51 protein-coding genes, 1 tRNA gene, 1 other RNA gene and 1 pseudogene (2 of these 54 running past the window's edge) are annotated in these 56,340 nt (G+C 70.5%); 32 read left to right on the top strand and 22 right to left on the bottom strand.

The genetic code is table 11. The features are described from left to right. The 5 genes from AB0H62_RS10710 to AB0H62_RS10690 all read right to left on the bottom strand — a co-directional run. Positions 1-2,461 carry the 5' portion of an FtsK/SpoIIIE domain-containing protein gene (locus tag AB0H62_RS10710; RefSeq protein WP_360585526.1) on the bottom strand. It extends 281 nt beyond the left edge of the window, so only the first 2,461 of its 2,742 coding nucleotides appear in the window; the start codon lies at positions 2,459-2,461; the stop codon falls past the left edge of the window. Between the two features lie 26 nt (positions 2,462-2,487). After that, positions 2,488-2,736 carry a hypothetical protein gene (locus AB0H62_RS10705; RefSeq protein ID WP_220244958.1) on the bottom strand — a complete coding sequence of 83 codons (249 nt, stop codon included), beginning with the start codon at positions 2,734-2,736 and terminating at the stop codon, positions 2,488-2,490. Between the two features lie 4 nt (positions 2,737-2,740). Further along, the gene (locus tag AB0H62_RS10700) at positions 2,741-3,001 is read right to left on the bottom strand and encodes a hypothetical protein (protein ID WP_220244957.1); all 261 of its coding nucleotides are present in this window, start codon (positions 2,999-3,001) and stop codon (positions 2,741-2,743) included. Positions 3,002-3,589: 588 nt separating this feature from the next. Beyond that, a tRNA-Ser gene (locus tag AB0H62_RS10695) sits at positions 3,590-3,674 on the bottom strand. Between the two features lie 57 nt (positions 3,675-3,731). After that, entirely contained in the window at positions 3,732-4,481 is a 750-nt protein-coding gene (locus tag AB0H62_RS10690; RefSeq protein WP_220244956.1) for a protein phosphatase 2C domain-containing protein, read from the bottom strand. A gap of 77 nt (positions 4,482-4,558) precedes the next feature. On the opposite strand from AB0H62_RS10690, the gene AB0H62_RS10685 reads away from it, so the two are divergent. Both AB0H62_RS10685 and AB0H62_RS10680 read left to right on the top strand, forming a co-directional pair. Further along, positions 4,559-6,310, top strand: a complete 1,752-nt coding sequence (locus tag AB0H62_RS10685) for an N-6 DNA methylase (protein WP_360585523.1) — start codon at positions 4,559-4,561, stop codon at positions 6,308-6,310. Between the two features lie 9 nt (positions 6,311-6,319). Further along, a complete protein-coding gene (locus AB0H62_RS10680) occupies positions 6,320-7,204 on the top strand; it encodes a serine/threonine-protein kinase (protein WP_360585522.1) in 885 nt (294 codons plus the stop codon). Between the two features lie 49 nt (positions 7,205-7,253). Here the strand turns inward: AB0H62_RS10680 and AB0H62_RS10675 are convergent, their stop codons facing one another. Next, entirely contained in the window at positions 7,254-7,760 is a 507-nt protein-coding gene (locus AB0H62_RS10675) for a hypothetical protein (protein ID WP_360585520.1), read from the bottom strand. A gap of 212 nt (positions 7,761-7,972) precedes the next feature. Here AB0H62_RS10675 and AB0H62_RS10670 point away from each other — a divergent pair, with 212 nt between their 5' ends. After that, entirely contained in the window at positions 7,973-8,644 is a 672-nt protein-coding gene (locus tag AB0H62_RS10670; RefSeq protein WP_360585518.1) for a L,D-transpeptidase, read from the top strand. Between the two features lie 62 nt (positions 8,645-8,706). On the opposite strand, the gene AB0H62_RS10665 is transcribed toward AB0H62_RS10670, so the two are convergent. Further along, positions 8,707-9,993 carry an alpha/beta hydrolase gene (locus tag AB0H62_RS10665; protein WP_360585516.1) on the bottom strand — a complete coding sequence of 429 codons (1,287 nt, stop codon included), beginning with the start codon at positions 9,991-9,993 and terminating at the stop codon, positions 8,707-8,709. A 246-nt stretch (positions 9,994-10,239) separates the two neighbouring features. Between AB0H62_RS10665 and AB0H62_RS10660 the strand changes: the two genes are divergently transcribed. Next, a complete protein-coding gene (locus AB0H62_RS10660; protein WP_360585514.1) occupies positions 10,240-13,224 on the top strand; it encodes a PQQ-dependent sugar dehydrogenase in 2,985 nt (994 codons plus the stop codon). 156 nt (positions 13,225-13,380) lie between these two features. Continuing rightward, a complete protein-coding gene (locus AB0H62_RS10655; protein WP_220244949.1) occupies positions 13,381-13,827 on the top strand; it encodes a cupin domain-containing protein in 447 nt (148 codons plus the stop codon). A gap of 55 nt (positions 13,828-13,882) precedes the next feature. On the opposite strand, the gene AB0H62_RS10650 is transcribed toward AB0H62_RS10655, so the two are convergent. Next, a complete protein-coding gene (locus tag AB0H62_RS10650) occupies positions 13,883-15,403 on the bottom strand; it encodes a 3-hydroxyacyl-CoA dehydrogenase (protein ID WP_360585511.1) in 1,521 nt (506 codons plus the stop codon). Positions 15,404-15,501: 98 nt separating this feature from the next. Beyond that, positions 15,502-16,179 carry a TetR/AcrR family transcriptional regulator gene (locus tag AB0H62_RS10645; RefSeq protein WP_220244947.1) on the bottom strand — a complete coding sequence of 226 codons (678 nt, stop codon included), beginning with the start codon at positions 16,177-16,179 and terminating at the stop codon, positions 15,502-15,504. Positions 16,180-16,305: 126 nt separating this feature from the next. Between AB0H62_RS10645 and AB0H62_RS10640 the strand changes: the two genes are divergently transcribed. Next, positions 16,306-16,755: a nitroreductase family deazaflavin-dependent oxidoreductase gene (locus AB0H62_RS10640; protein WP_220244946.1), complete on the top strand. Its 450-nt coding sequence runs from the start codon at positions 16,306-16,308 to the stop codon at positions 16,753-16,755. Between the two features lies 1 nt (position 16,756). Here AB0H62_RS10640 and AB0H62_RS10635 read toward each other — a convergent pair whose 3' ends face one another. The 4 genes from AB0H62_RS10635 to AB0H62_RS10620 form a co-directional block, all read right to left on the bottom strand. Continuing rightward, the gene (locus AB0H62_RS10635) at positions 16,757-16,951 is read right to left on the bottom strand and encodes a hypothetical protein (RefSeq protein ID WP_220244945.1); all 195 of its coding nucleotides are present in this window, start codon (positions 16,949-16,951) and stop codon (positions 16,757-16,759) included. Positions 16,952-16,962: 11 nt separating this feature from the next. Further along, positions 16,963-17,625 carry a response regulator transcription factor gene (locus AB0H62_RS10630; protein ID WP_220244944.1) on the bottom strand — a complete coding sequence of 221 codons (663 nt, stop codon included), beginning with the start codon at positions 17,623-17,625 and terminating at the stop codon, positions 16,963-16,965. A 70-nt stretch (positions 17,626-17,695) separates the two neighbouring features. Beyond that, positions 17,696-18,847 (bottom strand): histidine kinase, encoded by a 1,152-nt coding sequence (locus AB0H62_RS10625; RefSeq protein ID WP_220244943.1) that lies wholly within the window; start codon positions 18,845-18,847, stop codon positions 17,696-17,698. Between the two features lie 830 nt (positions 18,848-19,677). Next, positions 19,678-20,307: a hypothetical protein gene (locus AB0H62_RS10620; RefSeq protein ID WP_220244942.1), complete on the bottom strand. Its 630-nt coding sequence runs from the start codon at positions 20,305-20,307 to the stop codon at positions 19,678-19,680. A gap of 176 nt (positions 20,308-20,483) precedes the next feature. Between AB0H62_RS10620 and AB0H62_RS10615 the strand changes: the two genes are divergently transcribed. The 3 genes from AB0H62_RS10615 (at position 20,484) to AB0H62_RS10605 (ending at position 24,717) form a co-directional block, all read left to right on the top strand. After that, entirely contained in the window at positions 20,484-21,233 is a 750-nt protein-coding gene (locus AB0H62_RS10615; RefSeq protein WP_285971785.1) for a response regulator transcription factor, read from the top strand. Continuing rightward, complete coding sequence (locus tag AB0H62_RS10610) at positions 21,211-22,734, top strand: HAMP domain-containing sensor histidine kinase (protein WP_360585507.1); 1,524 nt, start codon at positions 21,211-21,213, stop codon at positions 22,732-22,734. The genes AB0H62_RS10615 and AB0H62_RS10610 overlap by 23 nt, the downstream gene beginning before the upstream one ends. 66 nt (positions 22,735-22,800) lie before the next feature. After that, entirely contained in the window at positions 22,801-24,717 is a 1,917-nt protein-coding gene (locus AB0H62_RS10605) for a glycosyltransferase family 39 protein (RefSeq protein WP_220244940.1), read from the top strand. Here the strand turns inward: AB0H62_RS10605 and AB0H62_RS10600 are convergent. Continuing rightward, a complete protein-coding gene (locus AB0H62_RS10600) occupies positions 24,704-25,627 on the bottom strand; it encodes a serine/threonine dehydratase (RefSeq protein ID WP_220244939.1) in 924 nt (307 codons plus the stop codon). The two genes, AB0H62_RS10605 and AB0H62_RS10600, sit on opposite strands and share 14 nt — an antisense overlap. Positions 25,628-25,863: 236 nt before the next feature. Here AB0H62_RS10600 and AB0H62_RS10595 point away from each other — a divergent pair, with 236 nt between their 5' ends. The 3 genes from AB0H62_RS10595 (at position 25,864) to ffs (ending at position 28,886) form a co-directional block, all read left to right on the top strand. Continuing rightward, positions 25,864-28,338 (top strand): nitrate- and nitrite sensing domain-containing protein, encoded by a 2,475-nt coding sequence (locus tag AB0H62_RS10595; RefSeq protein ID WP_360585504.1) that lies wholly within the window; start codon positions 25,864-25,866, stop codon positions 28,336-28,338. After that, on the top strand, positions 28,335-28,763 hold the full coding sequence (locus AB0H62_RS10590) for a roadblock/LC7 domain-containing protein (protein ID WP_360585502.1): 429 nt from the start codon (positions 28,335-28,337) through the stop codon (positions 28,761-28,763). Before AB0H62_RS10595 ends, AB0H62_RS10590 begins: the two co-directional genes overlap by 4 nt. A 28-nt stretch (positions 28,764-28,791) precedes the next feature. Then, positions 28,792-28,886: signal recognition particle sRNA small type (gene ffs / locus AB0H62_RS10585), an RNA gene on the top strand. 25 nt (positions 28,887-28,911) lie between these two features. On the opposite strand, the gene AB0H62_RS10580 is transcribed toward ffs, so the two are convergent. Continuing rightward, positions 28,912-29,778 (bottom strand): fused MFS/spermidine synthase, encoded by an 867-nt coding sequence (locus AB0H62_RS10580; RefSeq protein ID WP_360585500.1) that lies wholly within the window; start codon positions 29,776-29,778, stop codon positions 28,912-28,914. 124 nt (positions 29,779-29,902) lie between these two features. On the opposite strand from AB0H62_RS10580, the gene AB0H62_RS10575 reads away from it, so the two are divergent. Together AB0H62_RS10575 and AB0H62_RS10570 are read left to right on the top strand one after the other, a co-directional pair. Beyond that, complete coding sequence (locus AB0H62_RS10575; protein WP_360585498.1) at positions 29,903-31,495, top strand: ALF repeat-containing protein; 1,593 nt, start codon at positions 29,903-29,905, stop codon at positions 31,493-31,495. A gap of 45 nt (positions 31,496-31,540) precedes the next feature. After that, positions 31,541-33,688 (top strand): DNA polymerase III subunit gamma and tau, encoded by a 2,148-nt coding sequence (locus AB0H62_RS10570; protein ID WP_360585496.1) that lies wholly within the window; start codon positions 31,541-31,543, stop codon positions 33,686-33,688. 128 nt (positions 33,689-33,816) lie between these two features. Here the strand turns inward: AB0H62_RS10570 and AB0H62_RS10565 are convergent. Continuing rightward, positions 33,817-33,903: pseudogene (locus AB0H62_RS10565) on the bottom strand (IS5/IS1182 family transposase); the annotation flags it as partial. A gap of 147 nt (positions 33,904-34,050) precedes the next feature. Next, positions 34,051-34,911: an N-acetylmuramoyl-L-alanine amidase gene (locus AB0H62_RS10560; RefSeq protein WP_360585990.1), complete on the bottom strand. Its 861-nt coding sequence runs from the start codon at positions 34,909-34,911 to the stop codon at positions 34,051-34,053. 96 nt (positions 34,912-35,007) lie between these two features. On the opposite strand from AB0H62_RS10560, the gene AB0H62_RS10555 reads away from it, so the two are divergent. Both AB0H62_RS10555 and recR read left to right on the top strand, forming a co-directional pair. Beyond that, complete coding sequence (locus tag AB0H62_RS10555) at positions 35,008-35,370, top strand: YbaB/EbfC family nucleoid-associated protein (RefSeq protein ID WP_220244933.1); 363 nt, start codon at positions 35,008-35,010, stop codon at positions 35,368-35,370. A gap of 3 nt (positions 35,371-35,373) precedes the next feature. Further along, entirely contained in the window at positions 35,374-35,970 is a 597-nt protein-coding gene (gene recR / locus AB0H62_RS10550; protein ID WP_220244932.1) for a recombination mediator RecR, read from the top strand. A gap of 67 nt (positions 35,971-36,037) precedes the next feature. Here the strand turns inward: recR and AB0H62_RS10545 are convergent, their stop codons facing one another. Continuing rightward, on the bottom strand, positions 36,038-37,147 hold the full coding sequence (locus AB0H62_RS10545; protein ID WP_220244931.1) for a UDP-N-acetylglucosamine 2-epimerase: 1,110 nt from the start codon (positions 37,145-37,147) through the stop codon (positions 36,038-36,040). Between the two features lie 73 nt (positions 37,148-37,220). On the opposite strand from AB0H62_RS10545, the gene AB0H62_RS10540 reads away from it, so the two are divergent. The 11 genes from AB0H62_RS10540 (at position 37,221) to AB0H62_RS10490 (ending at position 49,435) form a co-directional block, all read left to right on the top strand. Beyond that, positions 37,221-38,240, top strand: coding sequence for a glycosyltransferase family 2 protein (locus AB0H62_RS10540; protein WP_220244930.1), 1,020 nt, complete (start codon positions 37,221-37,223; stop codon positions 38,238-38,240). A gap of 8 nt (positions 38,241-38,248) precedes the next feature. After that, entirely contained in the window at positions 38,249-39,550 is a 1,302-nt protein-coding gene (locus AB0H62_RS10535) for a hypothetical protein (RefSeq protein ID WP_220244929.1), read from the top strand. A 79-nt stretch (positions 39,551-39,629) separates the two neighbouring features. Continuing rightward, positions 39,630-41,606, top strand: a complete 1,977-nt coding sequence (locus AB0H62_RS10530) for a DUF6541 family protein (protein WP_360585493.1) — start codon at positions 39,630-39,632, stop codon at positions 41,604-41,606. Positions 41,607-41,624: 18 nt separating this feature from the next. Next, positions 41,625-42,371 carry a glycosyltransferase family 2 protein gene (locus AB0H62_RS10525; protein WP_255638526.1) on the top strand — a complete coding sequence of 249 codons (747 nt, stop codon included), beginning with the start codon at positions 41,625-41,627 and terminating at the stop codon, positions 42,369-42,371. A gap of 9 nt (positions 42,372-42,380) precedes the next feature. Then, complete coding sequence (locus AB0H62_RS10520) at positions 42,381-42,818, top strand: DUF2304 domain-containing protein (RefSeq protein ID WP_220244927.1); 438 nt, start codon at positions 42,381-42,383, stop codon at positions 42,816-42,818. 44 nt (positions 42,819-42,862) lie between these two features. After that, positions 42,863-43,342 (top strand): uridine kinase, encoded by a 480-nt coding sequence (locus tag AB0H62_RS10515; protein WP_360585490.1) that lies wholly within the window; start codon positions 42,863-42,865, stop codon positions 43,340-43,342. 280 nt (positions 43,343-43,622) lie between these two features. After that, positions 43,623-45,293, top strand: coding sequence for an ABC transporter substrate-binding protein (locus tag AB0H62_RS10510; RefSeq protein ID WP_220244926.1), 1,671 nt, complete (start codon positions 43,623-43,625; stop codon positions 45,291-45,293). Positions 45,294-45,384: 91 nt separating this feature from the next. Beyond that, positions 45,385-46,386: an ABC transporter permease gene (locus AB0H62_RS10505; protein ID WP_220244925.1), complete on the top strand. Its 1,002-nt coding sequence runs from the start codon at positions 45,385-45,387 to the stop codon at positions 46,384-46,386. Then, a complete protein-coding gene (locus AB0H62_RS10500) occupies positions 46,383-47,318 on the top strand; it encodes an ABC transporter permease (protein ID WP_220244924.1) in 936 nt (311 codons plus the stop codon). Before AB0H62_RS10505 ends, AB0H62_RS10500 begins: the two co-directional genes overlap by 4 nt. Before the next feature lie 3 nt (positions 47,319-47,321). Beyond that, positions 47,322-48,317: an ABC transporter ATP-binding protein gene (locus tag AB0H62_RS10495; RefSeq protein ID WP_220244923.1), complete on the top strand. Its 996-nt coding sequence runs from the start codon at positions 47,322-47,324 to the stop codon at positions 48,315-48,317. Next, complete coding sequence (locus AB0H62_RS10490) at positions 48,314-49,435, top strand: ABC transporter ATP-binding protein (RefSeq protein ID WP_220244922.1); 1,122 nt, start codon at positions 48,314-48,316, stop codon at positions 49,433-49,435. Before AB0H62_RS10495 ends, AB0H62_RS10490 begins: the two co-directional genes overlap by 4 nt. Before the next feature lie 52 nt (positions 49,436-49,487). Here AB0H62_RS10490 and AB0H62_RS10485 read toward each other — a convergent pair whose 3' ends face one another. Then, a complete protein-coding gene (locus AB0H62_RS10485; RefSeq protein ID WP_220244921.1) occupies positions 49,488-49,910 on the bottom strand; it encodes a nuclear transport factor 2 family protein in 423 nt (140 codons plus the stop codon). A 99-nt stretch (positions 49,911-50,009) separates the two neighbouring features. Between AB0H62_RS10485 and AB0H62_RS10480 the strand changes: the two genes are divergently transcribed. The 3 genes from AB0H62_RS10480 to AB0H62_RS10470 all read left to right on the top strand — a co-directional run bounded on the left by AB0H62_RS10480 (position 50,010) and on the right by AB0H62_RS10470 (position 52,342). Next, positions 50,010-50,399 (top strand): YciI family protein, encoded by a 390-nt coding sequence (locus AB0H62_RS10480; protein WP_354882027.1) that lies wholly within the window; start codon positions 50,010-50,012, stop codon positions 50,397-50,399. Then, positions 50,396-51,619, top strand: a complete 1,224-nt coding sequence (locus AB0H62_RS10475; RefSeq protein ID WP_360585486.1) for a DUF6596 domain-containing protein — start codon at positions 50,396-50,398, stop codon at positions 51,617-51,619. The genes AB0H62_RS10480 and AB0H62_RS10475 overlap by 4 nt, the downstream gene beginning before the upstream one ends. A gap of 81 nt (positions 51,620-51,700) precedes the next feature. Further along, positions 51,701-52,342, top strand: a complete 642-nt coding sequence (locus AB0H62_RS10470; RefSeq protein WP_220244919.1) for a DedA family protein — start codon at positions 51,701-51,703, stop codon at positions 52,340-52,342. On the opposite strand, the gene AB0H62_RS10465 is transcribed toward AB0H62_RS10470, so the two are convergent. Beyond that, positions 52,339-52,911 carry a TetR/AcrR family transcriptional regulator gene (locus tag AB0H62_RS10465; protein ID WP_360585483.1) on the bottom strand — a complete coding sequence of 191 codons (573 nt, stop codon included), beginning with the start codon at positions 52,909-52,911 and terminating at the stop codon, positions 52,339-52,341. The genes AB0H62_RS10470 and AB0H62_RS10465 overlap by 4 nt on opposite strands. An 89-nt stretch (positions 52,912-53,000) precedes the next feature. Between AB0H62_RS10465 and AB0H62_RS10460 the strand changes: the two genes are divergently transcribed. Then, entirely contained in the window at positions 53,001-54,161 is a 1,161-nt protein-coding gene (locus AB0H62_RS10460; protein WP_360585482.1) for an MFS transporter, read from the top strand. Here the strand turns inward: AB0H62_RS10460 and AB0H62_RS10455 are convergent. Beyond that, positions 54,144-55,052, bottom strand: a complete 909-nt coding sequence (locus AB0H62_RS10455; protein WP_360585480.1) for an EamA family transporter — start codon at positions 55,050-55,052, stop codon at positions 54,144-54,146. The genes AB0H62_RS10460 and AB0H62_RS10455 overlap by 18 nt on opposite strands. A gap of 187 nt (positions 55,053-55,239) precedes the next feature. On the opposite strand from AB0H62_RS10455, the gene AB0H62_RS10450 reads away from it, so the two are divergent. Further along, positions 55,240-56,145 carry a LysR family transcriptional regulator gene (locus tag AB0H62_RS10450; protein WP_220244916.1) on the top strand — a complete coding sequence of 302 codons (906 nt, stop codon included), beginning with the start codon at positions 55,240-55,242 and terminating at the stop codon, positions 56,143-56,145. On the opposite strand, the gene AB0H62_RS10445 is transcribed toward AB0H62_RS10450, so the two are convergent. Continuing rightward, a protein-coding gene (locus tag AB0H62_RS10445; protein WP_360585478.1) for a DedA family protein crosses the window boundary here: on the bottom strand, positions 56,142-56,340 show its final stretch. The gene runs 350 nt beyond the window's last position; only the last 199 of its 549 coding nucleotides appear in the window; its start codon lies off the right edge, out of view; its stop codon occupies positions 56,142-56,144. The two genes, AB0H62_RS10450 and AB0H62_RS10445, sit on opposite strands and share 4 nt — an antisense overlap.

Below are 56,340 nucleotides of genomic sequence, written 5' to 3'. Positions count from 1 at the left end.
TGCGCAGGTGGTCGAGGCCGCTCTTGAGCTGGCCGGGGGCCTTGGTCTCCAGTGTGGGCAACGCGGCGTCCACTCCGTACAGCAGCAGGATCCGCGACGGGCCGCCGAGTTCCCCGTCCACAATGGAGGCCAGCAAAGCCGTCAGGTCATCGATCAAATCTGTCACGTGGCCCTCGGCGCGCAGCCGTTCCGTCAGCTCCAGGACGGCCGGCGCGCACGCCTCGATCGGGCAGTACAGCACGAACTCGACCTCGCCGATCTCGTACTGCCGCGCCAGCGACCGCGCCGCGGAGTCCATGATGGACAGTGCCTCCGCCGACGCGCCGCCCAGTACCGCGATGTTGCGGCCGGGCGCGCGGGGCAGCTCCACACCCTGTGCGGCCTCCGTCACGTCGATCGACTGGCCCAGCAGCGCGCGCGGGCGCGAGGTCGGCTTGAGTTCCGTGTACGCCGGGAACTGTTCCAGCACCGGGGAATGCGCGCCGTCGAACAGCCGGGGGCGCGGGAAGCGTCCTGAGTAGAGCTCCCACAGCTTGTGCTGCAGCTCCACGAACACGTTGCGGCTGCTCGCGTCGGGGATGTGTGCCAGCAGGTTGCCGTGCGCGACACCGGAGTCGTGGTTGATCACGGCGTGCCACTTCGGCGCGGACACCGCCGCGTTGTTCGTCTCCGCCAGCACGCGCCGCGCCTTCGGCATCGCGATGCGCAGCGTGCACTGCTCGAACACCGCAGGCTTGCCCCAGAACGCCTCGATGCCCGCGACGTCCTGGCTCGCGAGGACGAGGTGGATGCCCTGCGAACGCCCGCGCCGCGCGATGTCCTCCAGCAGCTGCGTGGCCGTGGCGGTGACCTGGTCGCGACCGGCGAACAGGTACTGGAACTCGTCGATCACGGCGACGATCCGTGGCCAGTGCCCGCCCGGGTCCTGCTCGCGCAGGTCGGCCAGGTTCGTGACCTCGTGTTCCTTGGCGGCGGCCGAACGCCGGCGCAGCTCGTCGGCGAGGAAGCGCAGCAGCGCGAGGCCGAACTCGCGGTCGGTGTTCACGTTGACACCCACGAGCTTCGCGTGCGGCAGCCAGCTCGCGTCCTTGCGGCCGGGCGCGAGGCCCGCGAACGACACGCCTTCCTTGAAGTCCAGCAGGTACAGCGCCAGCTCGTCCGGCGTGTAGCGCGCGGCGAGGCTGCCGAGCAGCGAGTACAGGAAGTTCGTCTTACCGGAACCGCTCGGCCCGCCGATCAGGGCGTGCGGGCTCGCGTCGCCGATCACGACCTCGACGGCTTCGCCCTCGTAGAACCCGACGGGCGCCCGCAGCTCCCGCGCCGAGCTCTCCTGGCCGAACTCCGTGGGCAGCAGGTCGGCGAACGAGCGTGGCCCGCCTTGCTTGGCGATCAACGCTTCCGCGATCCGCCCGGCCGCCCGGATCACCTGTCCGGAAGGCAACGGCGGATCGAGGTCCACGACGAGGTCGGTGCCGGTCATGCTGCTGATCGCGCGCCGCTCGTCGAGCAGGCTCAGCGATTCGATCGACGCGCTCACGGCCGTGGGCACGTCGATGAGGATGAGGCAGATTCCGGCGGCGAGCGCGCCGCTGGCCACGCGCTTGAGGTCGCGCGCGAGCTCGGGTTCCAGCGTCTCGCCGTTGCCGTAGAGCACCGCGATCCGGTACGGCTCCACCCGCTGGTTGCTGGCGCGCCGCAGCTCCCGCAGCGACGTGTGCCCGGCCTGCATGCCGGTGGCGTGGATGCGGCGGATGTGGCCGGCCAGCTCGTTGAGGAGGTCTTCCAGCCGCGTCGGGTCGTAGAGCGAAAGCGCGCTGGTGCGGCTGATCGGGTAGAGGTCGGGCAGGATCGCGGTGAGCTGCCCGATGTCCCAGAGGTGGATCTTCACGGCGCCGGGCTCGAACGTCGAGAGCACCCGCATCAGCAGGTTCTGCACGATCCCGTCGATTACCGGACGCGTTTTGGGCGCCGAGGTGATCTGCAGGTGCGACTCGTCGAGCAGGGGCACGGCGACGTCGAACGTCCGCGAGATGTCGCGGCCGGCCGCCGTCGCCGAGCCCACGCGCCACAGCCCCGGCGCGGTGATGCCGGGATTGGTCCCCACCCGGCCGAGCCATTCGCTCGGCGGCCGCCCCGCGGGACCCGGTGCGTTGGCCGTCACCAGGTCCCGCAGGGCGCCCGGGCCCGAGCTCCAGTCGGTGTAGAACGCGTTGCGCACGCCGCCGAGCGAAGCGAAAACCTCGTGCGCGGCCGGGTGCCGCGCCCATTCCGTCTGCTGCTCGGCGTCGGCGTGATTCATGCCGACCCGCACGATTTCCTGTTCGAGAGCGAGCCGCGCCACGTCGGCCTCCGCGGCTTCGCGGGCGCCGGCGGCGGCACCGAGCACGAGCCCGATCTGGTGCCGGACCCGGTCCAGCGCCGTCTGAACGCGGTTGCGCTGCTCGGCGGATTTACTGGCCATCGGTGTCGCTCATGACGCTTTCGTCCCTACAGGCGTGACTGGTATCCGCTCACCAGATCGTCGGCGGCGGCTAGGCGGGTGAGGAGATGGTCGAGTCCCTCGTCGGCCTGGTCCAGTTGCGTCGGCAGCCAAGGATCGGCTTTCGCCTGTGCGTCGACGAGCGCTCTGCGGGCGTCCCCGAGCAGGGACTTGGCCCGCTCGGCGTGGGCGCGCCCGTCGGTGAGGCCCGCCATCGCGGCGGTGAGCAACTGGTGGATCTCGGCGAGTCCCGACATGGAGCTACAACCGGGCCGAGTAGGAGTCGGCCGACGAAATACTGGCCTGGATGGTGCTTTGCATCCCGGTGATTCCGTTCAGCGCTTCGGCCAGCAGACCGTGGGCCTGGTTGACCTCGTGCTGACTGCTGCCCTGCGTCGCCTGGGAAAGCGACAACTGGGCTTCTTCGAGAGATTGCGCTGCCTGCTGCAGGGCGGCGATGCTCGCGGACGCCTTCTCGTTCGCGAGCGCGATGCCAGCGCGGATCTCTTCCACTCCGGGCATGGGGGCGGACTCCTCGGTGCGTCGGGGCTGGAACGACCACGTACAAACTTAGCGTGATCAGGTGTCTTCGGTAAGTGAGGAACTGGGGGAGAATCGACAAGGCCCCGGACGTGGGTGACGTCCGGGGCCTCGCGGGCAGCGGTTGGTGACGGGACCCCCGAACCGCGTTCCAGCCATGGTGACCTGCGGTTTTCGAGGCTCGCGCGCGTGTGGCCGCGCCCAGGTCAGGCCGGTATTCGTGACACCGATGAACCTCTCCGAACTTCTACGATCGAGTCTGCGGAGGAGACTAGCGGGTGCGGTCGGGGTGGGTTTCGGAGGTCCTCGGGTAGCCCCCGGCCTGCGCGGGCGTCGATCAGCAACGCTTCGGCAACGGCCTCCAGGTGGACGTGCACGGGAGAAAACGGGTATATGAAAGGAAATTCGCGTTTTCGGAAGTGGTGTGCCGCTTGGTCCTCTTCGCGCGCCGATCACGCGCGGTGAGGAATCGTGGCTACGCAACAAGAGTGGCGCTTCGGCCGGAGCCCGCGAACGACAAAACGCCGGGCAGCTCGTGAAAGCTGCCCGGCGTTTCGCCTGTTATCGCGGCGGAGGATACAGGATTCGAACCTGCGAGGGCGTGAACCCAACACGCTTTCCAAGCGTGCGCCTTAGGCCGCTCGGCCAATCCTCCGTGGAGAAGGGTACCGGATGGGGTGGTGCGGTCCCGCAGGTGGGCCGGGGGTGGCGATCAGGCGGGGACGACGTCGGCGACGACGATGGTGATGTTGTCGGGGCCGCCGCCGTCGTTGGCGAGGGTGATGAGGGCGGGGACGGCTTCGCCGGGGGTGCCGGCGGCCAGGGTCTCGGCGATGGCGGGTTCGCCGGCGCCGGCGGTGAGGCCGTCGGAGCAGAGCAGGAGGCGGTCGTCGGCGAGGGGGGTGAACTCCCAGACGTCCGGGTCGCCCGAGCCGGTGCTCTGCAGCGCCTTCATGAGCAGCGAGCGGCGCGGGTGGTCGATGGCTTCGGCCTGGGAGATGCGGCCGTCTTCGACGAGGGCCTGGACGAGGGTGTGGTCGCGCGTGATGCGGTGTAGCTCGCCGTCGCGCAGGAGGTAGCCACGGGAGTCGCCGATGTGGGCGGCGGCGAAGTGGACGCCGTCGAAGAGCAGGGTGGTGAGCGTGGTGCCCATGCCGTGGGTGGCGGGGTCCTGCTCGGCGACCTCGGCGAGGCGCTCGCCGACGCGCCGGACGCCGTCGGCGAGGGTGCTCTGGAGGTCGAGCGAGGTGAGGTCGAGCGAGCGCAGCTCGGAGTCCAGGCTCGCGAGCACGCCGACCGCAGTGGCACTGGCCACTTCCCCGTGGGGCTGACCACCGATACCGTCGGCCACGGCGAGCAGGCGTCCGCTGGCGTAGACGGAGTCCTCGTTGATCGAGCGTCGGCGCCCGGTGTCGGAACCCGCGGCGTAGCGCAGGGTGAACCGGGTCTGGTTGGTGGCCATGTCACCATGAAACCATTGGTTGACTGAGTTAACAAGCAAAACGCTGGAAACTCCGGTCATCAGCTATCGTGCTGGTCATGGACGACACCGCGACGGTCAGCGCCGCCGACATCGCCCGGCTCGCGGGGGTGCGCCGCGCCGCGGTGAGCAACTGGCGGCGGCGCCACGACGACTTCCCGCGCCCGGTCGGCGGCACCGCGTCCAGCCCGCTGTTCTCGCTGCCCGAGGTGCAGGCCTGGTTGGCCGGCCGCGGCCGGCCCGTGGAGCTCGCGCCGATCGACCTGGCGTGGCAACGGCTGCGCGCCCTCGGCGACGACCTCGAGCTGGACACTCGCGTCGCCGACGCCGGTGACTACCTCGCCGACGCCACCGAACGTCCCACGGACGACCCGGAGTTGCTCGCCCTCCTCGCCGAGGTGGCCACGACGAACGGCGCGACCTGGACGTTCGAGCAGCTCTGCGAACGCTACTTCGAAGCCCGCGCCCGCCGCGTCTCGCCGACGCCCCCCGCGTACGCGAGCCTGATGGTCCGCCTCGCCGGCGCGAAGGGGACCACCGTGCTCGACCCGGCGTGCGGCTTCGGGTCCCTGCTAATCGCCGCCGACGCCGCCGAGGCCACCCGCGCCCAGGGCCAGGACAGCGACCCCACCACTGCCCGCATCGCCGCCCTGCGCCTGCGTCTCCACGGCGCCGACACCGAAGTCCACGCCGGCGACTCCCTCCGTGAAGACGCCTTCACCGGCCAGCAGGCCGACGTGGTCCTCTGCGACCCGCCGTTCAACGAACGCGCGTGGGGCCACGAAGAGCTCGTCGGCGACCCGCGCTGGGAGTACGGGCTGCCGCCGCGCGGGGAGTCGGAGCTCGCGTGGGTGCAGCACTGCCTCGCGCGCGTGAAACCCGGCGGCACCGTCGCCATCCTCATGCCCGGCGCGGCCGCCGGCCGGCGCAGCGGCAAACGCATCCGCGCCAACCTCCTGCGTGCCGGCGCCCTGCGCGCAGTGCTCACGCTCGCCCCCGGCGCCGACCTCTGGCTGCTGACGAGACCCGAGCCCGGCAGCCGCGCGCCCGCCACCGCGCTGATCACCGAGACGACTGTCGACGACGCCGAAGCCCTGTGGCGCGACCACCTCGACAACGGCACCGGCGAACGCATCATCGACCTCCTCGACGACGACGTCGACCTCACTCCCGCCCAGCGCCGCACCGCCCGCGAAGACCTCGGCGAGGCTTTCCTTGCCGCACAACGGCTTTTCGGCCGCGTCGGCCTCGAGCTCCCGCCGCTGCAGCCGACGGGCGAGGAACCGCCGCACACCACCGTCGGCGAGCTGGTGAAGGCAGGCGCGCTGGAGATCCACCACGCACCCGCGCGGACCGGCGACGGCGACGAACCCGTCCTGACCCCCGACGACGTCCTGGCCGGCCGCGCCCCCACCGGCTACGCGGCCCCCGACGACACGGCCGTGATCGCGCACGAAGGCGACGTGATCGCGTCCGTCACCGGCGCCGTCAAAGTCCACAGTGGACATCCCGTGCGGCTCGGCCCCGCGCTTTCGCTCTACCGCGTGGATCCCGCCCGCCTCGACGCCGAGTTCCTCGCCGGCTGCCTGCGCGCGGCCGATTTCCCCGTGCACAGCGCCTCGACCCGCATCGACGCGAGGCGCCTCAGAGTGCCGCGCTACCCGCTCGCCGAGCAACGCTCGTACGGCGCCGCCTTCCGCGCCCTCGCCGAGTTCGACCGGGCGCTGCGGGAGACGGCGGAAATCGGCCGTGACCTGGTCCGGCTAGGCTTTGCGGCGCTCGCCGAAGGACGGCTGCGGCCCGGCGCCTGAAGGGAACCCATGCTCATCGCCGATCGCTACGAGGTCGATGAGCTGCCGCTGGGCCGCGGCGGGATGGGCGCGGTGCACCGCGGGCACGACCGGCGGCTCGACCGGCGCGTCGCCATCAAGCTGCTGCGCCTGCCCGGCCGCGACGAAGAGCTCGAAGAACGCTTCGCCCGCGAAGCCCGCATCCTCGCGACGCTCGACCACGCCGGCGTCCCCACGTTGTACGACTTCGGCACCCACGACGACCGGTTGTTCCAGGTCATGCAGTTCGTCGACGGCGTCACGGTCGCCGATCTCCTCGCCGAGCACGGCCCGCTGCCGGTGCCGTGGGCCGCGGCGATCGCGGCGCAGACGGCCGCCGTGCTCGCGGCGGCCCACGCCCGGTCCGTCTGCCACCGCGACCTCAAGCCCGCCAACCTCATGCTGTGCCCCGATGGCAGCGTGAAGGTGATGGACTTCGGCCTCGCCGTGCTGCGCGAAGCCGACGTCGCCCGCTTCACCCGCGCCGGTCAGCTGCTGGGTACACCGTCGTACATGGCGCCGGAGCAGATCCAGCGCGGCCTCGCGGAGCCGCGGAGCGACCTGTATGCGCTGGGCTGCGCGTTGCACGAGATGCTCACCGGTCGCCAGCTCTTCACCGGTCCCACCGCGTACGCCGTGTTCGAGAAGCAGGTGAAGGACGCGCCCGCCGCCGTGTCGGGGGTCCCCGCCGCGCTCAACGCACTGCTCGCGGCGACCCTCGCGAAGGACCCGGCGGACCGCCCGTCCGGCGCCGACGTGTTGTACGCGCGCCTGGGCCCGTTCGTCCGTGATCTGCCGCCGTTGCCGGGTTTCCTGCACGCGTTGCCGAGTCCCGCGAGGATGTACGCCCGCGTGGTGGCGCAGGTCCGGGGATGACGAAACCTCCCGGCCCTGGTGCGGTCGGGAGGATTTCGCGGCGAAGACGTCAGGCCCGGACCGCCGGCCGGCCCTGCTCGGCCAGCGGCAGGCCGCGCTGCTGGATGCGGTAGTAGGTCAGCGCGTTCTGGACGCCGATGCTCAGGCCCAGCGTCAGCAGGATCGACGCCGAGGTGAGGCCGCTGCCGAAGCCCAGGTAGCCGCCGAGGAAGCCGAAGCCGACGCGAGCGCCGATGGTCGCGAGCCACAGCACGAGGGTCAGCGCCGAACCCTTCTGGAACGTCGTGGTGCCGCGCGCCGTGAGCGTGGTACTGGCGCTGCGGGCGAGTCCAAGGACGACCAGCACCGCGATGTCCGCGCCGAGCAGCACGAGTTCGCCGGTGCTCGCCTTCGGCAGCGCCTGGGCCGTCGTGAACACGCCGATGGCGGTGAGCACGAGCGGCGTCGTGACCAGCGACTTCCGGCTCAGCAGCGTGCCGCGCAGCTGCTTGTAGACCACGCGGTAGAGGACGAGGGCCGCGATGGCGAGGTAGGCGAGGATGGTCAGCGGGTTCATCGGGGGCTCCTTGGTCGGTGGTGACACCCAGATTCGTCCTTCCGACCTGCTGTTTCGTCGGCTCACGGGCGGGTTCCGGGTGGATCCTCGCGTCCACCCGGGGGTGGAGCCGCGCGAAATCGTGACCTCGGGACCGCAACCACCACCGGGGGACGGTCGTCTATCCCCGTGACAAGTTCGACTGACGAGTTCGACCCTGGGGGTACCGGATCGTGAAGAGGCTTCTGGTGGGGATCGCGGCCGTGGCCAGTGCGTTCGCGCTCGCCGCGTGTTCCGGCGGCGGTGCGTCGCCCGCCAACGTGACCGGAGGCGGCGCGGTGGAGGCCGGTGCCGGAGGCGGTGCGCCGACGACCTCGGTGGCCACGTCGAGCAGCGCGCCCGCGACCACGAGCAGCGCCCCGGCCACCACCAGCTCGCCGGCCACGAGCACGTCGAAGCCCAAGCCGACGAGCACCAAGCCGACCAGCACCAAACCGAAGCCCACCACGACCAAGCCGAAGCCGGCGACGACCACGGCCAACGTGCCGTGCGCCAAGGCCGCCGCCGCGTCGGGCACGGCCGCGTGCGTGGACATCTCGGCGCACAAGGCGTGGCTGCTGCAGGACGGCAAGGTGATCTACGGCCCCGTCTCGATGCTGCCGGGCCGCAAGGGCTACGCGACGCCGACGGGCTCGTTCCGCGTGCTGTCGAAGGAGAAGATGCACTACAGCCGCGAGTTCGACAACGCGCCCATGCCGAACTCGGTCTTCTTCTACCCCGGCGACGCCTTCCACACCGGCAGCCTGAAGACGTACTCCCACGGCTGCGTGCACCTCTCGGCGACGTCGTCGCTCAAGTTCTTCAACACCCTCCACATCGGCGACGTCGTGCAGGTCGTGCCCTGACGGGTGGGTGAAAAGCGAAGTGGGGGCGTCGGTCGAACCGGCGCCCCCACTTCTTTTTGTTCTTACGCAGCCAAGGGCCCGAACACGGCGGGACCGCTCGTGCCGTTCGTCCCGGAGTACGCCTGGCAGCTCGAGCGATACGCCGCCGCCTGCGAACCGTCCGGCCCGACGGCCTGGTCCGCCCACGTCCGGATCGTCCGGTAGGTGTCCGGGGCGTTGTGCTGCAGGTTGAGGTCGTGCCCGGCGGCCGGGGTCACCGCGGCCCGGATGCACGCGGCCGGCGCGAAGTACTGCGCCTCCTCCTTCTGCAGCGCCTGGCTCGAGGCGCAGTGCGCGGCGCCGGGGCCGCAGAAGAACAGGTCCTTCTCACCGTCCACGAGGAACATCGGGATCCGGATCTGCTCGGTGTGCGTGGACAGTGGCAGCGACAGCTCCTGCCCGGTGCTGGGGATCGCGCCGAGGGAGAGCTTGTTGTAGCGGTTGATGAACGTCGAGCCCTCGCCGAGCGTCACGGTGTCGCGCAACACGTTCTGGTCGTAATCGATCATTCCTTGATCGACATTGGACAACACGTAGAGGAAGTCCTGATCACGTCCGCCCGCCGGCGGCGTGAAGTACGTCGGGTCGAGGCCGACGGCGGACGCCGTCTTGGCGTCGATCATCGCCGGGTTGCGCGCGAAGCCGCTGAAGAACCGGACCAGCGGGTCGAGCTGGATGCTCGAGCCCCAGCCGGTGCCGATCACGGCGTCGGCGTCGTTGTAGATCGAGGACTCCAGCCACGACGTCGCCGTGCCATAGGAGTGCCCGACCAGGATCACGTGCTGGAACGGCGAGCCGCCGATCTTGCCCGCACGCAGCTGTTGGAGCACCTGGTGCGCGACCTCCGCCTGCACGTCGAGCGTGACCAGCGCGCCCGACGGGTGGGCGCTCTTGCCGTAGCCGAGGCGGTCGATGGCGAACACGCCGTAGCCGGCCGCGGTCATCTGCCGGACGAACGAGTAGGTCTCGGGCTGGTAGCCGGAGTCCCAGTACTGGTTGGTGTAGGTGATGCCGTGCAGCGCCAGCATCACCGTCTTCGCGGCGCCGGACGCCGGCAGGCACAGCCGGCCGTGGATGGTCAGCTCCGGCGGCGCCGTGATCGAGCCGACGGGCAGCGGAACCAACTGGTGGTTGAGCACTTCATTCGGCACCGTCGTGTCGACGAAGCTGCAGCCGGGCGAGAGCGGAAGCTGGGAGTTGGAGATGGGGAACGTTTCGGCCGACGCGCTCGGGGCCAGGCCGGTGCCGAGACCGAGGACGGTCAGGGTGGCCAGTGCCGCGTGCGCGAGTTTGAACCGGGAACGCCTCACGATCATCACCTCGTTGTGGGTCGTGGTGGAGCAGGCGTAAATTTTCTACACTCAACTGACGTCTTGATGGTTATTTGTAGACAAATATCAACCATCCGGGGCGGGCTCAGGTGTTCGAATATTCACAGCGTTCGCAGGTCCGGGTGACCTCCGTGGTCCGGTGCGGGTACTTAACGCGATTCACCCGGATGTGGTAACAACGTCCTTTTCGTGAGCGATAACCGATCACTCACGAAGGGGCATCGAATGGCCTGGAACAAGCTCCGCTCGCTGCTGACGGCCGCCGTGCTGGCCGTGGCGCTGGTCCCGATCACTGCGTCGGTAGCAGCGGCCGACGACGTTGCGCCGACCTTGCCTGTCGGCTTCGTGCTGCGGGACACGCCCACCGGGCTCTCGCCCTACGACTTCACCGACTTCGCGTGGCTGCCCGACGACAGCGTGCTGGCGCTGGGCAAGAGCGGTGCCGTCAACTGGGTCCCGGCCGACGGCTCGGGCGCCCCCGTACGGATCGCGAACTTCCCGGTCGAGACGCAGGGCGACATGGGGCTCACGAGCGTCGCGCTCGCCCCGGACTACGCGACGTCGCACCAGATCTACCTCAACCGCGCCGTGAGCACGGGCGGCGGCCAGTACGTGCTGCGCGCCGCGCGCTTCACCGTGACCCTCGACGGTTCGGGCCACCCCGCCGGGCTCACCGGCGAGAAGGTGATCTTCGAGCTGCCCGGCAGTCAGTACTACATCCACGGTCTCGACACCGTGATCCCCGCGCCCGACGGCACGCTCTGGTACTCCGCGGGCGACAACGGCGACGCGGGCAAGACCAACGAGGTCGCTTTCGCGGCGCTGGACCTCGACTCGCCGTCCGGCAAGATCCTGCACATCACGCCGGACGGCAAGGGTGTGCCGAGCAACCCGTACTACACGGCTTCGGCCCCGGATTCCACGCGCAGCAAGGTGTTCGCGAGCGGATTCCGCAACCCGTTCCGCTTCACGCTCGACCCGAAGAGCGGCCTGCCCGTGGTGGGCGACGTCGGCTGGTTCCTGTGGGAAGAGATCGACGTGGTGCAGCCCGGCGCGAACCTCGCGTGGCCGTGCTGGGAGGGCAACCACCCGACGCCGGGCTACAGCACCGACGCGCGCTGCGCCCACGTCGTGAACACGCCGCCGCTGTGGGAACACCAGCACGGCACCGGGCCGACGAACGGCAACAGTGTCACCGGCGGCGTTGTCTACAATGGAACGACGTACCCGGCCGCGTACCAGGGCGCGTATTTCTTCGGTGACTACGCGGGCCAGAAGCTGTGGACGCTCAAGTACAACGCGCAGGGCGCCCTCACTCAGACGCCGGTGAACCCGCCGCCGTTCGCGAACATCGACGGCGTCACGCGGATCTCCGCGGCGCCCAACGGCGACATCGTGTTCGCCGATCTCAACGGCAGCCGCCTGCGCCGCCTGAGCTACTCGACGAACAACGCGGCGCCGGTCGCGGTGGCGACGTCGTCGACCGATCCCGACACGCGTACGGTTTCCTTCGACGCCAGTGGTTCCTACGACTTCGACGGCGACGCGATCACCTACATCTGGAACTTCGGCGACGGCACCACGGCGACGGGAGTCACGACGAGCCACCAGTACGGCGCGGGAGCGTCGTTCACGGCCACGCTCACCGCCCAGGACCCCTTGGGTGCCAAGGCGACCACGACGGTCGCGGTCGCGCCGGGCAACCATTCACCGGACCTGGAACTGTCCACTCCGGACAAGACCTTCGCCGTCGGGGAGCCGGTTTCGCTGACCGCCACGGCCACCGACGAAGAGGACGGCGCCCTGCCCGTCACGTGGACGTCGCTGATCCGGCACTGTCCCGACCTCGGCGCGTGCCACGTGCATCCCGACGACGGCGCCACCGGCCCCTCGCTCTCCGTGCCGTTCACCGACCACACCGACTCGCGCATGGAGTTCACCGCGACGGTCACCGACAGCGCCGGCGTGAAGGCGAGCAAGACGTACGTCGCCATGCCGCGCCAGCACCGGCTCACGCTCGTGAGCACGCAGCCGGCTGCGCTCAGCATCCCCAGCGAGGGCGGCGTGAGCAGCGCGATGGTCACCGAGGGCGCGACCTTCGACGTGACGGCGGCGCCGCTGGGCAGCGACGGCGCGTCGAAGTTCACCGGCTGGCAGGGCGGGCCGGCCACCGCTTCGTGGTCGATCACCGTCGGCGCGAGCGACACGACGCTGACGGTGAACTACGCGACCGCGATAGACCAGCGCTACGCCGGGGAACCCGCGCTGCGCACGCTCGCCGGCGCGGCGACCGGTCTCGAGGTGATCGACGGCCCGGTGCACTACCGCCCGTACGCCAACGCCCGCCTGTACTGGACAGCGGCCACCGGCGTGCGCGAGATCGGTGGTCAGCTCCTCGCCGAGTACCTCGCGATCGGCGGGCACCAGGCCTACGGGCCGCCGGTGACCGACGAGACGCCGACCCCCGACGGCGTCGGCCGCTTCAATCACCTGCAGGGCACGCCGGGTACGCAGGCGGCGTCGATCTACTGGACGCCGTCGACGGGCGCGCACTCGATCCAGGGCTTGATCCGGGCGAAGTGGGCGGCGCTGGGCTGGGAAAAGACCATGGGCTACCCGATCAACGACGAGGCCGGCACGCCCGACGGAGTGGGCCGCTACAACCACTTCAGCGGCGGCGGCTCGATCTACTACACCGTGGCGACAGGTGCGCACTGGATCAACGGGGCGATCAAGCAGAAGTGGGCCGCGTACGGCTGGGAACGCGTCCTCGGTTATCCGACCACTGACGAATCGGTGACCCCGGACGGCGTCGGCCGGTACAACCACTTCACCGGTGGCGCTTCGATCTACTGGACGCCGTCGACGGGCGCGCACGAGATCGGTGGCGCGATCAAGCCGAAGTGGGCGGCGTACGGCTGGGAGCGAGGCTTCGGCTACCCGACCACGGACGAAACCGCGACGCCCAACGGAGCCGCGCGCTACAACCACTTCACCGGCAACGCGTCGGTCTACTGGAGCCCGGCGACGGGCGCGCACAACGTGAAGGGCGAGATCCGCAAGCGCTGGGCCGCGCTCGGGTGGGAGAAGTCGTACCTGGGACTGCCGACGTCGGACGAGTACCGCTACGGCACCGGCTATCGCAGCGATTTCCAGGGCGGGTACATCGTGTGGACGCCGACTGGCGGCCCGGTGGACCGGCGCTGGTGAGTGGTGGACGTCACCCACGCCGGGAGCAGCGGCGTGGGTGATCTGTCCATTGTGGCGTTCCGAAGGGTGGGAATTGCCCGCAAAGCCGGGAAGTAAGGAACTTTCAGACAAGGGTTCGTGAGGTAGCTTCGCGGAAGATCACGAGAGAGGTCTTCCATGCGCAAGTTCGCCCTGGCCGCCGTCGCCGGCGTTGCCGCCCTCACCGCGTTGTTCACGCCCGCCGTCGCATCCGCCACCCCTGGCCGGGGCGTCAGCGCGACCGTCATCGCACAGTGGACGGTCGGCAACACCGACTACGTGCTTCGCAAGATCACGATCGCCCCGGGCAGCCCCACCAGTCCCGGCACCACCGGCTGGCACAGCCACGAAGGCAACCTCTACGGCAAGGTCCTCTCCGGGACGCTGACCCACTACAAGTCCGACTGTTCCGTCGACGGGGTCTACAACAAGGGCGACAGCATCATGGAACCCGCCGGCGCCGACCACGTCCACGAAGGACGCAACGAAGGCACCACGCCGATGGTGCTGGAAGTCCTCTACGTCCTGCCCCACGGCGCGCCGCTCTCGGACGACGCGCCGAACCCGGGCTGCAGCTTCGACTGACCCGCGCCGGAACCGGGGGTGCCGCGGTCGGGGCGGCACCCGCGGTTCCTGTGGTTCAGAGGAGGTCGGCGGGCCGCGTGCCCTTCGAGGTGAGCGGCAGGCCGAGCGCGACGCGTTCGATCAGCCAGCTGCTCGGCCGGTAGCGCGGGTCCCCTGTGGACTGGTGCAGACCGGTGAGGACGCGCAGCACCTTGTCCGCACCGACGAGGTCGCCCCATTCCAGGGGGCCGCGCGGGTAGCCGAGGCCGAGGCGGACGGCGGTGTCGATGTCGGCCGGGTCGGCGAGGTTCTGGGCCGCGATGTAGCACGCCGTGTTGACGATCGAGGCCAGCAAGCGTTGCGCGACGGGTGCGGGGCCGTCCTGGACGATGGTCACCGGTTGGCCCGTGGCGGCCAAAGCGCCCCAGGCGGCGCGGCCCGCGGCGCGGTCGAGTCCCGGGTGGACGGACAGGGTGAGGCGGCCTTGGTAGCCGCTCAAGGCGTCCACGCCGCAGACGCGCGAGGCGGGCAGGCCGGCTCGGGCGGCGGCGTCCAAAGTGGACTCGCCGCGCAAGGCCACCAGCAGCACGGCGTCGGGGTACGCGTCGGCGACGACCTGCACGCCGGCGCCGTTGAGCAGGCGGCCGAGGCGTTCCTCGGCGGTGAACACGGGCTTGTCCGGGGCCGGCGGCGCAGCCGGTTCAGGCGCGACCTCCTGCTTGCCGTCGACGTAGCGGTAGAAGCCCTCGCCGTTCTTGCGCCCGAACAGCCCCGCCGCCACGCGCGGGCGCGTCAGCCACGACGGGCGCAGCCGCGGCTCGGAGTGGAAGCCGCTCCAGATGCTTTCGAGCACGGCGTGGGAGACGTCGAGGCCGGTGAGATCGAGCAGCTCGAACGGCCCGAGCTTGAGCCCCAGCACGTCGCGCGCGATGCGGTCGACATCCACCGGCTCGGCGACCGACTCGGACAGGATCTGCAGCGCCTCGGTGTTCAGGCCGCGCCCGGCGTGGTTGACCAGGAAGCCCGGCGCGTCCTTCGCGAGCACGGGTTCGTGGCCCCAGCGGCGTACCAGTTTCAGCGCCTCTTCGGGCAGCCACTCGACCGTGCGGACGCCGGGGACGACCTCGACCAGCCGCATCAGCGGCACGGGGTTGAAGAAGTGCAGGCCGACGACGCGCGTCGGATCGCTCAGGCCCGCGGCGATCTCCGTGACCGACAGCGAGCTCGTGTTGGTGGCGAACACCGTGTCGGGCCGGCAGACCTGCTCGAGCTTGCCGAACAGCACGCGTTTGGCCTCGAGGTCCTCGCGCACGGCCTCGATCACGAGGTCCACGTTCTGGGCCGGCGCGGACGGCGCGTCCACCATCACCAGGCGCTCCTTGGCGGCGCGCCCCTCGTCCTCGGACAGGCGGCCCTTGGTGACCAGCTTGTCGAGCATGCTGTGCACGTGGTCGAGCGCCGAGCGCACCGCGTCGAGGTCGAGGTCGGCGAGCTCGACCGTGACCCCGCCGGTCGCGGCGAGCTGGGCGATGCCGCGCCCCATCACGCCGGTCCCGACCACCCGAACCCTGCTGACCCGCTCGGCCCATCCCGCCACGTCGAACCACCTTCCCCACGAAGTCGTTACGCGCGAACGTACCGTCTCTCCGCAGTCGATGAACCGTCCTGGGAGGGCTAGTTCACAGCTTCCCGGCTTCACAGCCCCACGAAGTCGGCCATCTGTCCGGTGAGGTGCTCGAAGTAGGCGTCGGACGGGTCGACGCTGCCCACGTACTGCCCGAACAGCTCGAAGCTGATCGCGCCGAACAGCTGCGTCCACGCGCCGATCAGCCGGGTCACGACCTCGGCCGGCGCGTTCGTACCCAGATCCCGGGCCAGCCCCTCGGCCTGCCCGCGCAGCTCGGCGGACATCGGCGCCGTGACGGCCGGCTCGTGCGGATCGGCCTCGAGCAGCACCTTCGCCATCGCCTGCGCCACGCGCGCGGCGGGCACGATCGTGTCCTGCGGCGCCTGGTAGCCGGGGATCGGCGAGCCGTAGATCAGCGCGTACTCGTGCGGGTGCGCCTTGGCCCACGCGCGGGTGGCCTGCCAGACGGCGCGCCAGCGCTCGCGCGGGCCGCCGGTGCCCGGGTCGGCCTTCTCCGCGGCCTCGCCGACGGCGTCGTAGGCGTCGATGATCAGCTCGGTGAGCAGCCGGTCGCGGCTGGGGAAGTAGCGGTAGAGCGCCGAGGACACCATGCCCAGCTCACGCGCGACCGCGCGCAGTGACAACCCGTGCGCGCCGACCTCGGCCAGCTGGCGGCGGGCTTCATCCTTGATCTCCCGCGTCAGCTCGGCGCGGGCGCGTTCGCGGGCGGTCTTGGTGGCGGTCATGGGGACTAGTGTGCCACTTCGAGAGCGTTGCACAAAATGGAGAGCACTGCTCTTGACGCTGAGCGCGATGTGGTGTTCACTGATCTCAACGGAGAGCAGTGCTCTCGAAAAACTGGAGGTCGTGAGATGAACACCGAGAAGCGCTACATCAAGCCCGCCAAGGCCACCAACTCGTTCAACAACTTCGTGCAGTGGCTGACCAAGCGGGGTGTGAGCGTGGTGGGCAGCCGCGTGCTGATGGTCCGTGGCCGCAAGACCGGCGAGATCCGCGAGGTGCCGGTGAACCTCCTGCCGTTCGAGGGCGGCCGCTACCTGGTCGCGCCGCGCGGCGAGACGCAGTGGGTGCGCAACCTGCGCGTGGCCGGCGAGGGGCAGCTGCGCGTCGGCAAGCGCGTGGAGGGCTTCACCTACCGCGAGCTGACCGACGACGAGAAGCCCGTGCTGCTGCGCGCGTACCTCAAGCGCTGGAAGTTCGAGGTCGGCGTGTTCTTCGACGGTGTGGACGCCAAGGCGCCGGAGGAGAAGCTGCGCGAGATCGCGCCGGGCTACCCCATCTTCGAACTGATGCCCGCCTGAGCTACTTCTTCGTGGTCCGCCGAGCTGTGGCGGCGACGACCACGACCCCGACGAGGATCGCGACCAGCCCGATCAGGAACCACATCTTCTGACCGGTCATGAAGCTGCCGGTGATGACGCCGGCGCCCTGCAGGACCCAGACGGCCCCCACCAGCACCAGCACCGCGCCGATGGCCAGCGTGATCCAGCGTTTCACGACGGTTCCTCCTAGGTGGCCTCTTTCGCGACCAGGTCGTTGCGGTAGGCGTAGACGACGGCGTGCACGCGATCGCGCAGGCCGAGCTTCGCGAGCACGCGCGAGACGTGCGTCTTCACAGTCTCCTCGCCGACGTGAAGCTGGCGTGCGATCTCCGCGTTGCTGCGCGCGTCGGCTATGAGAAGGAGCACCTCGCGTTCGCGGGACGTGAGTCGCGCCAGCTCCGGCGGCTCGGCGGCGCGGGGCTCGAGGCTGGCGGCGAAGCCGGCCACGAGCCGGCGCGTGACGGACGGGTCGATCAACGCGTCACCCCGCGCCGCGACGCGCATGGCGGCCACCAGCTCCTCGGGGGCCAGGCTCTTGAGCAGGAAGCCGCTGGCGCCGGCGCGCAGGGCGCGGTAGACGTACTCGTCGGCGTCGTAGGTGGTCAGGACCAGCACGCGGGTGTCGTTGCCGGGGGTGGCGAGGATGGCCTCGGTGGCGGCGAGGCCGTCGAGGCGGGGCATGCGGACGTCGAGGACCGCGACGTCCGGCTTGAGGCGCTGGGTTTCCGCCACGGCTTCACGCCCGTCGGCCGCTTCGCCGACGCACTCGAAGTCGGGCTGCGTGTCGAGGAGGGCGCGCATGCCGGAGCGGAACATGGCGTGGTCGTCGGCGAGCAGCACGCGGATCATGCGACCTCCTGTGTCTTGCGGCACACCCGCACCCGGCCGGCGGCATGAGCGGGCCGGCGCGATTGTGTGCTCATGCCACCTCCAGAGGGAAGCTGGCCTTGACCTGCCAAGTGGTGTCTTTTTGGCCGTAGGTGACTTCGCCGCCGAAGAGCGTCACGCGCTGGCGAATGCCGGCGAGGCCGCGGTGGGCGCCGTCTCGTGATGTTGCGGGCCTGCCGGTCTCGTTGGCGACGGTGAGGACGATCTCGGTGCGCCGGTGGTCCAGCTCCAGCTCGACGGGCCCGGTGCCGTGGCGCAACGCGTTCGTGAGCGCTTCCTGCGCGATGCGGTAGAGGGCGACGTCGAGCGAGCCGGGGACTTCGCGCACGTCGCCGTGCACTGTGAGGCGCACAGGCAGACCCGCGGCGCGGACGGTGTCGAGCAGCTCGTCGAGGTTGTCCAGCCCGGGCTGCGCGGCTTCGTCGCCGCGCGCGTGCAGCAGATCCAGCAGGCGGCGCAGGTCGGCCATCGCGGAGCGGCTCGCTGACTCGACGGCTCCGAGCGAGGTCCGGACCGGGCTGTCTCCTTCGGGCAGCCCGAGCCGCGCGGCGCCGGCGTGGACGCCGATCGCGCTGACGTGGTGGGAGATCACGTCGTGCAGATCGCGGGCGATGGTCTCGCGCTCCTCGAGGACGGCCCTGCGGACGGCTTCGGCTTCGTGCCGTCGGCGCTCTTCGGCTTCGCGCTCGAGGTCGGCTATGTACGCGCCGCGGGCGGTCGTGTACCGCCCGACGAGCCACGGCAGCACCGCCGAGACGGCCATGCTGATCGCGATGAGCGCCGGATTCGAGCCCCGGCCACCGCCGAGCAGCTCCCCCGCGCCGACGCCCGCCAGCATCGCCGCCAGCGCCACCACCGCCGGCCCCACCCGCAACCACGCCCCGGCCCGATACCCGGCGACGAGGATGCCCGCGTTGTTGCCGACCACGAATCCGGTGCAGGTGCAGAGGAGCAGCGGGGCGGCGACGAAAAGCGCGGCGTGACCGGCTGCTACCCAGCCGGAGTATCTGGCCGCTCCGGCCAGGGCTGCGTCCACGATGACCGCGCCGGCGAGGACCACCCAGCCCCGCCAGCCGGCTTCGGGCAGGGGGCCGCGGAGGGTGAAGAGGGAGACGTCGCAGACCAGGCAGACGAGGGCCACCAGCAGGGATTGCCGCGCCAGTGACCCGTTGATGTCGCGCACTTGGCCAACTTACGCATCGGTGGCGGGGTTTTGGTGTGGTTTGGGGAGGGGGTGCGCGTTTGGTGGTGCGGGGTTGGTTGCGGGAGGTGGCTGCGCGAGGGGACCGGTGGGGTCGGGTTGGCTGAGTGGTGGGACCAGTCGCGCCTGGGTTGGCTGCGCGAGTGGACCAGTGGAGCCGGGATGGCAGCGCGAGCGGACCGCTCGGGCCGGGTTGGGCTGCGCGAGTAGATCGCTGAGCCGGGCTGATTTCGCGAGTGGACCGGTCGTGCATCTCGGCCGGTGGGACCAGTCGCGCCGGCTCGATGGTGCGGAGAGGACTGATCATGCCGGACTTGCCGCGCCACTGGACCCGTCGTGCCGGACTTTGCCGTGCGAAGGGACCGGTCGCGCCGGGTTCATGGTGAGTGGACCGGGCGGGTCAGGTCGGTGACGCGGCTGGACCGGTCGTCGTGTGCTGGCGGGTCGCGATGGGACGGCTCGTGCCGAGCCGGGGCCCGCGACGGGACCCGTCGTGCCGCTTCGGTGGTGCGCGCGGACTTCTGATGCCGAGCTTGCCGCACGGCGGCCTGTCACGTCGGGCTCGCGAGTGGACCGCTCGCGCCGCGCGTCGCGAATGGACCCGTCGTGCGGGGCTGGTGATGCGAGGGCTTCCGTCGCGCCGAGTTTGCTGTGCGAGGGGACCGATCGTGCCGTCTCAGGGGCGCGAGTGGACCGGTCGTGCGGGAGACCGCGGCGCGAGGGGATCGATCGCGCCGGAAACGACGACGCCGGCGTCACCCCCGATGGCGGTCGGGAGGCGACGCCGGCGCCGGCGTCGAGGGGGAGCCGGGTCAGTTGCCGTAGCGGCGGCGGCCCTGGCCTGGCTGTCCGGTGCCGCCCGGTTGGCCGCCGCGTTGGGTGGCGGCGGTGGCGGATTCCAGGGAGGTGGCGGTGGCGGTGGTGCCGTTGACCTTGGCGATGACGGTGACGTTGTCGCCGGTCTTGGGGGTCGTGGCGGACTTCTGGGTGGAGGAGTCGAGGACGTAGGTCTGCTTGTAGCCGTCCTTGCTGGTCAGGGTGACGGACGTCGCGCTGATCTCGGTGATGGCGCCGGTCTGGAGGCGTTCGGTGGTGTAGCCGCCGGCGGGGTCGGTGACGACGAAGTCGCCGTGGAGGGCGTCGCGCAGGGCGGCGGCGCCCCCGAAGCCGCCGAAGCCGCCCGGGCCGCCGGGGCCGCGGCCGGCGAAACCGCCCGGGCCGCCTTGACCACCGGGGCCGCCGAAGCCGCCGGGGCCCTGCTGTGCGGAAGCGTCATTGGAGCTCGTGCCCGCCCAGATCGCGAGGCCGCCGCCCACGGCGATGACCACCGCGACGCCCGCGGCGATCGCCGTTTTGCGGCCCGACCACGACTTCTTCGGGGCCGCCGGTGGCTCGCCGCCAGGTGCGCCCCAGGTGGCGCCCTGTGCTGGATCGGTCGTCATGGTGTTTTCCTCCGCGTCTTGACTGTCCGACCGAGAGTCGCGGCCGCCGCTGTGCGGGAGCTGTGTCCGGAGTGGGTTGACGCTGTGCAAGAGGGCCACGAATGGCTGAACACGCGCACAGGAAATGCACAGTCACCGCACAGCTCGGCCTGAACACCGGGCCCGAGGATGGCACCATGAGCAGTATGAACGCGACGTCGCCCGGCCGGGGCAAGGACGAGCTGCGCCGCGCCGACGGCAGCCCGGTGCGCGTGCTGGTGGTGGACGACGAGTCGACCCTGGCCGAGCTCGTCGCCATGGCGCTGCGCATGGAGGGCTGGGAGGTGCGCAGCGCGGGCGACGGCACGGAGGCCGTCCGCGTGGCGCGAGACTTCCGGCCCGACGCCGTGGTGCTCGACGTGATGCTGCCCGACTTCGACGGTCTCGAAGTGCTGCGCCGCATGCGCGCCGAGGCGCCGTTCCTGCCGGTGCTGTTCCTCACCGCCAAGGACGCCGTCGAAGACCGCATCGCCGGTCTCACCGCGGGCGGCGACGACTACGTCACCAAACCTTTCAGCCTCGAAGAGGTCGCGCTCCGGCTGCGCGCCCTCCTCAGACGCGCCAACGGGGTCACCGGCGCCAGCGGCTCCCAGCTCGTGGTCGGCGACCTGACACTCGACGAGGACAGCCGCGAGGTCCACCGCGGCGGCGACCTCGTGCCGCTCACCGCCACGGAGTTCGAGCTGCTGCGCTACCTCATGCGCAACCCCAAGCGCGTGCTGAGCAAGGCGCAGATCCTCGACCGCGTGTGGAGCTACGACTTCGGCGGCCAGGCCAATATCGTCGAGCTCTACATCTCCTACCTGCGCAAGAAGATCGACGCCGACCGCGAGCCCATGATCCACACGATGCGCGGCGCGGGGTATGTCCTCAAGCCCGCCGGCTGACGCGCCCCCGGGCCGCGCGCGCCGGCCGTGGTCGCTGCGGCGCCGGCTGATCGTGCAGCTGGCGGCGCTGCTGGCACTCGTCTGCCTGGTGGTCGGCGTGGTCACGGAGTTCGCGCTGCAGGACTTCCTGGTCGGCCAGCTGGACAAACGCCTCGCCGCGGCGACCGACCGCGGGTTCCGCAGCGGCGACCGTCCACCGTGGATCTACGGCGACAAACCGCCACCCGACCCGCTGCGCGTGCTCGGCCAAGGCGACGGCACGCTCGCCGTCCAGGTCCACAACGGCGCGGTGCGCGCGGCCGTGCTCAACTTCGGCTCCGCCACGCCGTCGAAGGTCAAGCCGCCGCTGCAGTCGATCTCCACCGCGCAGCAGAAGATGCTGCTCGGCCTGCCGCCCGACGGCCACCGCCGCACGATCGACCTCGGCGGCGACCTCGGCGAGTACCGGGTGATCGCGTCGTTCTCCCCGTCGGGTGACTTCTCCGTGGTCGGCCTGCCGCTCTCGGACGTCACGGACACGTTGTGGCGCTTGGGGTTCATCTTCGGCGGTGTGGCGCTCGGCGGCATCATCGTGGCCGGCGTCGCGGGCGCCGTCACGATCCGGCGCACCATGGCGCCGCTCGACCGGCTGGCCGCCACCGCGTCGCGCGTGTCGGAGCTGCAGCTCGACCGCGGCGAGGTGGCGCTGTCGGAGCGGGTGCCCGAAGTGGACACCGACCCGCGCACCGAGGTCGGCAAGGTCGGCTTCGCGCTCAACCGCATGCTCGGCCACATCGCCAACGCGCTGAAAGCCCGCCAGGCCAGCGAAAGCCGCGTGCGCCAGTTCGTCGCCGACGCGAGCCACGAGCTGCGCACGCCGCTGGCCGCCATCCGCGGCTACGCGGAGCTCACGCGCCGCAGCAAGGAGCAGGTGCCGCCCGACGTCGCGTTCGCCATGAACCGCGTCGAATCCGAGTCGGCGCGCATGACGACGCTGGTGGAGGACCTGCTGCTGCTCGCCCGGCTCGACTCCGGCCGACCCGTCGTGCCCGAGCCGGTGGACCTCTCGCGCCTGGTGGCCGACGCCGTCGCCGACTCCCACGTGGCCGGTCCCGGTCACAAGTGGCGGCTCGAGGCGCCCGGCGAGCCCATCAGCGTGCACGGCGACGCCGGCCAGCTGCACCAGGTCGTGCTCAACCTCCTGGGCAACGCCCGCACCCACACCCCGCCCGGTACCACCGTGACCACGGGTCTGTCCACAAAGGATGGCTGGGTGCGGCTCTCGGTGCTCGACGACGGCCCCGGCATCCCGCCGGAAATCCTGCCGGACGTGTTCGAACGCTTCGCCCGCGGCGACAACTCACGCTCCCGCGCGGCCGGCAGCACCGGACTCGGCCTGGCCATCGTCGCCGCCGTCGTGGCCGCGCACAGCGGTCGCGTCTCGGTGTTCAGTGAGCCCGGACGAACAGAGTTTGTCGCAATGTTCCCAGAGTTTCGTGACCCTGCTATCACCCGGTCGTGAATTTCTCACAGGACGTGCACAGCAAGCGCACATGTGAGCCACAAACCCCGTCGTGAGCATGGCCGCATGACGAGTGCCCTCACCGCGTCCGGACCGACCACAGTGGACCCGACCGACGCGGCACCGCCCGTTCAGGGGCCCAGATGGGTGCGGCCGGCGGTCGCGGTGCTCCTGGTCGCGACCGCTGCGCTGTATGTCACCGATGTCGCGATTTCGGGCTGGGGCAACGACTTCTACGCCATGGCCGTGCAGGCCGGCACCGAGAGCTGGAAGGCGTGGTTCTTCGGCTCGCTCGATCCGGGCAACGTGGTCACCGTCGACAAACCGCCGTTCTCGCTGTGGGTCATGGGGCTTTCTGGCCGGATCTTCGGCTTCTCCAGCTGGAGCATGCTGGTGCCCGACGCGCTGGCGGGCGTCGCGTCCGTCGGCCTGCTCTACCTCGCGGTACGCCGGCTGTCCGGCCCGGGCGCCGGGTTGCTCGCGGGCTCCGCGCTCGCGCTGACGCCGGTCGCCGCCCTGATGTTCCGCTTCGACAACCCCGACGCGTTCCTCGTGCTGCTCCTGGTCGCCGGCGGTTACTGCGTGGTGCGCGCTCTGGAGCGGGCGAGCACGAAGTGGCTGTTGCTCGCCGGCGTCGCGATCGGGTTCGGGTTCCTCGACAAGATGCTGCAGGCGTTCCTGGTGCTGCCGGCGTTCGTGCTCGCGTACGCGGTGGCGGCGCCGACGTCGCTCGGCCGGCGGGTGTGGCAGCTGCTCGCCGCGGCCGGTGCGGTGCTTGTGTCGGCGGGGTGGTGGGTGCTGGCCGTCGCGCTGTGGCCCGCCGCCGACCGGCCGTACATCAGCGGTTCGACGAACAACAGCGTGCTGGAGCTGGCCTTCGGTTACAACGGCCTGGGCCGGATCTTCGGCCAGGGCCGCGGCGGGGCCGGTGGTGGCACCCGGCCTGAGCTGCCCGCCGGCTTCGACCTGCCGAGCCGCGCCGGCGGTGGTGGAGGCTTCCGCGGCTTCGGAGGAGGCACGGGCCTGACGCGGTTGTTCACCGAGCAGTTCGGCGGCGAGGCGTCGTGGCTGCTGCCCGCAGCGTTGATCGGGCTCGTCGCCGGACTGTGGTTCACCCACCGCGCCCCGCGCACCGACCGCACGCGCGCCGCGCTGCTGCTGTGGGGCGGCTGGATGGTCGTCTCCGTCGTGGTGTTCAGCTACATGAGCGGGATCATCCACCCGTACTACACGGTCGCGCTCGCGCCCGGCATCGCCGCGACGATCGGCATCGCGGCCCGCGAGCTGTGGCACGGCCGTGCGCACTTCGCCCCGCGCGCGGTGCTCGCGCTGATGCTCGCGAGCTCGGTCATCTGGGCGTTCATCCTGCTCGCGCGTACGCCCGACTGGCAACCGTGGCTGCGCTACACCCTGCTCGTGCTGGGCGCGCTCGGCACGGCGGCCGTGCTCTTCGGCGCCGACTCGCTCCGCCGCGCCGCCCCTGTGGTCGCCGTCCTCGGACTCGTGGCGGCACTGCTCGGCACGGCGTCGTTCACCGTCGTCACGGCCGCGACCGCGCACACCGGCGGCCAGCCGTCGTCCGGGCCGGCGAGCCAGCGCGGCGGCGGGTTCCGAGGCGGCTTCGGTGGGGCCACGACGTCCACAGTGGAACTCGATCGGCTCCTCCAGACGACCACCACGAAGTGGGCCGCCGCGCAGACCGGCGCCATGCAGTCGGCCGGGCTCGCGCTGAGCAGCGGCAAGCCCGTGATGGCCATCGGCGGCTTCAGCGGCAGCGACCCGGCGCCGACGCTCGCGCAGTTCCAGCAGTACGTCGGCGCCGGCGAGGTGCACTACTTCGTGGGCGGAGCCAACGGCCGCGGCGGCTTCGGCGGCTTTGGCGGCAACCGCGGCACGGCCGGGCAGATCACCACTTGGGTCGAGCAGAACTTCCCCGCCACGACCGTCGACGGCGCAACCGTCTACGACCTCACGCGAAAGTAACGCTCGTGTTCGCTCCACAGAGGACGAAGCAGGGCCGCGCGGCGGGCACGCGACCGGCGAGCCACGCCGCGAGCGGGACCGCCGCGGCCGGCTCCACGGCCAGGCGGAACTCGGCCCAGAGCCGGTCGCGCGCGGCGAGCAGTTCGGCGTCGCTGACCAGTACGGACGTGACGTTCGGGGCGTTCAGGATCCGGAAGGGCACTTCGCCCACGCGGGTCGCGCCGAGCGCCGAGGCGGCCACGGAGTCGAGCGTGACGTCCACCGGCTGACCGGCCTCGAGCGCGGCGTGCAGCGCCTGGCAGCGCTCCGGTTCGACGGCGAACACCTGCCGGCGGTTCGCCGCCAGCGCCGTGCCCGCGGCGAGCCCGCCACCGCCGACCGCGACCACCACTGCGTCGACGTCCGGGTCGTCCGCGACGATCTCGGCCGTGACCGTGCCCTGGCCGGCGACCACGTCGGGGTCGTCGTAGGCGGACAGGTAGCGCGTGCCGGGTTCGTCGCCGACAGCCAGCGCCGCGGCCGCCGCCTCCGCGTACGTCGCGCCGTGGCGGATCAGCTTCGCGCCCGCGGCCTCGATCCCCGCGGCCTTCGCGGCCGGGACGGACTCCGGCACGTACACGACCGCGGGCAGGCCCAGCGCCTGCGCGGCCGTCGCGACGCCGAGGCCGTGGTTGCCGCCCGAAGCCGTGACGACGCGGCGCGGGGCCGGTCCGGCGAGCAGCGCGTTGACGGCGCCACGCAGCTTGAACGAACCACTGCGCTGGAGGTGCTCCAGTTTGAACACCACGGGCCGACCGTCGATTTCGGTCCGTAGCTGAGGCGTCCTCCGAACGTGTGGCCGGATGCGATTCGCGGCTGCGGCCACGTCGGCGGGCGTCGGTGTACGCGGTGGTGTGCTCATACCGTCCATCTTCGTCGTGGGACACGCGGTCTTGAAGCGTTGTCGGGATCTTGTGCCAGTCGCTAAGCTCTCGCGCGGAAGAGCCAGGGGCCGGCCACCCCTTGTCCGTTACGGTACGGGTCTCACTGTGCGTGTCGGGTTCCATGCATGGTCCTCCTTCGCGGTGTCATCCGTTCGGTCTTGCTCCTTTGTGTACAGAAGTCCGCCCGCGGTGCCGTGAGCGGAGGAACGGGAAGGTGACGCTGATGCGCCACGGCAGGACCCGGCCCCGGTGGGCCGGTGCGCGGGCGCTGTCGAGACTCGGCATCCGCGGCAAGCTCAACCTGTTGCTCCTGCCGCCGCTGGCCGCCGTGCTGCTGGTCTCCGTGCCGTTCGTGGTCAAGCAGACCGGCAGCGTCGCCTCGGCCGACGACACCGTGCGGGCCGCGTGGAACACCCAGGAGCTCAGCGGGCTCGTCTGGCAGGTGCAGCGCGAGGGCGTGCTCGCCGCCGCCTTCGTGGCGTCGCCCTCGACGGCCGACACCGACCTCGTGCGCCAGCAGCAGACCGTCGACGCGACCGTCGGCCAGGTCCGCACCGCGCTCGGCGCCAACGCACCGGCCGAGCTGAAGACGGCGCTCACGCGCGTCGGTTCCCTGGGCGACGAGCGGCAGAACACCTTGCACCGCAGCATTTCCGCCGAACGCATCGCCCGCACGTACGACACCGTGGTGAGCGCCCTGATCGACGCGCTGCAGCTCGTACCGCGCACGGCCGCCGACGCCGAGGGCGCCCGTCAGCTCTCCGCGCTCGAAGCGCTCCTGCGTGCCGACGAAGAAGAGTCGCTGCGCGTCACCGCTCTGGTCATAGCGGCACAGTCACGGTCGGCCGGACAGTCCCTCCTGGACGAAGCGACCCAGCGTGCCCAGGTGCACGCCGACCGCTTCACGCAGCTGGCCGGCCACGACCAGGCCGCACTCCTGGCCGACGTCGACTCCGGCGAGGCCGCCCACCGCGTCGACCAGCTCGCCGCGCAGCTGCCCGAACCGGACGATCAGGCCGAGCCCTACGTGCACGACGTCGTGGCGGCCGGCCAGCAGCAGGCCGCCGAACGCCACACCGCGCAGGACCGCGTGACGGCCGAGATCAACGCTGCGGCCGGTGACCGCGCGGCCGCGGCGACCCGGCTGGCTTGGCTGGTCGGCGGCGGCGCGGCCGTCCTCTTCGGACTCGTCGCGTTCCTCGCGCTGGCCGTGAGCCGCTCGATCGCCGACCCGCTGCGCCGCCTGACGTCGGCTGCCACCTCCGTTGCCGACCTGGCCGACGCCGAGCTCGTGCGCGTCGGCGACACCGAGGCCGACGACGACCAGGCACCCCGCCTGGCGACGATCGACGTCGCTTCCGACGACGAACTCGGCGAGCTCGCCACCGCGTTCAACCGGGTCCAGACCACCGCCGCCGCGCTGGTCGAGCGCCAGACGCTGACGCGGCGCAACACGAGCCTGATGTTCGCGAACGTCGCGAAGCGCACACAGAACCTCGTCGGCCGCCAGCTCGCGCTCGTCGACGAGCTCGAACGCCACGAGCAGGATTCGCGCGCCCTCGCGGGGCTGTTCCGGCTCGACCACCTGTCCGCGCGCCTGCGCCGCACGGCCGACAACCTGCTCGTCATCTCCGGCACCCACGACGAGAACCCGATCGCCGGCCCGATCCAGCTGTCCACGGCCGTGCGCGCGGCGCTGGCGGAGATCGAGGACTTCCCGCGTGTGCGGCTGGGGGAGCTGCCCGACGTGCAGCTCACGTCTTCGCTCGGCGCCGACCTCGTCCGGCTTTTCGCGGAGCTGCTGGAGAACGCGGCTTCGTTCTCCGCGCCGACCACGAGCGTCGAAGTCGAGACGGAGTTCCTGGAGTCCGGCGACCTCGTCGTGGCGATCGTCGACCACGGCATCGGCATGGCCGCGGAAACGCTGGCGCAGGAGAACCGGCGCCTGCTGGAGCGCGAACGCCTCGAGCTCGCGCCGACGAGCGTGCTCGGCCTGTTCGTTGCCGGCCGGCTCGCGCGGCGCCACGCCCTGGGGGTCGAACTCAGTTCGACGCCGGACACGGGCGGGGTCACCGCGCGCGTCACGGTGCCCGCCGGGCAGTTCGACCGCATGGACGCGCCGGTCGAGGACAACCCGGTGGAATCGGCGCCGGCGGCCGAAGCTGCGGGGCTGTTCGACGCGGGTCGTGCGCCCGAACCCCTGCCGGCGCCCGCGATCGCGGTCCTGGAGACGGCGTCGCTCGGCTTCACCTGGTTCCGCGACCCGGAACCCGAGCCCGAGTGGCCCGACACCGAACCCGACCAGTCGCCCGCACCCGACTTCACCCTCGACGGCGACGACCTCGCCACCTCGTTGTCCGCCGACCCGCCCGTGCCGGCGCAGCAGACGGTGGAAACCGCCGTCGCCCGCGCGAAGGAGCTGGCGGCGAAGCTGGAACGCACAAGGTCCGCCGTGCACGGCCTCACCACGCAGCAGTTCGCGCCGCTGGACCAGGAGCTGACCCGCCGCGTCCCCGGCGCTCAGCTGGCCCCCGGTCTCAAGGCGCAGCAGACCATCCGCACCCCGCTGCGCGCCATCCGACGCGGTCTGCGTGACCCGGCCGCGGAACGGGCAGTGTTCGATTCGTACTCCGACGGCGTGGCCAAGGCAGACGCGTCGCGAGCCACCGCCACCGCCAACGCAGGAGGAGAGACATGACGATCCCGGACGTCAGCGCCGAAGCCCAGAACTTCAACTGGCTGGTCAACCGCTTCGCACTCCACACCGCCGGCGCGATCGCCGCCCTCGCGGTGTCGTCCGACGGCCTGCTCATCGCCCTGTCCCAGGAACTCGAACGCGCCAACGCCGATCGCCTCGCCGCCATCTCGTCCGCCATGCTCGGCCTCGCCCAGGGCGTCGCCGACAGCCACCCGCTGGGCTCGCCGGACAAGGTGATCGTCGAGCTCGAGCGCGGTTACCTGCTGGTCTGCACCATCAGCGTCGGCTGCTCGCTCGGGGTGCTGGCCAACAAACAGGCCAGCCTGGGCACGATCGCGTACGAGATGGCGATGTTCGCCAACCGCGCCACCGAGGTCCTGACCCCGGCGCTCATCGAGGAGCTCAAACAAGCGGTCGGCAGCTAGGCGCCGGTTCGTCTCCGCTACACTGGACAACGGACCCCGCGCGGCGTCCACCCTGTGAACCTCCCCAGGGCCGGAAGGCAGCAAGGATAAGCAGGCTCTGACGGGTGCGCGGGGTCCCCTTTATTTTCGGGGCCAGGTTTCAAGGCCTTCAGAACAGCCCGAGCACGTCCTCCGGCGGCACCGGCGAGGCGAGCGGCTCGGCGTCCCGCACCGGCAGCGCCTTCCCCCGCAGCTTCCGCAGCTCGTCACCGGAAACGCAGCGCGCCGGGTACGCCGACGAAGCCGCCTTGCGCGTCAGGACGTCCACCGCCAGTTCGGCGCGCGAAGCCGCCACCACGACGTTGCCGAAGCGCCGCCCGCGCAGCACCCCGGGCTCGGCGAGCAGCACGACGTGGGAGAACACCGCACCGACCGTCGCCAGGAACCGTCGCACGAACGCGAGCCCGGGCCGGTCGGTGATGTTCGCCAGCATCGCGCCGCCGCCGCGCAGCACGCGCGCCACGTCGGTCACGAACTCCACCGTCGCCAGGCCGCCCGCGAACGACGCCCGTTCGAACGCGTCCACCACCACGAGGTCCGCCGACGCGTCGTGCCGGGACGCCACGCCCTCGCGCCCGCCCTCGATCCGCACCTTCAAGCGCGGCACGCTGCGCAGGTCGAGCTGTTCGCGCACCAGCTCGATCAACGGTCCGTCCGCGTCGAACACCAGCTGTCGCGACCCCGTCCGCGTCGCCGCGATGTAGCGGGCGAGGGTGCAGCCGGCGCCGCCCACGTGCAGCGCGTCGAGCGGCCCTTCGGGCAGGCAGTCGACGACGTCGCCGAGCCGCCGGACGTAGTCGAACTCCAGGTTCGTCGGGTCGTCGAGGTCGACGTAGGACTGCGCGACGCCGTCGACCGAGACGAGCCACGCGTGGGGCCGATCCGCGTCGGCGAGCAGCTCGGCCGTGCCGAACCGCACCGGGTACTTGCCCGGCCGCGGCCCGCCCTTGTCGCGGCTGCGGGCAGAACGGCTCACGGGGTTCCTCTCTTCGGATGAGTCTGTCCGAGCGTACTTGTGGCGGTTTCGGGCAGACCTGAAACGCCTTCGCGTCCACGCCGATAAGGGGTCGGAAGATCCTTTACCGATGTGGGGGAAACCGTTGAACGGGACAAGACTGCTCGTCGCCGGGGCTGTGCTGGCGCTCGGGCTGGGGGTCGCCACGCCGGCGAGCGCCGACGTACTCAGTGACCGTGCGCAGGCCGTGGCGCTGTACGAGACCGGAGGCCCGACGATGACGAGCGAGGCCCGCAAGGCCCTGCTCGGCACCGCCGACGAGCTTCACGCGTTCCTGGCCACCGGCCGGCAGAACGCGCAGGACAACGACGAGCGGCTGCTCGTCGACCAGGCGATGGCCGCGGGCGGGCCGATCGTGAAGCGGGACGCGCAGAAGGCACTCGACGGCACCCCCGACGACATCCGCGCGTTCCTGGCCACCGGCCTGCAGGTTTCGCGTGAGATCGACGAGGACCTGCTGGTCAACCAGGCCATGTCCGCGGGCGGCCCCGGCGTGAAGCGGGCGGCGCAGATCGCGCTCGACGGCACCCCGGCCGACCGGCACGAGTTCCTGCAGACCGGTCTCGCCCAGGCCCAGGCCGACGACGACCGTGTGCGCGCCACGCAGGTCATGTCCGCCGGCGGGCCCGAGGTCCACGCGGCCGGGCAGCAGGCGCTGAACGGCACGATCGAGGACGTCCGCTACTTCCTGAACGTGTGGAGCGGGGTCGCCGCGGCCGGCGACACCGAGATCACGGCTGTGACGCACCAGCGCGACCTCGCGCGCAAGGCCGCTGACTTCCACTTCAAGGCCCAGGCACAGGCGGCGGCCGATTCGGCGGCGAAGCTCGCGAGCGACGCGCGCAAGGCCAACGCCGACCGGCTGAACAAGCAGCTCGTCGCGGGTCAGGCGGCTGGGCAGAAGGCGGCTGCCGAGGCGGCGCAGGCCGAAGCCGACGCCAAGGCGAAGGCCGATGACGCGGCGAAGCTCGCGGCGGAGAAGGACCGGCAGCTCGCCGAGGCCGTCGCGCCGGGCACGGACCCCGCGCTCGCCCTCACCGACGGCCGCTCCGCCGCGCTGTATCTGCTGCGCAACGCCGGCACCGCTGTCCGCACCGCGGCCCGCGCGGCGCTGAGCGGCACGGACGAGAACCTGACCGCGTTCGTCCGGACCGGCCTCGACACCGCGCAGGAAGCCGACGACCGCGCGGCCGTCACGGCCATCGCCGACGGCGACGGGAAGCCGGCGCTGAAGCAGGCCGCGGCCGACGCGCTGGCCGGGACCTGGGCTCAGGTCAAGGAGTTCCTGCGCACCAAGCAGTACCCGGGCAAGGAGAACGACGAGCGCCTCGCCGTGAACCAGATCCTGGCCGCCGGTGGTCCCGCTACGAAGGAGTGGGCGCAGCAGGCGCTCGACGGCACGCCCGCGGACATCACGGCGTTCCTCGAGAAGGGGCAGTACACCGCGAAGCAGATCGACGACCGCATCTTCGTCGGCCGGGCGATGTCCGCGCCCGGTGCCGACGAGGTCAACGCGGTCGCGCAGGGCGCGCTCGACGGCCCGGACGCGGCGCTCGCGGCCTTCCTCGCGAACGAGGTGCCCCGCGCGCAGCAGCGTGACGCGACGACCGCCGCGCACGTCGCCGCGGTGAACGCGCTGGTCGCGGACGCGGCGAAGGCGGCCGCCTCGGTGCGCTGACCTGGCCCGGCGAAGGTTGTCGGTCGGTGCCGGTACTCTCGCGGAGTGGCTCTCGCGCTGTACCGCAAGTACCGTCCGGCGACCTTCGCCGAGGTCGTCGGCCAGGAGCATGTGACCGAACCGCTGCGGACCGCGCTGGCGGCGGGCCGTATCAACCACGCGTACCTCTTCTCCGGCCCGCGCGGCTGCGGCAAGACGTCGAGTGCGCGGATCATGGCGCGGTCGCTCAACTGCGTCGAAGGCCCGACGCCGGACCCGTGCGGCAAGTGCAACTCATGCCGCGCGCTGGCGCCCGAGGGGCCGGGCAGCGTCGACGTCACGGAGCTCGACGCCGCCAGCCACGGTGGTGTCGACGACGCCCGCGAGCTGCGGGACAAGGCGTTCTACGCGCCCGCCGAATCGCGCTACCGCGTGTTCATCATCGACGAGGCGCACATGGTCACCACGCAGGGCTTCAACGCCCTGCTGAAGATCGTGGAAGAGCCGCCCGAGCACCTGATCTTCATCTTCGCGACGACCGAGCCGGAGAAGGTCCTCACCACCATCCGCTCGCGGACGCACCACTACCCGTTCCGCCTGATCCCGCCGAGCTCGATGCGCGCGTTGCTGGAGCGCAACGTCGCGGCCGAGGGCGCGCAGGTCGAGCCCGCCGTGTACCCGCTGGTGATCCGCGCGGGCGGCGGCTCGGCGCGGGACACGCAGTCAGTGCTCGACCAGCTGCTGGCCGGCGCGGGGCCCAAGGGCGTCACGTACCCGCGCGCGGTGTCGCTGCTCGGTGTCACCGACGTCGCGCTGATCGACGACATGGTCGACGCGCTGTCGGCCGAAGACGCGGCAACGGTGTTCAGCACGGTCGAGAAGCTCGCCGACGCCGGCCACGACCCGCGCCGCTTCGCCACCGACCTGCTCGACCGCCTGCGCGACCTCGTGCTGATGCGCTCGGTGCCCGAGGCGGGCGAGCGCGGTCTGGTGTCCGCGCCCGCCGAGGAGCTCGGGCGGATGAGCGCGCAGTCCGAACGCATCGGTCTCGGCACGCTGTCGCGCTACGCCGACATCGTCCACAATGGACTTCTCGAGATGCGCGGTGCGACGTCGCCGCGGCTCGTGCTCGAACTGCTGTGCGCGCGGATGCTGCTGCCTTCGGTCACGGAGGCGGAAAATGCTTTGCTGGCACGGATCGAGCGGCTCGAACGCCGCGCCGTCGTCGTCGCCGGTGGTGGTGAGGCGGGTGTCGAGCCGCAGCTGCGTTCGGCTCCCGCGGCGGAGCCCCAGTTCCAGCGCCCTTCGCAGCGTCCGGCTTCCGCGGCGCCTGCCGCCGCTCCGGCTGCCGAGCCGCCTGTTCGGGCTCAGGCTCCCGCGGCTGCTCCGGCTCCGTCCCGGCCTGCCGCGCCGGCTCCGGCTCCGGTGCGTCCGGCGGAAGAGCCCGCCCCGGTCGCCGCCGCACCCGCGGCCCCGACTCCGTCCGACGACGGCTGGGGCACCCCGCGGACGCCAGGCGGCACCCCCGCGGCTGCGGCGGAACCGGCTCCCGAACCGTCAGCCCCCGCCGCACCGGCCGCGTCCGAAGGTGGCTTCGACGCCGCCGCGATCCGCAACGTCTGGCCGCAGCTGCTGGCCGCGCTGCGCAAATTGGCCGGCGGCCGCAGCCTCGAAGCGATGCTCACGCAGGCGACCGTCGTCGACGTCGAGGGCACGAGCGTCACGCTCACGCACAAGTCCGAGCCCCTCGCCAAGCGCCTGTCCGACCAGGACAACGCGCGCAAGATCGCGGGCGCCCTGTCCGACGTGCTGGGTGGCGACTGGCAGGTCCGCTGCGTCCATGGCGCCGCCGCGGCCGCCGCGCCGTCTCGCGCCGCCGCGCCCCAGCGCCAGCAGGCCCCGGCCACGCCGGAGCGTTCGTTCACGCGCCCATCCGCCGCTCCGTCCGCCCCTGCCGCCGCGGCCCCCGCACCGCAGCAGCAACAGGCCGCGCCCGAGCACCCGCGCGCCCCGGAACCCCCGGCGCGCCCGAAGGTCGCCACCGCCGAGCCGGACATCCCGCTCCCACCCGAACCCTCGGACGAGGATGACGACATCTACTCGGAGGACTCGAGCCCCGTCCCGCCGCCGCCCCCGCCGCCCGCGGACGAGGACCCGGACGAGATCGCTCGCAAGCTCATCTCCGACCACCTGGGTGCGCGCCCGCTCGACTAGAACCAGAAGTTGAAGGCTGGGAAGTCGAGCTCTACTGACGGCTGCGGCTCAGCTGCGAAGCCAAACGATGCTGGTACCCAGATGTTGGCCGTAACCGCCTGCAACTGCTTGCCGTCGTGACACCGCTCGGCAGTGACCACGGCGGCTAGCGGGCGGCCCTTGCCGTCCACCGCGTGGTGGACCTTGGTCGTCAGCCCGCCACGCGACCGGCCGATCCCGTGACCTGCTGTGGACAGCTTCACGCCTACGTTTCTTGTGAATCGCTCCCACTGCGCATCGGACAACACAGCGGTACGAGTCACTCCGCGAGCCAGCCGCGCCTCACTCAACGGTTTGGAGACACGCTCTAGACCCCCAGCGCGTCAGGCGAGGTAGGCCTCGATCGCCTCGGCGATGGCGGCCGCGTACTTCGCGCGCCCGGCAGCTGACGACATCAGCGTGGCCTCCGCGAAGTTGCGCATGTTGCCGCACTCGACGAGCACCGTCGGGCGGGTCGAGAGGTTCAGCCCGCCGAGGTCGGAGCGGGCGGACAGGCCCGCGCTGCCGATGTAGGTGGACGTGGTGAAGCCGTCGGCGCGAAGCCCGTCGCGCAGGGCGTGGGCGAGCCGCGTCGACGGAGCGCCCTGGGCCGCGTTCAGTGGCGGCGAGGAGTACGCGACGTGGAACCCGTGCGCGCCCGCGGAGGTGGAGCCGTCGGCGTGGATGGAGACGACCGCGTCGGCGCCGGCGGAGTTGCCGATGTCCGCGCGGCGATCGACGCATGGGCCCACGCCGGTGTCGTTCGTGCGGGTGTAGACGACCTTGATCCCCTTGGCCGCCAACGCGTTCCCGACTTCCTGCGCCACCGCGAAGTTGAACGCGTGCTCGGAGTATCCCGCGTTGGTGGCCGTGCCGGTCGTGTTGCACGGTTTCATCTCGCCGCGTCCGGCCGGGACGCTGCGGTTGATGTCCTTCGGGTGCGACGCGTTGCCGCCGTTGTGGCCGGGGTCCAGCACCACGACCTTGCCCGTCACCGCCGGTACGGCGGGCTTGGCCGAAGACGAGGACGTCGACGGCACTGGCGGCGGTGAAGCCACCGAAGACGACGACACGACAGCCGGTGAAGAGGTGGTCACCGGGGTGACCGCGGGCGCCGCGGCCGGCGTCCCGCCACCACCGGAACACGCCGTGAGCAGCACCAGGCCGGCCACCAGCGGGAGAGGGTTCACGCGCACGGCGACCACCGTGCCACAGGCGTGCGCGTGGCGCCTGGGCAGGCAGCGCGGCGACGCGGCTACGCTGGGGAGGAACACCCAGTGGCGGAAGGATCGAGAGCGATCATGGTGCAACCCGGCGGCGGCGGCTTCGATCTGTCGCAGATCATGCAGCAGGCGCAGCAGATGCAGCAGCAGCTCGTGCAGGCGCAGGAGGAGCTCGCGAACACCGAGGTCACGGGCACCGCGGGCGGCGGCCTGGTCACCGCGACGGTGTCCGGCGACAGCCAGCTCAAGAACCTCGTGATCGACCCCAAGGTGGTCGACCCGGACGACGTCGAGACCCTGGCCGACCTCGTGGTCGCCGCGGTGCGCGACGCGTCGGCCAACGCGCAGAAGCTCACCGAGCAGAAGCTCGGCCCCCTGGCCGGCGGCCTCGGCGGCGGTGGCGGGATGCCGGACCTCGGCAGCCTCGGGTTCGGCGGCTGACCCTTGTACGAGGGTGTGGTCCAGGACCTGATCGACGAGCTCGGGCGGCTGCCCGGGGTCGGGCCGAAGAGCGCCCAGCGCATCGCTTTCCACCTCCTGGCAACGGATCCCGCCGACATCGGGCGGCTGCAGGACGTGCTCGGCAAGGTCAAGGAAGGCGTGCAGTTCTGCGAGATCTGCGGCAACGTCTCCGAACAGCAGACCTGCCGCATCTGCCGGGACGAGCGCCGCGACCTCACGGTGATCTGCGTGGTCGAGGAGCCGAAGGACGTCTTGGCCGTGGAGCGCACGCGCGAGTTCAAGGGCCGCTACCACGTCCTGGGCGGGGCGCTCGACCCGTTGTCGGGCATCGGGCCTGAGCAGCTGCGCATGCGCGAGCTGCTCAAGCGCATCGGTGCGGCGGACATCAGCGAGATCATCATCGCCACGGACCCCAACACCGAGGGCGAGGCCACGGCCACGTACCTGGTCCGCATGCTGCGCGACTTCCCGGGCCTGTCCGTCACGCGGCTGGCTTCGGGCCTGCCGATGGGCGGCGACCTGGAGTTCGCCGACGAGCTGACCCTCGGCCGTGCGTTGTCCGGCCGGCGGGCTCTGTAGTAACTGTGTAGACAACAGCAAACGGCCCCTTCACCGCGGTGAAGGGGCCGTTTCGCGTTGCTGTGGTTCAGCAGTAGCCGAGCTGCGCCAGCGTGTCGACGATGATGTCGGACGGGTGGTACTTGTCCATCCAGGACTCACCGCGGCGGTTCTGGTACGTGTCCAGGAAGTTCTGCAGCTTGTCACCGCGCATCTCCGTCAGAACCACGGTTTCGCCCAGGTGCTGCGGGGTTTCCGTGCGCTCGCGGTGCACCGCGCAAGGCAGGCCGAGGTAGTAGCACTCGGCCGAGAGGCCGCCGGAGTCGGTGACGACGTACTCGGCGCGCGCCACCAGCGGCAGGAACTTCAGGTAACGCATCTTGGGCTGCGCGATGAACTTGTCGTCGAACAGGTTGTCCAGGCCCAGCGACCGGATCTTCTCCCGCTCCGGCGCGCCCGCCATGTACAGGATCGGCATCTTGCGGCTCTGCTCGCGCAGGATCTCCAGCGCCTCGCGGTACTTGTCCGCGCGCGAGACGAGCTCGAAGCGGTGCAGCGTGGCCAGACCGAACTTCTCCGGCAGGTTCGGCACGTCCAGCGGTTGGTTGATGGCCAGGCGCATCGCGTCGATCGCGGTGTTTGCCTCGGTGTCGACGACGACACCGCGCGCGTGGCGCAGGTTGTTCACCTCACGCGCGCTCGGCGCGAAGTGCATGTCCACGATCTTCGCCGCGATCTTGCGGTTCAGCTCTTCCGGCAGCGGCGACAGGATGCTGCCCGACCGCGCGCCCGCCTCGACGTGCCCGACCCGCGACTTGAGGATGCGCTTGCCGATCAGCGAGCCGTACGGCGTGGTGAAGGTGTCGCCGTGCACCAGCACGAGCGGCGGACGGCCGTCCTCGTTCAGCGCGGCGCGCAGCTCGGCGCGGCGGCTCCACGCGGTGCGCAGCACCTGCGCGGCCCAGGCCGGCACCTGCGCCGGCGACTCCAGGTTGTGGGCCTTGTCCTCCGGCACGAGCCACACGTCGGGCTCGGGCAGCTTGAGGTCCGACAGCACGTCGGCGACCTCGTCCACGTGCTGCGCGGTGAACCAGATCTTCGGCCTCATGCCGCGTTCGGCGATCCCGTGGTAGACCGGCGCGATCTTGATCAGTTCCGCGGTGGTGCCGAGAATGAAGGAAATCACCGTAAGGCCCATTTCTGGTCGGTTTGCCGGTGCCCGAAGGATACTGGGCACGTCCGGCCCCGGGGCACAGGGTAGCCTCGGCCCGGTGAGTGCGAACCCGCTCCTCCCCTCGCTCAGCGTCGTGATTCCGGTCTACAACGAGCAGGACTGGATCAGTCGCTCCGTCGGCGCGCTGGTCGCCTCCGCGGAGGCGGCGCAGTGGCCGGTCGAGATCCTCGTGGTCGACGACGGAAGCACGGACGCCACCGCCGAAAAGCTCACCGAACTGCGCGAACGACACGGGATCACTGTGCTCAGCCAGGCGAACGGCGGCCGGTTTGAAGCCCGCCGCGCCGGCATGTCCAAGGCTTCCGGAGACTGGATCATGCTGCTGGACAGCCGGGTGATCGTCGACCAGCACAGCCTCACTTTTCTGCGCGATCAGCTGGTCGAACATCCCGAGCGCGCGGTGTGGAACGGCCACATCAACGTCGCATCGGAACACAATCCTTACGCGGGCTTCATGGCAGGTCTGGTCAAGGTTCCGTGGCGGCGTTACTGCGCGAACCCGCGGCTGATGTCCTTCGGTATCGAAGACTTCGACGTGTACCCCAAGGGCACCACGTTTTTCTGCGCGCGCCGCGAGCTCCTCGAAGGTTCCGTGGTCGCGTTCGCGTCTTTGTTCGACGACATCCGGTTCGCCAGTGACGACACCCGGATGCTGCGCTGGATTGCGGAACGCGAGCGGATTTTCCTCGCACCGGACCTGTCGGCGACGTATCACGGGCGCGACTCGTTCAAAAAATTCTACTCTCAATCATTCTTTCGTGGCACCACCTATGTCGATTCGTACCTCGCTTCTCCGGGCGTGGCCCGAAACGCGTTGTTCGGTGCGCTCGCCGTCGGTGTCGTCGGACTCGGCCTCGCCGCCAAGAAGCCCAAAACCGCAGCCGTCGTGGGGGTGGCAGGGGCGGTCGCGGCCGGTGCCGCGGTGAAGCGCTGCGGCGCCACGAACGCGGAGGCCCGAGCGGTCACCACCCTGCTGCCGGTGTTCGCGACCGGCTTCGGCGCGGGGGTCGTGCGGGGCTTGTACCTCGCGCTGCGGACGATCCTGCGCCGCCGATGAGCTCGCCGGTGAGCGAAGCGCAGGAATCGGGCACCAAGGCCCCGGGCGGTGGCGCTCGCGGGACCGCGGGCAAGCTCGGCGGCTCGCTGATCGTGTCGATCGGCCTCGGCTACGTCCTCACCGTCGCCTGTGCCCGGTTGCTGCCGCCGGACCAGTACGCGACCTTCGTGACGTTCTGGGGCCTCCTCATGGGGCTCGGCAGCGCGCTGTCGCCACTGGAGCAGGAGCTTTCGCGCCAGTCCGCGGTGGCAGGCCTCACCGGCGGTCTCGCGGGACGCGGTGCGCTGCGAGCGGTGGCGACCGGCGCCGCGGTGGCAGCCCTGTTCGGCCTGTGCCTGCTCATCCCGCCGGTCAACGAGCGGCTGTTCCACGGCACGTGGGAGCTGGCGCTGATCGTCCTGGCCGGCGGCATCGCGTTCGCCTGCCAGTTCGGGACCCGCGGGCTGCTGATCGGGCAACACCAGGTCAAGCACTTCTCCTGGCTGGTGGTGGCCGAGCCGGCAGTGCGCGCCCTCGTGCTCGGCGCCCTCGTGGTCGCGACGGCTTACAATCTCGTGTCGCTGGCGCTCGCGGTCGCGGCCGGCTCCTTCGCCTGGCTGCTGTTCATCCGGCAGGCGCGCAGCCTGGTCGACCTGCACGCGGATGGCGACGGCTGGTCTGTGACGCTACGCCGGATGCTGATGCTCCTGCTCGGCGCCGCGCTGACGGCCAGCGTCATCACGGGCTACCCGGCGCTGGTCGGCCTGCTCGCCCCCGGTGGGGACCGCGACCGGATCGGCGCGTTGTTCGCCGCGCTCGTCATCGCCAGGCTGCCGCTCACCTTGATCGGACCCGTGCAGTCGCTCGCCGTGCCGTTCGTCGTGCGGTTGTCCACCAGCGCGGAGGGACGCCACCGGCTGCGCCGGGTGCTGTCGCTGGGCACGCTCGCGTCGCTGGCGCTGGCCGCACTGGGTGCCGTCGTCGGCGCGCTGATCGGGCCGTGGGCCGTGCAGTTCGTCAACGGCGCGGGCTACCAAGTGGACGGCTGGGCCGTCGCGGGACTCGTGTGGTCGTCGGTGCTACTGGTGCCGATGCAGTTGCTCACCGCCGTGCTCATCGCGCGGACGCAGGCTCGGCGCGTGCTGGTCACCTGGGCGGTGGTCGCCGCGACTGCGTCGGTGCTGCTGCTGGTGTTGCCGGGCGACACCGTGCTTCGCGCGGTCATCGCGCTGGCGGCCGCGCCGACCGTCGGGCTCGTCGTCGTGCTCGCCTTCGTGCTCGGGAAATCGCCGGTGGAGGCAACTTCGGGCACCGGTGAAGCGTCTTCGTAGGGTCGCAGTAGTGTGACCGCGGAATCACGCCCGTGAATGCGTCGGGATCAAGCGCAGATCAGGTTGGACACCGAATTCGATGAACGTTCTCTTGGTGTTAGTGGCGTTCTGGCTGCCCGGGCTCGTCTTCGGTGCCGCCATCCGGCTCAGGGGGTGGACGCTTGCTGCGGCCGCTCCGCTGATGACATTCGGCATCGTCGCCCTCGGCGTCCCGGTGCTCGGCGGGTTCGGCATCCGCTGGTCGATGCTCGACGTCGCGCTGTGGACGCTGGTGCTCTCCGCCGTCGGTTTCGGACTGTCTTTCGCGGCGCACCGGTTCACCGCGCGCCGGCACCCGGAACGCGTGGCCGAAGAGCCGGAAGCGCGGTTGCCCGTGCGCGACCACGTCCTGATGGGTCTCGGTGTCCTCGCCGGAATGGCGGTCGGCGCGGTGACGTTCTTCCGCGGCACGAACGGGATCGACAGCGTCCAGCAGGGCTGGGACGCCCCGTTCCACGGCAACCTCGTCCGCTGGATCGCGGAGCACGGTGACGCGCGGCCGTCCACTGTGGGCACGATCGCGAACCTGCCGAACCAAACGGACTACTTCTACCCGGACACCTACCACGCGCTGCTCGCCCTGGTCTTCGGCAAGGGCGGGCTGACGATGATGCCCACGCTCAACCTGGCCGTCCTGGCGGTCATCCTTGCCGTGCCGCTCGGCGTCGCGGCGATGTGCCACGCGTGGAAGATGCCTCCGCTGGGTGTCGCTGCCGCTGCCGCCGTCACGACGTGGTTCACCTCTTTCCCGTACGACTCGCTGTGGCGCGGACCGCTGTGGCCCTACGTCGCCGGTGTCGCGATGTTGCCCGCGATGCTCGCCCTGGCGAAGCACCTGCTGAGGCCGCACGGGATCACGGGCCCGGTCGCGGTCGGCATCGGTGTGGCCGGGCTCGCCGGCCTGCACACGAGCCTGATTTTCGTGATCGCCGTCTACTTCATCCTCATCCTGGTCGCGGTGCTGTTCCGCTGGGAGAAGATCGACTGGCGCCGCTCGGCACCCACCCTGATCGCGACGGTCGTCCTCGCGGCCGTGTTCGGCCTTCCGCTCGTGTTGCCCTCGCTGTACAACGCGGGCGGCGTCACGAGCGCGACGTGGGCTTCGGAAGCCACCGTCAGCGGAGGACTGGGCGAGACCATCACCTTCTCCCCGATGGCCAATTTCCCGCAGTGGTGGATCGGGGTGCCCGGGTTCATCGGGATCGTCCTGCTGGTCCGGCATCGCCGGATGATGTGGATGGTGGGCGCGTACATCGTCTTCGGCGGGCTGTTCGCGGCCACGGTGTCGCTCGAGACGCCGCTCATCGAGACCATCACCGGCCCGTTCTACAACGACCACTGGCGCATCGCCGCGCTCGTCCCGCTGGCCGGCGCCGTCGCGTTCGGCGAGTTCGCGCACACCGCATCCGCCTGGTTCGCCGGGAAGGTCGGCAACCGGGTGCCGCTGGCGCCCGCGACGCTCTCGCTGGTCGGCCTGCTCCTGCTCGGCGTGGTGGCCGGCGGGCTCAGCCGCGGTGGCTACATCGGACGCAACACCGCCCGGCTCGAAATCAACTACGGGAACGGGCCGACGGTTTCGAAGGACGAAGAAGCCGCGTACGCGTGGCTTGCGGCACACACCGTTCCCGGCGAACACGTGATGAACAACAAGGCCGACGGGTCGGCCTGGATGTACGCGCTTGCCGGCGTGATGCCGGTGGAGTGGAACTTCTACGGTGCGACACCCGACACCAAGGCGGGATACCTTAGCGTCTGGCTCGACGACATCGAGCAGTTCCCCGAGGTGCGCAAGGACCTCACCGACCTGCACGTGCGCTACGTCATCGTGGGGAAGGGAATGGCCACGCCGACAGCCGAGCAATCGGTCGGAGTGGCGGACATCACCTCTGGTCCCGATTTCCGTGAGGTCTTCCACAACGACGGCGCCACGATCTACCAGATCGAAGGCCAGTCCGGTGTGGTCGCGTCAGGTGCCACGACGCCCGGCTCCGGGTCCGACGACGCTCACGGGCAGTGAGAAGCTAAGGTGATCTCCGTGTCCAGCACGTCCTTGAGCACCCGCCGAGTACTCATCGTGATGCCGGCGCTCAATGAGCAGGCGAGTGTCGGGGCCGTGATCTCCCACGTCAAGCAGTCTTTGCCGGGCATGGATGTGCTCGTGGTGGACGACGGCTCGAAGGACCGGACCTCGGAGCTGGCGCGAGCCGCCGGTGCGGAGGTCGCCCGGCTGTCGGTCAACCTGGGTGTGGGCGGGGCGATGCGGACCGGTTTTCGCTACGCCGTCGCCCGCGGATACGACGTCGTCGTCCAGGTCGACGCCGACGGGCAGCACGACCCGGACGAGGTCGGCGCGCTCCTGCAGGCTCTCGACGAAGGCGCCGACATTGCGATCGGCTCCCGGTTCGCCGGTAAGGGTGCGTACAAGGCCAGCGGCCCTCGCAAGTACGCGATGGTGGTGCTGTCCCTCGTGTTCAGTCGTCTCGCCGGAAGCAAACTCAGTGACGTCACGTCCGGTTTCAAGGCCATGGGGCCCCGGGCGATCCGGCTCTTCGCCGCGTACTACCCGGCGGAGTACCTGGGTGACACGGTCGAGTCCCTGGTCATGGCGATCAGGGCGAAGCTCACGATCGCGGAGATCCCGGTCGTCATGCGCGAACGCGCCGGTGGCACGCCGAGCCACTCGCCGGTGAAATCAGCCGTGTACCTGGGCCGTGCAGGTCTGGCACTGCTGCTCGCACTTGTCCGTCGTCGTCCGTCCGTCGACTCGTCCGACGCTGCGTAAGGGGACCACATGGCAGGCTGGCGCGTACTGAGCATCGTCATCGCGTGTCTCGTGCTGTTCGTCGTCGTCGAGATGATGCGGCGGCGGAAGCTACGCGAGAAGTACGCGGGCATCTGGCTCGTACTGGCGGTCGGCGTGGTCATCCTCGCCGCGGTGCCCTCCGCGGCTCAGTTTCTCGCCCGGGCGACCGGCGTCGAAACACCCTCGAACCTGGTCTTCTTCCTGGCCGGCGTCGTCCTGGCTCTCGTCGCGCTGCACCTGTCCACCGAGGTCGGGCACCTGGAGGAAGAGGTCCGGACCTCTGTCGAGGAGACAGCGCTGCTGCGCTGCGAGCTCGAGGACACCAAGCGGGAGCTCGAAGCCCGCATCGCGGCGCTGGAGGTCAAGACGGCCACGCCCGACGACGTGAAGGGCCTGCCCGAAGTGAGCGCCGCACGCGTTCGCTGATCTCCGCACTGCTCGCCGCCCCGCCTCGGCTGGGCGGCGTTCGTGTGCTCGCGATCGACGGGCCTTCCGGGGCCGGCAAGTCGACGCTCGCCGAGGCCGTGGTTGCCGAGCTGGGGACGCGGGCCGCGCTCGTCAGCACCGACGCGTTCGCGACCTGGGACAACCCCGTGGCGTGGTGGCCACAGCTCGAGCGTGGCGTGCTCGAACCGCTTTCAGCCGGGCGTGCCTGCGAGTACCGGCGGGTGGACTGGACCTCCGGGGAACCACGACCGGGTGAACTCGTGACCGTTGGGGTGCCTGGGGTTCTGGTGCTGGAGGGCGTGTCGAGTGGCCGCCGTTCGATGCGTCCGAAGTTGTCGCACCTGTGCTGGATCCAGGGCGGCACAGCGGCGGAACGGCTGGAGCGGGCCGTGGCCCGTGACGGTGAGGCGTCGCGCGCCCACTTGCGTCGCTGGCAGTTGTTCGAACAAGGTTGGTTCGCCGTCGACGGCACACCCGAATCGGCACAAACCAGACTGCCTTGATCGTCACTGGGCGTCCGAAACGACCCGAAAACCACCTTCGGTACTAGGCCATTCGAGTGGCCATAGTGCCACTCTACGTACCAATGCGACAAAATTCGTCACGTTGCGTACACAATTCTCGACACATTGCGGTGAGTTTGGCCCTTACGTAGCGCGATCGTAACCTCACGTGCTTAAGTGCAAGCCGAGTTCCCGCTAGTGTCGGCGACCACACCGATCGTCCGAGTTGTTCCTGACCGACCGGACGGTTCTTGACCGAACATCTCCCAAGGGGTGCCAGATGCAGCAATTGCGCCTGACCCGAACACGTCGTGCGGCCCTGATCGGGTTCGCCGGGGTGCTCGCGGTCTCGCTCACCGCGTGCGCGGAGTCGAAGCGCGACGAGGCCGGAGGTGGTGGCACCGGCGGCACGATGGTCTTCGGTGACACCGGCAACCCGAAGATGTTCGACCCGGCGTTCAACGACGACGGCGAGACGTTCCGGATCACCCGGCAGATGCTGGACACGCTGATCCAGAACAAGCAGGGCACCGCCGAGCTGGAGCCCTCGCTCGCCACGAAGTGGGAGCCGAGCAACGACGGCAAGACCTGGACCTTCACCCTCAAACAGGGCGTGAAGTTCAGCGACGGCACCGCCTTCGACGCCAGCGCGGTCTGCTACAACTTCGACCGCTGGTACAACATGAAGGGCGCCGCCGCCCAGAGCCAGATGATCTACTACGGCGACGTCTTCGAGGGCTTCGCCCACAACGAAGGCGACGCGAGCGGCGACCCCGTCTACAAGAGCTGCGAGGCGAAGGACCCGTCGACCGCGGTCATCAACCTGAACAAGGCCAAGGGTGCGTTCCCCGCCGCGTTCACGCTGCCCTCGTTCGCGATGCAGAGCCCGACCGCGCTGAAGCAGTACGACGCGGACAAGGTCACGCAGTCCGGTGACTCCTTCACCTACAGCGACTATGCCTACAAGCACGTGACCGGCACCGGCCCGTTCAAGTTCGACAGCTGGGACCAGGGCAAGGGCGAGATCACGCTGGTGCGCAACGACTCCAGCACCGAGCCGGCGAAGCTCGACAAGCTCGTCTTCAAGGTCATCCCCGACGAGAACGCCCGCAAGCAGGCCCTGAAGGCCGGCGACATCCAGGGCTACGACTTCCCGGCTCCTCAGGACTACGGGTTGCTGCGCAACGAGGGTGAGCAGGTTCTCATCCGCCCGTCGTTCAACGTGCTGTACCTGGGCATCAACCAGTCCGGCAACCCGAAGCTCAAGGACCCGCGCGTGCGCCAGGCGCTGGCCTACGGCATCAACCGCGAGCAGTTCGTGAAGTCGAAGCTGGCCGAGGGTTCCGAGGTCGCCACCGAGTTCGTGCCGAAGGCCATCTCGGGCTACACCGACGACGTCACCAAGTACCCGTACGACCCGGCGAAGGCCAAGCAGCTGCTCGCCGAGGCCGGCGCCAGCAACCTGACGCTGAAGTTCTACTACCCGACCGAGGTCACCCGGCCCTACATGCCGAACCCGGCCGACACGTTCACCTCGATCTCCGAGGACCTGAAGAACATCGGCATCACCATCCAGCCGGTGGCCGAGCCGTGGAACGGCGGTTACAAGGACGACGTGCAGAAGTTCGGCAAGCAGGACCTGCACCTGCTCGGCTGGACCGGTGACTACAACGACGCCGGCAACTTCGTCGGCACGTTCTTCGGCCGCGAGAAGAAGGAGTTCGGGTTCAACAACCCCGAGCTGTTCAACGCCCTCGCGCAGGCGGACGGTTCGCCGGCCGGTGACGCGCACGCCAAGGCGTACCAGAACGTGAACAAGATGATCATGGACTACCTGCCCGCCATCCCGATCGCCTACCCGACGCCGGCGATCGTGGTCGGACCCAAGATCAAGGGTGTGGTGGCCAGCCCGCTCACCGACGAACGCTTCAACAACGTCACGATCGGCTGACGTGCTCCGCTGAGCAGCCGGGCTGGGGGGTAGGCGCTACCGCGCCTGCCCCCTTTGCCCACGTTCCCGGGCTGTACACAAAGGACTACAAGTGCTCCGTTTCCTAGTGCGTCGGGTGCTACAAGCGATTCCGACGCTTCTCATCCTGTCCATCCTGGTCTTCGCGTGGTTGCGTTCCCTGCCAGGCGGTCCTGCGGCCGCGCTCCTGGGTGACAAGGCGACGCCGGAGAAGATCGCCAGCCTCAACCACGTGCTCGGCCTGGACCAGCCGATCATCCTGCAGTACTTCAAGTTCCTCGGCCGCGCCCTCACCGGGGACTTCGGCAACTCGCTCGTCTCGGCCCAGCCGGTGATGGGCGAGATCGGCACGTTCCTCCCCGCCACCATCGAGCTCGGGCTTTCCGCGATGATCATCGCGATCGTCCTCGGCGTGCCCTTCGGTTACATCGCCGCCCGCTTCCGCGGTGGCGTCCCCGACAACGTCATCATCGTGCTGACGTTGGTCGGCGTCGCGGTGCCGGTGTTCTTCCTCGGCTACGCGATGCAGGACCTGCTGGCCGCTCCGCTCGGGCTGCCGTCGCAGGGCCGGCAGGCGCCCGGCATCGACGCCACGAGCATCACCAACTTCGCCATCCTCGACGGCATCATGACGAGCGAGTGGGACGCCGTCTGGGACGCGATCAAGCACCTGATCCTGCCGGCGTTCGCGCTGGCGACCATCCCGCTCGCGGTGATCACGCGCATCACCCGCGCCTCGGTGCTCGACGTGTTCAACGAAGACTTCCTCCGCACGGCCAACTCCAAAGGCCTGACGCAGTCGGTGATCCGGCGCCGCCACGTGCTGCGCAACGCTTTGCTGCCGGTGGTCACGACCATCGGCCTGCAGACTGGTGCGCTGCTCGGCGGCGCGGTGCTGACCGAGCGGGTCTTCAACTTCCGCGGCCTCGGCTTCCTGCTGGCCGAGGGCATCGAACGGCGTGACTACCCCCGGCTGCAGGCGCTGCTGCTGTTCGGGGCTCTGGTGTACGTGCTGGTGAACATGCTGGTCGACATCTCGTACGGGATCATCGACCCGAGGGTGCGTGTGCGATGAACACTTTGCTTGCCAAGAAGAAAGAGCCGATCGACAAGCTCGCCAAGGCGTCGGCGAGTGGGCGGAGCCTCGGGGCCGAAGCGTTCCGGCGCATGCTCCGCAGCCCCGTCGCCATCACCGGTGGCGTGATCACGCTGCTGTTCCTCCTGCTGGCCATCTTCGCGCCGCTGCTCGCGCCGAAGGACCCGCAGATCCGTTACCTGCAGGACCAGGTCGAGCTCGGCAAGGGCATCATCCCCGGCCCGAGCCCTGGCTTCCCACTCGGTGTCGACGACTTCGGCCGCGACTTCCTGTCCCGGCTCCTCGTTGGTGCGCAGCAGACGCTGATCGTCGGCGTGCTCGCCACCGTGATCGGCGTGCTGATCGGGGTGCTCATCGGCGGTCTCGCGGGTGCGTTCGGCGGCTGGGTCGACACCGTCCTCATGCGACTGGTCGACGTGCTGCTGTCGTTCCCCTCGCTGCTGCTGGCGATCTCGATCGCGGCGCTGTTCGCGAAGCCGAGCCAGTGGACGGTGATCCTGGCCGTGTCGATCATCGGCGTGCCGATCTTCGCGCGGCTGCTGCGCGGTTCCATGCTGGCGCAACGGGAAGCCGACCACGTGCTGGCCGCGACGTCGCTCGGCGTCAAACGCGGCACGATCGTCTTCCGCCACATGCTGCCCAACTCGCTGGGCCCCGTGATCGTGCAGGCCACGCTCACGCTGGCCACCGCGATCCTGGAGGCCGCGGCGCTGTCGTTCCTCGGCCTGGGCGACCCGGACCCGACGCGTGCGGAGTGGGGGCTGATGCTGGGCAACGCCTCGCGCCAGTTCCTCGACATCCGCCCGGAGCTCGCATACTACCCGGCCATCGCGATCATCGTGGTGGCGCTCGGGTTCACGCTGCTCGGCGAGTCCCTGCGTGACGCCCTCGACCCGAAGAACCGGCGGTAACCCATGGCACTCCTCGAAGTCCGCGACCTCACGGTCGTGTTCCAGCGCCGCGGTGAGAAGCCGTTCACCGCGGTCGACGGCGTCAGCTTCGACGTCGAACCCGGCCAGACGGTGGGGCTCGTGGGCGAGTCCGGCTGCGGCAAGTCCGTGACGTCGCTGGCGATCATGCGGCTGCTGGCCAGGCGCGGCAACAAGGTCAGCGGTTCGGTGTCGTTCGAGGGCACCGACCTGCTGAAGATCTCCGACCGCGACATGCGCGACCGGCGCGGGCGCGACCTGGGCATGGTGTTCCAGGACCCGCTGTCCTCGCTCAACCCCGTGATCCCGATCGGGCTGCAGATCACCGAGGTGCTCGAACGCCACCGCGGGATGTCGCGCAGCAAGGCGAAAGTCGAGGCCGCGGACCTGCTCGACAAGGTCGGCATCCCCGACCCGACGCGGCGGCTTTCCGAGTACCCGCACCAGCTTTCGGGCGGGATGCGCCAGCGCGCGCTCATCGCGATCGCGCTCGCGTGCCGGCCGCGGCTGCTCATCGCCGACGAGCCGACGACCGCGCTCGACGTGACCATCCAGGCGCAGATCCTCGCGCTGCTGCGCGAGCTCGTGCAGGACACCGGCACCGCGCTGATCATGATCACGCACGACCTCGGTGTCGTCGCCGGCCTCTGCGACGAGGTCAACGTGCTCTACGGCGGCAAAATCGTGGAGCGCGCCGAGCGCCACGCGCTGTTCGCCGAGCCGAGGCACCCGTACACCCACGGGCTGCTGGCCTCGATCCCGCGCCTCGACGTGGGCCGGGGCGAGAAGCTCGTGCCGATCCCCGGCTCCGTGTCCGACAACATCCCGTGGGACGGCGGGTGCGCCTTCGCGCCGCGCTGCCCCCACGCGCTGGAGGTCTGCCAGGAGCGTTCGCCGCAGCTCGTCCCCGATCGCAACGGCCTGCTGCGCTGCCACAACCCGGTGAAGCCCGCCGTGGCCACCGCAGGAGGGATCCGATGACCGAGGTGCTCGACGAGCCGCAGGACGACATCCTGCTGGAGGTCACCGACCTCAAGGTGCACTTCCCGATCAAGCGCGGCATCGTGGTCGACCGCACCGTCGGGCACGTGTACGCGGTGGACGGGGTCGACCTGTCGATCCGCCGCGGCGAGACCTACGGGCTGGTCGGCGAGTCCGGCTGCGGCAAGTCCACTTTGGGCCGCGCGATCTTGCGGCTCAACGAGCCGACGGCCGGCAAGGTCGTGTTCGACGGCACGGATGTCGCCCAGCTCAAGGGCGAGAAGCTGCGCAAGGCGCGCCGGCGCATGCAGATGATCTTCCAGGACCCGATGTCCAGTTTGGACCCTCGGCAGCCGGTGGAGTCCATCCTGCTCGAAGGCATGCGCGCGCACGGGCTGGCCAAGGACAAGGCGGCCACGGATCAGCGGCTGCGTGAGCTGCTGGGCGCGGTCGGCCTGCCCGAGACGGCGCTGCGCAAGTACCCGCACGAGTTCTCGGGCGGGCAGCGCCAGCGCATCGGCATCGCGCGGGCGCTGGCCGTGGAGCCGGACCTGATCGTGGCCGACGAGCCGGTTTCCGCGCTCGACGTGTCGGTGCAGGCGCAGGTCGTGAACCTGCTGGAAGACCTGCAGAACGAGCTGGGCCTGACGTATGTGGTGATCGCCCACGACCTCGCCGTCGTCCGGCACATCTCCGACCGCATCGGCGTGATGTACCTGGGCGCGCTGGTGGAGGAGACCACCTCGGCGGAGCTGTACGAGAACCCGCTGCACCCGTACACGCGGGCGCTGCTTTCGGCGATTCCCGTGCCGGACCCGCTCGTGGAGGACACCCGGGAGCAGATCCTGCTCGCGGGCGACCTGCCTTCGCCGGCGAACCCGCCGACCGGCTGCCGTTTCCACACACGTTGCCCGTGGCGGCAGCCGAGCCTGTGCGACACCGACCGGCCGCAGCTGCGCGAGATCGGCGCCGGGCACCGCGTGGCCTGCCACTACGCCGAGGAAATCCGCGACGGCCGCATCCAGCCGCACGACGTGGAGCCCGAACTGGTGGAGCTCACCGGGGTGCTCAACCCGGACGCGGCGCCGGACATCGGCTCGGTCACCGAAATCCTGTAATCGCCGGGCGTGAAGGGCACCTCGATCTCCTCGAGGTGCCCTTCACCGCGTTTCACGGCTGCAGATCGATGGCCGCCCGGAACGAACCGTCCATGTGGAACGGCGTCGAGCTGTGCTCGTGCACGATCCGCCACGCGCCGTCGACGCGACGGAAGGCCAGCGTCGAGCGGAACCACAGCGTGAACGGTTCGCTCATCCCCGCCGGCACGGCCGACATCTTCGCCAGCGCCGTGGTGAAGGCCAGGTCACCGGACTCGGTCACTTCGACCTCGGTGTACTCGTAGGTCACCGGGCTGTCGAACGTGCCGAACCACTTCGTCAGGAATTCCGCGGACGCGCCGGTGGTGCGCAGCGGCGGCGCCAGGTCGAACTTCACGGCACCCTCGGCGTAGCCCGCCACCAGGCGCGCGGGGTCCTTGGCGTACATGGCGGCGGTGCGCTCGGCCAGCAGGTCGCGGATCTCGTTCTCGGACATTCTGTGCTCTCCTTGGGTTCTTCGGGTTTCACCGGGGACGTCGAAGCCGTCCGCGTGGCTTCGACATCTCGGGTGACGACGATTTCGAGGAGGCACCCGATGAAGTACCTGGTCCTGATCTACGGCAACCCGGCTTCGCGCGCCGCGTGGGCGGGGATGAGTGACGAGCAGAAGGCCGCGGGCCTGCGCGCGTACGTCGAGTTCAACGACGACCTCGACGGTTCCGGCGAGCGCATCGTGTCCGAACGGCTGGCCGCGCCCGAGCTCACGAAGCAGGTCATCGTGCGCGACGACGAGGTGAGCACCACCGACGGCCCGTTCGCGGAGATCAAGGAGCAGCTCGCCGGCTTCTACCTGCTGGAATGCGACTCCGAGGAGCGCGCGCTGGAGATCGCGGCGCGGATCCCGGAGGCGCCGTACGCGACGATCGAGGTCCGGCCCGTGATGGGCCTGACCGGCGACGTGGACTTCGACCTGGCGGACCTGTGATCGAGGGCCTCCTGCGCGAGCTGGCGCCGCAGGTCCTCACCGCGCTCGTGCGCCGCTACGGCGGGTTCGACACGTGCGAGGACGCCGTGCAGGAGGCCCTCCTCGCCGCCGCGGTGCAGTGGCAGCGCGACGGTGTGCCGGACAACCCGAAGGCGTGGCTCATCACCACGGCTTCGCGGCGGCGGATCGAGCTGTGGCGCAGCGAATCCGCCCGGCAGCGGCGTGAGGAGACGATGGCCGCGCTGGCGCCACCCGACCCGGATCCGGTGCCGGCCGTGGACGACACGCTCACGTTGCTGCTGCTCTGCTGCCACCCGGCGTTGACGCGGCCTTCGCAGGTCGCGCTGACGTTGCGCGCGGTCGGCGGCCTGACGACGGCCGAGATCGCGCGGGCGTTCCTCGTGCCGGAGCCGACGATCGGCCAGCGCATCAGCCGCGCGAAGCAGAAGGTGAAGGGCACGTCGTTCAGCCTGCCGCCGGCGGACGAGCGGCCCGCTCGCGTCGCCGCCGTGCTGCAGGTGCTGTACCTGGTCTTCACGGAGGGGCACACGGCCAGCGCGGGCTCGGCCGTCGACCGCGTGGAGCTCACGGCCGAGGCCATCCGGCTCACGCGGCAGCTGCACGCCGAGCTCCCTGACGATGGTGAGGTGACCGGCTTGCTCGCGTTGATGCTGCTCACCGGCGCGCGCCGAGCCGCTCGCCTGGGGCCCGACGGCACGATGGTCCCCCTCGCGGAGCAGGACCGTTCGCGGTGGGACGCCGACGCCATCGCCGAGGGCACGGCGCTGATCACCCACGCGCTCGCGACCGCGCCGGTCGGTCCGTACCAGCTGCAGGCCGCGATCGCCGCCGTCCACGACGAGGCGGTTTCGGCCGAGGACACCGACTGGCCCCAGATCCTGCTGCTCTACGACCTGCTGCGCCAGGTCGCGCCGGGACCGATGGTGACGCTCAACCGGCTCGTGGCGCTCGCGATGGTCGAAGGCCCGGCCGTCGCGCTGGCCGAGCTCGACGCCGCCGAACCGCCGGACCACTACCGCGTCGACGTCGTCCGCGCGCACCTGCTGGAACTCGCGGGTGATCTCGAAGCCGCCCGGGAGTTCTACGCCGCGGCGGCCCGGCGGACGTTGAGCTTGCCCGAGCGTAGGCACCTTGAAGCGAGAGCTTTATCCGATATGTCCGGAAAACCCTTACTCAAGTCGGACCCGGCCCCCGACTGAAGGGTGACGCCCGCGGACCAGGGCCCCCGGTAGTCTGCGGAGAGCAGGCACAAAACCGGCAAGCCGCAGGGGGTAGGCGCAGTGAACATCGACCACGTGCTGGAGGCGATCCCTCCGCTGTCGGTCTACCTCCTCGTGGGGCTCGTCGTGATGGTCGAGAGCCTCGGGATCCCGCTGCCCGGCGAGATCGTGCTCGTGAGCGCGGCGCTGCTCGCCTCCTCGCACAGTGGTCTCAACCCGCTGTGGATCGGTGTCCTGGCCACAGCGGGTGCCATCATCGGCGACAGCATCGGGTACCTGATCGGCCGCAAGGGCGGTAAACGCCTCTTCGACTGGGCCGGCCGGAAGTTCCCCAAACACTTCGGGCAGGAGCACATCGCGAACGCGGAACGGATGTTCCACAAACGCGGTATGTGGGCCGTGTTCTTCGGCCGCTTCGTCGCCGTGCTGCGCATCCTCGCCGGCCCGCTCGCCGGTTCGCTGAACATGCACTACCCGCGCTTCCTCATCGCCAACGCGCTCGGCGGCATCGTCTGGGCCGGCGGCACCACCGCGTTGATCTACTACCTCGGCGTGGTCGCGGACAAGTGGCTCAAGGGCTTCCAGTGGGCCGGCCTCGGCGCGGCGCTGGTGATCGGCGTGGCCGTGACGCTGGTGCTGAAGAAGCGCATGTCGCGCAACCACGAGGTGCCGGCGGAGCAGAAGGACGACGCGGTCGCCTAGTTCGCCGGCAGGGAGATCAGCGTCGACGCGAGCCGCTTCGCCGTGTGGAACGGCCGCGAGGCCTGGGTGACGACCGACGTGACCGCGGCGCCTTCCAGCAACAGCATCAGCTCGTCGGCCAGGGTTTCGGCGGGCTCGGGCCTGATGCGGCGGAGCTGCGTCAGCAGGTAGCCGTGCAGCGCGGTCTTGTGGTGGCGGACGACTTCGCGCACCGGGTCGGCCGGATCGGGGAACTCCGAGGTGGCGTTGAGGAAGCCGCAGCCGCGGAACCCGTCGCGGGAGAGCCAGGCTTCGTAGGCGTCGAACACCGCCAGGACCCGGTCGGCCGGATCTGTGTGCCCGGCCGTGATCCGGTCGATCTCCTCCTGCCACTGCCGGTCCCGCTCGCGCAGGTAAGCGACGACGAGCCGGCTCTTCGAACCGAAGTTGCCGTAGAGCGCGGCCTTCGTCACGCCCGCCTCGGCCGCCACGGTGTCGACGCCCACGGCGTGGATGCCGTCGCGGTAGAACAACGTCGACGCCGCCTTGAGCACCTTGGCTCCAGCGTCGCCGGGCCGGGTCCGGCTCACAACTCCTCCAGACTGTTCGGTCTTGTTTTGACCAGCCCAAATACTAGCATCGGTTGACAACAGACAGACCTGTCTGTTTGGTTGCGAGCGTGGTCGGGATCAGTGAGGAGACAACCGCGCGGTGGTGGTCCACCGCCGCGGTCGGCGCCGGCGTGATCGCGCTCTGCTACGGGTTCGCGCGCTACGCCTACGGGCTGTTCGTGCCCCGGTTCGGCGAGACGTTCGGGCTCACGACCGTCGGCGTCGGCGTGCTCGGCGGACTGTCCACCGCGGGCTACGGCGTCGGGCTGCTGCTGTCCCTGCCCACGGCCACGCGATCCGCGCGCGCCACCGTGCTGCTGGCCGGCGCGTTGGCGGCGGTGGGGCTCGGGCTCATGGCCGCCGCGCCGAACGTGGCCGTGTTCGGTGGCGGGATCGTCCTCGCGGGCGGGAGCGCGGGGCTGGTCTCGCCCGGCATCGCGCAGCTGATCGGGGAAACCGTCGGGACGCGCCACCGGGTTCGGGCGCAGACCTGGGCCAACACCGGGACCGGGCTCGGTCTGGCCGCGTCGGCGTTCACGCCGCTGCTGGCGTTCGGCTGGTCCTCGATCTGGGCGGGCTTCGCCGTGCTCGCCGCGGCGATGACGGTGCTCGCCTGGCGGACGTTGCCGCGCCCGCCCGCGTCCGCCGAGCTCCCGGCGAAGTCCACGCCGGTTCACGGCCTGGTCCCGCTCGTGGTCAACTCCGTCCTCATCGGAGCGACGAGCGCGCCGTACTGGACGTTCTCCAGTTCCCGGCTCACCGCGACGGGCCTGAGCCCGACCGCGGCGACCTGGTGCTGGTTCACGATCGGCGTGGCCGGGCTGCTCGGCGGGCTGGCCGGGCGGGCCGCCGAGCGCGTCGGGCTGCGGACTGCCAACCTCGTCACGTGGACGCTGGCGGCGGCCGGCCTCGCGCTGCTCGCTCTGCCGCGACCGGGCCTGCCTGGCGCGCTGGTTTCCAGCGCACTGTTCGGCAGCACGTACATGGCCCTGACCGGGCTGTGCATCCTGTGGGCCGCCCGCCTGTTCCCCACCCGTCCGGCTCGCGGGGTCACCTGGTCGTTCGTCGGCCTCGGCGTCGGGCAGACCGCGGCGTCACCCTTGGCCGGCGCGGCGGCGTCCGGAATCGGCCTGCCCGCGGTGTTCGGGCTGGCCGGGCTGGTGGCGCTCGCCGCGTGGAGCGAGCTCGACGCCCGCCTCGCCCCGCCTGCCTCAGGCCCCGGCGGGTAGCAGATCTTCGTCGGGCAGCTCCACGGGCTTGCGGCGAAAACTCCCCAGCAGCACCCCACCGATGACCACGGCCGCGGAGACGATCTCGAGCACGGTCGGCACCTCGTCGAGCACGAAGTACGACGCCGTGAGCCCGACCACCGGCACGAGCAGCGAGAACGGCGCGACGACGCCGGCGGGGTGGTGCTTCATGAGTGTCGTCCAGATGCCGGAGCCCACGACGGTGCCGAACACGATCACGTAGGCCATGCCCGCGACGCCGATCAGGCCGGTGGTGGTGCCGAGCGTCGTGAGCGAGTGCCAGCCGGTCGTCGGGCCTTCGAAGACGAACGACAGCGCCAGCATCGGCAGCGGCGGCACCACGGACATCCACAGCATGAGGTGCACTGGGTTGTCGGGCGTCGCGCGGCGCACCGCGAGGTTGCCGAACGCCCAGCTCAGCGCGGCCAGCAGCGTCAGGATCACCGGCAGCAGCGCGGCGTGCGAGGACTGCTGCCACGCGATCGCCGTCATGCCGGCGACGGCCAGCAGGATGCCGGTGAGCTGGCGGCCGGACACGCGTTCGCGCAGGAGCACGGCGCCGAGCAGCACGGTGAACGGCGCGGACGCCTGCAGCACCAGCGAGGCCAGGCCCGTCGGCATGCCGAGGTCCATGGCGACGAACAGGAACGCGAACTGGCCGGTGCCGAACCCGAGGCCGTAGCCGAGCAGGTAGCGCAGCTTCACCTTGGGCCACGGCACGAACAGGATCGTCGGGATCGCGATCAGCGCGAACCGCAGCGCGCCGGCGAACATCGGCGGGAACTGACCCAGCGCGGCGTGGATGGCGAGGAAGTTGCAGCCCCACAGCACGGCGACGAGCACAGCGAGGAGACGGTCACGTGCGGGCATGTCCTCCACTGTGCAGGCACGGATCGTGAAGGACCAGCGAGAAAAACTGCACTGACCATGTAGCCCTCCTTCACACTGTGTTGTTGTTTACCGACCCGACCACAGTCACGGCGGGAATGGTTGCCAGAGACGTGACGTCCGGTTGGGTACCCGCCTGCTTCTGGTCGGATCGGTAAAGGTGGACATGGTGGACCTCGGAAGACTTCGGACATTGCGGGAGTTCGCGGACCGCGGCAGCGTGACGGCTGCGGCGAGGGCGCTGCACTGCACCCCTTCGGCGGTGTCGCAGCAGCTGCGTGCGCTTCAGACGGAGGTCGGCCTGCCGCTGACCGAGCCGGACGGCCGAGGTCTGCGGCTCACCGACGCCGGCCGGGCGCTCGTCGCGCGCGCCGACGAGGTGCTCGCCGCGCTGGATCGGGCGGAATCCGAGCTCGACACGTACCGAAGTGCGCCGCGCGGGCGGGTGCGGATCGCGATTTTCCAGTCGGCGGGCCTGATGCTGTTGCCGGGGCTGCTCACGCGCGTCGCGGCGTTCGACGGTCTGGAGGTGGACGTCCGCGATGTCGACATGACGCCTTCGGACGTGCCGGGACTGGTCGCGGACTACGACGTGGTCGTGACGCACCGGGACGAGCACGCCGGCGAGTTCACCTCCGACCGGCTCGAGGTGGTGCCGCTGCTGCGGGAGCCGCTGGACGTCGCGTTGCCGGCGGGGCACGTATTGGCGCGGCGGCGCCGGGTGGATCTCGCGGACCTCGCCGACGAACGCTGGATCTCCGTGGACCACGGATTTCCGGTGGACGACGTGCTGCGGTCGCTGACCGTGCGGACGGGGGTGCGGCCGCAGATCGTCCAGCGCATCAACGATTTCCGCATCACCGAGCGGCTCGTCGCGGCGGGGCACGGCATCGCGCTGCTGCCGCGCTACACGATGGACACGCGGCGGGGCAGTGGTCTGGTCGGGCGTCCGCTGGCGGGGATCCGCGCTGCGCGGCTGGTCGAGGTGGTGTGCCGGCGGGGTGCGTTGTCGCGGCCGGCGGTGGCGACGGTGATCGCCCAGCTGCGCGAGGAAGTGGCGGCGTTGACGGGCTAGCTACGGGCGCCGCGGCGGACGCCGAACGTGATCGCCACGCCCAGCAGCGTCGCGACGCCGAAGGAGAGCAGCATGCTGACCACCGGCTCGTCGATGAGCTCGCCGCCGGCGTAACCGAGGAAGGCGACGTACGACGTCCACAGCGTGATGCCGATCGCCGACGCGCTGAAGAACTCGCCCATCGGCCAGCGCAGC

Source organism: Amycolatopsis sp. NPDC050768, from assembly GCF_040654155.1.
Taxonomy (GTDB): Bacteria; Actinomycetota; Actinomycetes; order Mycobacteriales; family Pseudonocardiaceae; genus Amycolatopsis.
This window is presented reverse-complemented; position numbering and strand designations above follow the sequence as displayed.

Excerpts from the sequence above, each read along its gene's own strand:
- AB0H62_RS10705 (WP_220244958.1), bottom strand. The coding sequence starts at position 2,736 with ATGTCGGGACTCGCCGAGATCCACCAGTTGCTCACCGCCGCGATGGCG.
- AB0H62_RS10700 (WP_220244957.1), bottom strand. The coding sequence starts at position 3,001 with ATGCCCGGAGTGGAAGAGATCCGCGCTGGCATCGCGCTCGCGAACGAG.
- AB0H62_RS10690 (WP_220244956.1), bottom strand. The coding sequence starts at position 4,481 with ATGGCCACCAACCAGACCCGGTTCACCCTGCGCTACGCCGCGGGTTCC.
- AB0H62_RS10685 (WP_360585523.1), top strand. The coding sequence starts at position 4,559 with ATGGACGACACCGCGACGGTCAGCGCCGCCGACATCGCCCGGCTCGCG.
- AB0H62_RS10680 (WP_360585522.1), top strand. The coding sequence starts at position 6,320 with ATGCTCATCGCCGATCGCTACGAGGTCGATGAGCTGCCGCTGGGCCGC.
- AB0H62_RS10675 (WP_360585520.1), bottom strand. The coding sequence starts at position 7,760 with ATGAACCCGCTGACCATCCTCGCCTACCTCGCCATCGCGGCCCTCGTC.
- AB0H62_RS10660 (WP_360585514.1), top strand. The coding sequence starts at position 10,240 with ATGGCCTGGAACAAGCTCCGCTCGCTGCTGACGGCCGCCGTGCTGGCC.
- AB0H62_RS10655 (WP_220244949.1), top strand. The coding sequence starts at position 13,381 with ATGCGCAAGTTCGCCCTGGCCGCCGTCGCCGGCGTTGCCGCCCTCACC.
- AB0H62_RS10645 (WP_220244947.1), bottom strand. The coding sequence starts at position 16,179 with ATGACCGCCACCAAGACCGCCCGCGAACGCGCCCGCGCCGAGCTGACG.
- AB0H62_RS10640 (WP_220244946.1), top strand. The coding sequence starts at position 16,306 with ATGAACACCGAGAAGCGCTACATCAAGCCCGCCAAGGCCACCAACTCG.
- AB0H62_RS10630 (WP_220244944.1), bottom strand. The coding sequence starts at position 17,625 with ATGATCCGCGTGCTGCTCGCCGACGACCACGCCATGTTCCGCTCCGGC.
- AB0H62_RS10620 (WP_220244942.1), bottom strand. The coding sequence starts at position 20,307 with ATGACGACCGATCCAGCACAGGGCGCCACCTGGGGCGCACCTGGCGGC.
- AB0H62_RS10615 (WP_285971785.1), top strand. The coding sequence starts at position 20,484 with ATGAGCAGTATGAACGCGACGTCGCCCGGCCGGGGCAAGGACGAGCTG.
- AB0H62_RS10610 (WP_360585507.1), top strand. The coding sequence starts at position 21,211 with ATGTCCTCAAGCCCGCCGGCTGACGCGCCCCCGGGCCGCGCGCGCCGG.
- AB0H62_RS10605 (WP_220244940.1), top strand. The coding sequence starts at position 22,801 with ATGACGAGTGCCCTCACCGCGTCCGGACCGACCACAGTGGACCCGACC.
- AB0H62_RS10600 (WP_220244939.1), bottom strand. The coding sequence starts at position 25,627 with ATGGACGGTATGAGCACACCACCGCGTACACCGACGCCCGCCGACGTG.
- AB0H62_RS10595 (WP_360585504.1), top strand. The coding sequence starts at position 25,864 with ATGCGCCACGGCAGGACCCGGCCCCGGTGGGCCGGTGCGCGGGCGCTG.
- AB0H62_RS10590 (WP_360585502.1), top strand. The coding sequence starts at position 28,335 with ATGACGATCCCGGACGTCAGCGCCGAAGCCCAGAACTTCAACTGGCTG.
- AB0H62_RS10555 (WP_220244933.1), top strand. The coding sequence starts at position 35,008 with ATGGTGCAACCCGGCGGCGGCGGCTTCGATCTGTCGCAGATCATGCAG.
- AB0H62_RS10545 (WP_220244931.1), bottom strand. The coding sequence starts at position 37,147 with ATGGGCCTTACGGTGATTTCCTTCATTCTCGGCACCACCGCGGAACTG.
- AB0H62_RS10530 (WP_360585493.1), top strand. The coding sequence starts at position 39,630 with ATGAACGTTCTCTTGGTGTTAGTGGCGTTCTGGCTGCCCGGGCTCGTC.
- AB0H62_RS10520 (WP_220244927.1), top strand. The coding sequence starts at position 42,381 with ATGGCAGGCTGGCGCGTACTGAGCATCGTCATCGCGTGTCTCGTGCTG.
- AB0H62_RS10510 (WP_220244926.1), top strand. The coding sequence starts at position 43,623 with ATGCAGCAATTGCGCCTGACCCGAACACGTCGTGCGGCCCTGATCGGG.
- AB0H62_RS10500 (WP_220244924.1), top strand. The coding sequence starts at position 46,383 with ATGAACACTTTGCTTGCCAAGAAGAAAGAGCCGATCGACAAGCTCGCC.
- AB0H62_RS10495 (WP_220244923.1), top strand. The coding sequence starts at position 47,322 with ATGGCACTCCTCGAAGTCCGCGACCTCACGGTCGTGTTCCAGCGCCGC.
- AB0H62_RS10490 (WP_220244922.1), top strand. The coding sequence starts at position 48,314 with ATGACCGAGGTGCTCGACGAGCCGCAGGACGACATCCTGCTGGAGGTC.
- AB0H62_RS10485 (WP_220244921.1), bottom strand. The coding sequence starts at position 49,910 with ATGTCCGAGAACGAGATCCGCGACCTGCTGGCCGAGCGCACCGCCGCC.
- AB0H62_RS10480 (WP_354882027.1), top strand. The coding sequence starts at position 50,010 with ATGAAGTACCTGGTCCTGATCTACGGCAACCCGGCTTCGCGCGCCGCG.
- AB0H62_RS10455 (WP_360585480.1), bottom strand. The coding sequence starts at position 55,052 with ATGCCCGCACGTGACCGTCTCCTCGCTGTGCTCGTCGCCGTGCTGTGG.